Source organism: Polaromonas sp., from assembly GCF_029945895.1.
Lineage (GTDB): Bacteria > Pseudomonadota > Gammaproteobacteria > Burkholderiales > Burkholderiaceae_C > Polaromonas.
On record NZ_JAQSDL010000080.1, the window covers coordinates 112,895 to 169,243 of the forward strand.

The following is a 56,349-nucleotide window of genomic DNA, read 5'->3' on the forward strand; positions in this document are numbered from 1 at the left end:
CGGGCCAGTGCAGCAGCAGTTCGGCGAGGTTGCTGTCCAGCCAGGCCAGGGCATTTTCGCGCCGGTCGGCCAGCACCGTGTAACGTTCCCAGAACTCAGGCACCAGGCTGCTCCAGCCGAACTCCTCGTACATCGCCAGCCAGCGCATTTCCTCGGGCAGGCTGGGATCGGCCGTGGTCTGCAAGGTGTCGGTGTAAATCGCATAAGCACGTTTTTCCAGCGACTCCTTGAGTGGGCGGTTCATGATGAGCACCGCTACATCTTCGTTGATGTCCAGCGCCGCGCGGGCGCGGAGTTCCTCACCGGCGATGTAGTCGCGCGATGCCGCCCCGCTCTCCAGCTTCCAGCCCTTGCCTTTCACCTTGCCGGTCAACACAAACCCGGCGCCCTTGTCCTGGCTGGCGTAACTGAAGCCGTGCGTGCCAGCCCACTCCGACACCGCATCGGGCCTTGCCGCCACCGGCGGCTGAGCCTCGCTTCGCACAAAGACCTTTTTGAGTCGCTCAAACATGATTCCGGCTTTTCTCTTGAGGTGCTTGAGAAGTGGTCCATCTGCGAGCAAGGGACGCAGACAGCCTTTTTGCCATCATAGTTCCAAAGTTTGCGGTCATGTTCCAGGTCAAAGACTAGCCTTCACCCAAAGGCCATCAGGCCCATGACTTGCTGTGTGCGTGCGGCTTTCGCCTCGGGCGCGGCCGGCAAGCGATTCCGGCCAGCATCGCCGCGGGCAAGCGAAGTGGCCGCCGGGTCAGTTGTACTCGATGTTGACCGATCCATTGACCGGCTGCGACACGGCAAAGGTCAACCCTGAGCCACCGCTGACGGCCACGGAACCATCGGCCTTGCGCGTCACATTGACGGTCGCGGTGCTGGCGCTCGCCGGCGCGCCCCCCGCGCCCACGCTGCCCTGGGCAGTCGTGGCGCCCTGCGTCCCGAGCCCTGCTTCCGCCGCCCCGCCCCCCTGGACGCCACTCCCGCTGGCGCCGGCGGGAGGCGCCCCACCGATACGCAGCAAAGGGCCGCTGGTGGACAGGCTGCCTGTGAAACTCTCGACGGTGAAGACGGTCCCCGACAAGGCCGGAGGCGCTTCGACCACCACAGCCGCTGGTGCAGGCGCTGGCAAAGGCGTCGACACGGGTGCGGGTGCGGGCGCCGGCGCCGGCGTGGGACCGGTCATGATGACCGCTACCGACCCCACCACTGTGGCGCTGGCGATGCCCACGGCCGTCACCGCCTGGCTGCTGCCGGTCATCAGACCCAAGCCGCCGATCAGGAGCGCGCAGGCAATGGCTGGTTGAGGAATGTTTGGTCGCCGTTCACTATTTTTCATGATGCTCCTCGCGGGGAAGACCAGACAGCGCGCCGGCGGACCTCTTGCGCAGCAGGAAATCCACGCCGTTGATGAATTTTCCGTCAGGCAGGATGTTGATCTCGCGCACACCTGGATCGACCAGACCGAACCTCCCCAGTTGCTCCATGGAGACCTGCACATGGTAGCGGCCCTGGGGGATGGCCGGAACAATGTAGTACCCGTCCGAACTGGTTTTGATTGTAGTGACGACGCGCCGGTTGGTGTCAAGCAATTCGATCACCACATCGCCGATGCCGCGACGTGTGTTGCCCTCGACCAGGTAAACGGTGCCATCAATTTCGCTGGTCAAAATGATCGGGAAATCGATTTCCGCCACATGCCCGGGACGTGGCACCACACGCACCCCTTTGCGCTGCGGCGCCCAGTACGGGTCCTCCAGTGTCTGCGTGTCGACAGCCAGGTCCACATGTTGCCGCGTCGGCAAGCGGTCCAGCCAGGCAATCCCCGCGGCATCCGTCCGCACCGGTGCCCGGCTTCCGTTGACAGTGATGGCAGCGTTTTCAACCGGTTCTTCGCCGGCGTCCATGGTGCCATTGCCGTTGGCGTCCACAAAAACAAGCGCCGATGCTGCGCCGCTGTCAGCCTTGGGCAACGCGTCAAAACGCCACTGCCCCTGCCGCGGTTCCCGGCCCATGGCAATAAAGAGCTGCACGCCCACGGTCAGCACCCCCGTGCTGGAATAGCTGGTGCTCAGACCCAGCCCGTAACTGCCCAGGCTTTTGTTCAGTCCTGCCGTGTACAGGGTTTCCCGGGTACTGATGGAACGAACCAGACCCAGGTTGAGCAGGTAGCCTTCGCCCAGTCGCCTGTCACCCGAAAGCACCACGGTATCGAGTTTTGCCTGGGGTTTGAGGCTGTAGCCCAGTTGGCCACTCAGACCGGTGACCCCAACCCGGTAACTCAGTTGCAGGGCACCGGTGGCCGTGGTGGTGCTGCCCGATTTCAGCCAGGTCAGCTGATTGGCCACCGAGGTGCCTTTGACATACGCGGCCACACGGCCGGTCAGGGCCATGTTGCTCAGGCCGGATTGAAACTGCTCGCGCTGGATTTCCACGGTCACCGGCAAGCGCGGCAACAAGCCCGCCGCAATGGCGCCGTCCAGCCGCAACTTGTCGCGCGTGCGCAAAGGATCGGCAGTGGGCAAAAACACCTCGCTGTAGAAGTCCTTGAGCCGCAGGTGGCTGTAACTCAATGCGACAGGTCCGACGCGGGTCTTCAGGCCTGACTCATTGAGCCAGCCGCCGTTGGGCGAGCGGAAAAGGTCGCTGCTGAGAATGAAGGATTTCCAGAAGCCACGCAGCCCCAGGTTGCTGTACAGCTGTCCGTCGCTCCCGGCGACGCCAGTGGCCGCCGCGGTGGTGCTGCCGGTGGTCAGCGACGACGGCAAACGGACCAAGCCGCCGGTTCCGGTCAGGTACTTGTTCAGACCCCACTCGAACTGGGCCACTGAGCGGGACTGGCCTGCATTGTCCTGGTGCTGGGCGAGGCTGTAATAAAACGCGCCGGGCGGTGTGCTCGACTGCTCCAGCAAAAAGCTCTGTCGCTCCACGCGTTGCTGGCCGAGTGGTCCGTGAAACACCAGGCGAAATTCATTGGTCCCATAGGCCAGCGGCTGGTCGTCAAAGCTGTAGCGGCCGTCCGTACGCGAGCTCTGAAAACCGACCAGCGCCTCATTGAAATACAGCTCAACATCCCAGCCGGGCGGCAGGTCGCCCTGCAGCGTATGGCGGTCAAAACTGGTCGGCTGGGTGATGGGACGATTGCTGAGCGTCAGCCCATAACCCTTGCCGGTTGCGCTGCGGCCGGCAATGTTGGTCACGCTGGGGGAGGAGACACCGCTGCCGAACATCACCGACCGGGCGCGCAAAGGGCCGAGCAGGCCTGCATCGGGGTCGTGGCGTGCCAGCGTGAAGCGCACGTCCGGCGACGGGTCCTGTCGGGTGCTACTGACAAAAAAGGCCGATTCCATTCCCAGCAGGTCGCCGGTCAGGTAGGCGGTGTAGCTGGCGCTGGTTTGCCGGCTGCCATTGCCGGTTCGCAGTCCCATGCCGAAAGTCTGGTCGATGAAAGGCACACCCAGCAGGCGGTAAGGCATGTCCACCCGTGGGTAGCCCGGGTCTTCGTCACCGGTGCGGGCGCCCAGCCTGCCTGCCCGGCGCTCACGCTCCAGGCGCTCCTGCAAGGGAAGGCGCTCCCTGGGCTTGACCCGAAGCGTCAGGCTGCTCAAGTCCACCTCGAAATCGATCGGCAGCCAGCGCGACAGCAGCGAAGCCGCGACATAGATATCGTCGCCCTGCAGACGGACCAGCGTCCGGTCAAACAGCTGGGTCTGATCGGCCAGGGTGATCCTGCCCTGCCCCGCATCCAGGTTGAAACCCCGTGCCTCGCTCAGAACGTAACCGTCGGCCGTACCCTGTTCGGCCTGCGTGCGGATGGCCAGCGTCAGCAGCCTGGCCAGTTCGCCCAGCGGCAGAAAGGTCTCGCGGCCCGCCTGGTAGGTCGTGATGGCATCGGTCAGGACATCTTCATCGAGCCGCACCTCCAGCAACACCAGGTTCAACTCATCGGCGCGGCGCACGGGCCCGGCAGCCGTGGCCGGAGCCGGTGGCGCCGTTGCTGCTTCCAGCCTTGGCTGCTGTCGGAGCGGGGCCCCTGCCGGGGGCAGCGCCGGTGCTGGTGGTGCAGCAGCAGAGGGAGTGATGTCCAGGACCAGTTTGTAGCCCCTGCCCCCTTCGGGCTTGATCGAAAAAATGTTGGGTTCGGCTTCTGCCTTGAGTCCGAACTCGATAAGCACCGCCCCGGTGCCTGAGGGCGAGGGCCTGACCTGCATGGGTTGCAGGTAGGGGTGATCGGCAGCGATCTGGCCGGCCAGCGCCGTCAGCGCCGCATTGAGTTCCACCTCTTCAAGCTCCAGCACCACGCGCCTGGCCTGGCGCAGGATGTACAGGCTAAAGCGCAGCTCCGTGCGGGACTCCAGCACGATACGGGTCCGGGCTTCGGTCCTTTCCAGAGAAGCCGAGCTGATCGACACACTGGCGAGCGCCAGGCCCGGCACCAGCACCAGTGCCGCCGGGAGCAGCACCCGGATCCTGTAACGGCGCATCGAAACCCCGCTGACGAGGCTGAAAAAAAAAGCGGGGCCCCTCATGCTGAAACCTGCTGCGTCATGGGGGGGCGCAACCGCAGTCTCCGCTCAGGGCAATTCGATGGAGGTTTCAGCCAGCAACTTGCCGCCGGCTTCGGCGCGCTCCCGGTAGCTCAGGCGAAGGGTGCCCCGTGCCAGCACCACGCCCGCGGGCGGCTGCAGCTCCAGCCTGGCGCGGCGCATGGCATTGGGCGTGTACACCGCCACGCCGCCCGCTCTTCCGACCTCCTGCGGCACACCGCCCTGCGGCGTGAATGTCGCCACCAGGTCGCCGTAGACAGATCGGTTGCCGGCGCGCTCCAGCACCACGGCGAGCACGGCAGGCTGGCCGGCTGCGGGCCTGGGCAGTTCCAGCCCGGCCAGCGTGACGGTGGCCGAGGTTTCACCATGCCGCACGATCACGGGAATCGACACGCCGACCAGCGCCCTCAGCTGGACACCGACTTCACCCGGGCCCGGCTTGGTCGCCTGGGCGTCGATGCTGCTGGCGCCGGTGGCCTCAGGCACCAGATCAAACTGCAAGTGCGAGCGGTATTCGCCCACCGGCAGGTCTGCCGGCTTGCGCAACAGGATGCGGATGGTCTGGCCGCGGCCCGGGGCCAGAACCACCTGCCGCGGCGAATAACGCAGCAGGGCATCTGCAAACTGCTCCCCGGGCAAGGGAGGTTCGGCCGCGGTGAATTCACCGGTTTCGTTCATGCGCCGGTTCACCAGGTGGACGCGGTACGTGGTGCTCTCCTGTCCGTTGTTGATCAGCTCAAGCTGGGCCGCACGCTGGTTTTTCTCAAACACGACCCGCGTGGGGAACAGCATCAGGTCTGCCAGCGCAGGAGGCGTCGCCAGCAAAATGAAACACGCCCCCGCAAGCCACCCTACACGTCGCAGATTGCAGTGGGCCTGCAGGATCGCCAACACCCGCGCGTCACCTGCTGTGGCTGGACGGAAATCAAAAAAGAAGCGTGTCATGCGGAGGTACCTCGTATTTCATGAAGCGTGGCTTGTCAGTTGTACTCAGCCGTGACGTTGAAACTGCCGCTGTAACCGCCGGTGGCCTGGTTGCTTCCGACGCTGAGCGTGGCGCCAATGGTCAATGTCTGCGTTCCACCGCCACCTATCAGGCCGGCTCCCACCGGACTGCTCGTGAAGTTGTTGACCGCCATGGAGTTCGGGCCACTCGTCAACACCACCACACCGTTCGATGGCAAGGTAATCGCATAGGTGGCACTGCTGGTGCCGCTCACGGTGTACGACGCAACGGAACCGGAACCCGAAGGCACCAGAAACACCGCTCCCCCTGAATTGCGCGCGCCGGCAGCGCTGACGGTCACCGTTCCACTGCTGGCGCCGGGAGCGAAGCTGCCAAAGGCCAGAGGCTGGTTGGCCACCAGCGCCTGCGCCCAACCCGTGGATGCGGCGGTGGCCGCGCAGGCCAGCGCGAACAGGAGGTTGAGCGTTTTCATCGCAGGCATTTCCCGACAACCCCGTTGGAGACCCGAGGCCAGGTGTGGGGGGACCCGGGTCCCCGGAAACCATGCCGGCTCGCCGGCCAGATCCCTTTCTTTCGGCCAGGACGTTCGCCAGGCGGCCCGTCCTGCCGCAATCAGGGACTGTTTAGTTGTAGTCCACCGAAACGTTGAAGCTTCCGGTGTATGCGCCGGCCACCTGGCTGGCCACGGTCGTGATGGTGGCCCCCACACCCAGCGTCTGCGCACCGGCAGTCAATGCACCGGTGCCGGACGGGTCGCTGGTGAAATTGCTGACCGCCATCGTTTCGGGTCCCGTCGCCCCACCCGTGGTGATGCTCACCGTGCCATTGGATGGCAGGCTAATCGCATAGGTCAGCGTCCCTTCCCCGGTCACGTTGAACGTGGCCCGGCCAACCGTTGAGGTGACAAGCAAGGTGCCGCTGTTGGTGCGCGCGCCGCTCGTCGCGTTGATGCTCACCGTCTGGCTGGCCGCGCTGGTCGAAAACGATCCAAAACGCAAGGTCGAACCAGCCGCGATGGCTATCGGCGCCACCACGGTCGCAGTGGCATCGTTGGAGGCTGTCGCCGCCTGCGAGTTGATGCCGTGCCCCGCCATGCCCAGAACCAGGGCTGAGACCAGTGCGGTGTGCAGGGCGCGGCGCTTGAATGTCGAAAAATTCTCCGATTTCATGATCACTCCTTCGTTAATGAATCAACTTCAACATGCCTCCGTCTGACCAGGCCTGCGCCTTGTCGCGGAGGTGGGAAAGCTGCACGCCAGGCCGGCGGACCCTCTATCTCGTCCTTTTGGCAGACTTTTTTTGTATCTTTTTTGCAATTTTATTTATCAATATGTGACATTTGTCGGGAAAATTTTCATGAATTTGGTGATCTTTTTACAGCTCAATAATTTTTATGCTAAAAGGCCAAATTTCCATCTACCCGGTCTGCCCGTTCTATGACTTTGGGCTTATTTCCATTTCCCGACGGTCGGGCAAACCGACGTGATTTCGCAACGCATGAGCGCGCCAAACACCGCGCACGGCAACAAGGCGGCGCCAGGGATGGTCAGAACACGGAAAAATGGGGAGGGTTGGAGGACGCAATGCATGGAGCATTGGTCTGCCCGGAGGGGATCGAACCCCCGACCCTCAGCTTAGAAGGCTGATGCTCTATCCAACTGAGCTACGGGCAGATATGAAAAAAGCCCACAGAGTGAGCTTTTTCATTGGATTCTTGGTCGGAGTACAAGGATTCGAACCTTGGACCCCCTGGTCCCAAACCAGGTGCGCTACCAGACTGCGCCACACTCCGACTAGTCAAATATTATAGCCCGAACATGGCCCTACTTTGCGTCTCACTCCGTTTATTTGCAGAGACGGCCCGGCAAGGGCCGGTGCCGGTCAGAGCAGCACAAAAGGTTTCACAATGGCACCCCTGACAAACCGTCCACACAGGAGGCTCCCATGGGCATACGCATCGTGAGGCTGGGCACGCCCCGGCAGGCGGGTGAAGGTTTGCGCATAGGCACGGTACGGCGGCCACCACGCGGCGTACCCAAGAGTGAATTCGCCGCGCAGGACTGGTACGACGTCTGGTACCCCAACCTCGCCCCCAGCGCGGAGACCATGAAGCTCGGCCAATCCGTCGAATCCGACAAGGACTGGGCGGCTTTCGGCAGGAAGTACCGTGCCGAAATGAATGAGCCCGATGCCAGCCGCAACCTCGACCTGCTGGCAGCGCTCTCGCACCAGTCGAATTTTGCAGTCGGCTGTTATTGCGAGAACGAGACGCGCTGCCACCGCTCCCTGTTGCGGGATCTGCTGAAGGAACACGGCGCCCTGATCAGCTGACGCATCAAAAAAGCCCCGAAGCGGCGACCGCGTTCGGGGCTTTGTTCATCAGGCCTGCGCCGGAAGTTCAGAGTTTGACGTATTCGTACTCGACCGCATTGGCATTGATGCCGCGATCCGGCGGGGCAATCCAGCCTGCCATCTTGCCGGGTTCGGTCACGCGGTGCATCAGGCTGTGAATGAAGGTCTTGTCAGCGTCGTTGGGCAGCCACTCGTCCTTTCGGGCGTTGAACTCGGCTTCGCCGAGCGGGTTACCTTGCGGATCGGTGTGCATGCCGGCCCAGGCACCCACGCTGCGCCGGAAACGCGTGTTGGGCAAGCTGAGCTCAAAGTCCACACCGGCACGCTTGATCGCCATGTTCCAGCGGGTCACGCCGACATTGCAGTCCTTCACGTATTCCAGGCGCGTGATTTCGTTCATGCCGTTGCGGGTGGAAATCGTTTCGTTCTTCAAACCGCCCTTGCCGTCCGGCACCTGGATGGTCATTTCGCTGTCGCGTTCGACGTGGTCGGCAAACTTGGCTTCGTCGGGCCGACCCTTGATGCCGTTGCTGAAGTAGTTGGCGGCGTTCGACGAAGCTTCCGAGCCGAACAGGTCCAGCGAGGAGGTGAACCAGAAGTTCATGAATTTCTGAATCGTCGGAAGATCGATCACGCCGGCCTTGCGCAGGGTGTCCACGTTGTCGGTGTCCAGCTCCTTCATCACTTCCAGCGTCCGCTTGATCACGCGGCCAATGCCGGTCTCGCCGACAAACATGTGGTGCGCTTCTTCCGTCAGCATGAAACGCGTGGTACGCGCCAGCGGATCGAAGGCGCTTTCGGCAAAGCTCTTGAGCTGGAACTTGCCGTCGCGGTCGGTGAAGTAGGTGAACATGAAGAAACTCAACCAGTTGTCCATGGGTTCGTTAAAGGTGCCCAGGATGCGTGGCTTGTCCGCGTCGCCGCTGTGGCGGGTCAAGAGCTCTTCGGCTTCCTCACGGCCATCGCGGCCGAAGTGGGCATGCAGCAGGTAGACCATGGCCCACAGGTGCCGGCCTTCCTCGACGTTGACCTGGAACAGATTGCGCAGGTCGTACAGGCTGGGCGCGGTGTGGCCCAGCAGGCGCTGCTGCTCAACCGAAGCCGGCTCGGTGTCGCCTTGCGTGACGATCAGGCGGCGGAAGGCGCTGCGGTACTCGCCCGGCACTTCCTGCCAGACGTCTTCGCCCATGTGGTCGCCAAAACCGATCTTGCGGTTTTCTTCCTGGTCGGCCAGAAAGATGCCCCAGCGGTAGTCGGGCATGGGGGTGTAGCCGTAGCTGGCCCAGCCGGAGGCATCGACACCGACAGCGGTGCGCAGGTAAACCTCTTTCGCGTTGAAGTCGCTAGGGCCCATCTCGTCCCACCAGCTCATGAAGGCCGGCTGCCAGTGCTCGAGCGCACGCTGCAGCTGGCGGTTCTCGCCGAGGTTGACGTTGTTGGGGATCAGGGCTTGCAGGTCAATGGTGCTCATGGTGTTAAATCCTTTTCCAGTCAAATTTCGCTTTTTTTCCGGTCCCAAAAAGTTTCAGCGCGCCGTCTTCACCGACCGCATTCGGACGGATGAAAATCCAGTTCTGCCAGGCGCTGAGGCGGCCGAACACACGTGTCTCCATGGTTTCCTTGCCCGGGAAACGCAGCGAGGCTTCCATGCCGGTCATGGCATCGGGCGACATCGAGGCACGTTCTTCCAGCATGATGCGGATCTCGTCATCCCAGTCGATGTCGTCGGGGCTCAGGGTCACCAGGCCCAGTTCGAGCGCCTGGTCGGCGCGCAGCTTGCTGTCGCCGAGTTTTTCCAGTTGCGCGATGGTGGCATCGTCCTCATAAAACCGGGTCTGCAGCCGCGTCAGGTGATTGACGGCCGGAAACCAGCCAAAGTTGGCAGGACTCAGTTGCAGCGTGGGTGCCGCGTCGGGCGAATCAGGCAGGTCCAGCATGTAGATGCGGTCGCAGGCCAGGGCGAGCTCGTAGAAGGTTCCGGCAAAACAGGAACCGGCGTCAACCAGCGCAATCAGCGAGCGGCTGGTCACGTCAAGGCGCGCCAGCGTGCGACGCAGCGCGCCCGTCGTTTCCTTCACCAGCCAGTGGTCCTTCAATTTGGCCAGTACCTCGTCCATGCGTATCACCTGGCCGGCATCACCGGTCGTCTTGATGACCCAGGTGCCGACTTCGAGTTCGTTGGTGCGCAGGTTGAGGATGGCGTCGTCAAGTTCGCGCTGCAGCTTGAGCGGGTACCAGCTGGCGCCGGCAGCCTCCATCGTTTCGGGTGTGGATTCGATCGCGGCAGCCGGCGCCTTGACGGTGATGGTGGCGATGCGCTTTTCGCGGTCCACCTGGGCGTCGACCACGCTGTAGTGGTAGCCGGCATCGTCGATGAGCACCTTCAGTGGCGTCAGTTCAATGCCTTTTGAGGCTGCAGCCCTTGTGGACTGGGTGCGGAGCGCTTCTATTTCAGTAGCAAGCAAGGCGCTGAACTGCTGCGGCTTGGCGTAAGCGTCGATCAGCTTCCAGTCTTTGGCGCGGTCGGCGCGCACGCCTTCGCTGGTGGTGCAGAAGATGTCGGCCAGGTCGCGCCGCACCTTGCGTTTGTCGGTCACGCGGGTCAGGCCGCCGGTGCCGGGCAACACGCCGAGCAGCGGCACCTCGGGCAGGCTCACGGTGCTGGAACGGTCGTCCACCATCACGATGCGGTCGCAGGCCAGGGCCAGCTCGTAGCCGCCGCCGGCGCAGGCGCCGGTCACGGCAGCGATGGCTTTCAGGCCGTCATGGCGCGAGGAGTCTTCCAGGCCGTTGCGGGTTTCGTTGGTGAACTTGCAGAAGTTGACCTTCCAGCCGTGCGTGGACAGCCCCAGCATGTAGATGTTGGCGCCCGAACACCAGATCTTTTCCTTGCCAGACTCGAACACCACCACCTTGACAGTCGGATGCTCGAAACGGATGCGGTTGATCGCGTCGTGCAGCTCGATGTCCACGCCGAGGTCGTAGCTGTTGAGCTTGAGCTTGTAACCGGGCTTGATGCCGCCGTCCTCGTTGATGTCGAGCTTCAGGCGCGCCACGTCGCCCTCCACGCTCAGCGTCCAGTGCTGGTATTTGGTGGGATGGGTGGCGAAACTCACGAGCTCGCGCTCCTGGCCTTCAATCACCTGCTTGAACAACAGCGGTTCTGTCATGGCATTCATCGTGGTCTCCTGTTATGGGGTTAGGACCGTTCGCCCTGAGCTTGTCGAAGGGCTTCGACAGGCTCAGCCCGAACGGTAGTTTGCGGAACAGCGCGCTCCAGGTCTTTCAGGCTTTGTTTGAGGGTTCGGGCGGCGGTGTCCACCACCGCGTCGGCGCGGGCATACAGTGCTTCGCGGCTGGCCAGGATGCGGCGCAGGTCTTCCATGGCCTCGTCCGTGGCGCCGCGGGTGGCATGAAAAGGCCGCATGTCGCCCTGCGCCACCACGCGTGCCATGTGTTCTTCCGGGCTGGCCTTGAGCCAGACACAGTAAAAGCGGCTTTGCAGCAGGTCAAAGGTTTCACGCTCGCTGACGATGCTGCCGCCGGTCGTCATGACGACGCCGTCGGCATGGTCCTCGGCAATGCGGAACAACGCACGACGCTCATAGCGGCGGTAGCCCGCCTGCCCGTGCAGCAGCAGGATTTCATTCATGCTGGTGCCGGCTTCGCGTTCGATCTCACGGTCGAGTTCGACAAAAGGCACGCCGCGCTCGGTGGCCAGTTTCAGGCCCAAGGTGGACTTGCCCGCTCCGCGCAGGCCGATCAGGGCAATGCGCTGCTCGCGGCCCAGCGCATCGCTCAGGCCGAACGTGCTGCCGAGCAGCGCGTAGGCCTGGTCGAGCTGCGTGTCGTCGAGCCGGCCCAGCAGCCCCTGGACACGGGCCAGCGCCGGGCGGGGAGCGTCCTGCAGCAGTTCGAGAATGGAGATGTTCAGCGCGCGCGCCGCGGCTTCCAGTGAATTGATCGAGACATTGCCCTTGCCGCTTTCGACATCGGCCAGGAAACGCTCGCTCAGACCGGAATCGCTCGCCAGCGCCTTGCGCGTCATGCCACGGCGGGCGCGCCAGGCCCGCACGCGGGCGCCCAGCTCGACGAGCGTCGCCTTGTTCGCCTGTTCGGACAGGGTTTCGAGCTTGGACATCTGCATTATTTGAAAAAAGTTTGCGCTGGATCAATATTGCACTATACTTCAGGTCAAACGCTTGTCAAGCAGTTTATTGCATATTTTTTGGAGATCACTGATGAAACTCAAAATTCTCGTGGGCACCATGACCAGTACGGCCGACTATGTGGCCCAGGCCATCCAGATGGATTGTGCCGATCTCGTCAGTGATATCGAGGTGCAGCTGATGGACGGTCTGGATATCAGCGTTTTCGACAGCACCCCGGATGAAGATGCGATATATCTCATCTGCTCTTCCACCTACGGCCAGGGCGATGTCCCCGACAACGCCCGGCAGCTGTATGACTCACTCGATGCCCAACCCAAATTTCTGGGCCATGTGCGTTACGGCGTGATTGCCCTCGGCGACCGCACTTACCTGCAGACCTTCTGTTTCGGCGGCAAGAAATTTGACGAGCGCCTGCAGGGCCTGGGCGCTCAGCGCATCGGTGAAGTCTGGTGCCACGACGCCAGCGCCGGCACCCTGCCGGAAACCGAGGGCGCCGCCTGGTGCCGCGAGTGGCTGGCGCTGGCGCTGAGCAGCGCCTCCAGCGCCGAAACCGCCTGAGTTTCAATGAAATTGGCCTCCAGCCCAATAGCAGCGGGCGCAGGCAGCTATAAAAACGAGAGCATCCGGAGACCCCATGAACCTGAGCCGCGCCGACCACTCGCTGAGCCCCCCGCGTGTCGACATCCCCCGCGACTACAACGCCGCCCATGACCTGCTGGCGCGCAATACCGGCCACCCCGGGAAGCCGGCTTTCATCGACGCCATCAGCGGCGCCACCCTGAGTTATGGCGAACTCGACGAGCAGGCGCACCGTTTTGCCAACGCGCTGCGGGCCCAGGGCTTCGCGCCCGAGAGCCGCGTCCTGCTGGCCATGCTGGACACCCCGGAATGGCCGGTGGCTTTCCTCGGTTGCATCCTGGCCGGTGTGGTCCCGGTAGCCGCCAACACCCTGCTGACCACGCCCGACTTCGACTTCATGCTGCGCGACTCACGCGCCCAGGGCCTGATCGTCTCCAAAGCCCTGCTGCCGGCGTTCGAACCGCTGATCGGCCAGATCCCGACCTTGCGCACGGTGATCACGGCCGGCGACGATTCATCATCAAATACGGCTCTGGCCCAGATGGTGCTTGCGCAAGCAGCTACTAAAACAGTAGCGCCCACCTGTGCCGACGACGCCTGCTTCTGGCTGTATTCGAGTGGTTCCACCGGCACGCCCAAGGGCACGGTGCACCTGCACAGCCACCTGATCCAGACCGCCGAGCTGTATGGCCGCGGCGTGCTGGGCATCCAGGCGACCGACGTGGTCTACTCCGCCGCCAAGCTGTTTTTCGCCTATGGACTGGGCAATGGCCTGACCTTTCCGATGAGCGTGGGCGCCACGGCCATCCTGTTGCCGGCCCGCCCCACCCCGGCCGAGGTCTTCCGCATCCTGAAAGAGCACCAGCCCACCATTTTCTACGGTGTGCCCACGCTGTACGCCGCCCTGCTGGCGGACCCGGCGCGACCGCCAAGGAGCGAGATGAACCTGCGCGTCTGCACCAGCGCCGGCGAGGCCCTGCCGGCCGGCATTGGCAACAAATGGGCGGCCGAATACGGCTGCGACATCCTCGACGGCATCGGTTCCACCGAGATGCTGCACATTTTCCTGAGCAACCGCCCCGGCGACGTGCGTTACGGCAGCACAGGCAAGGCCGTGCCCGGTTATGCGCTGCGCATCGTCGGTGATGACGGCCGTGACTGCAGCGTCGGCGAGATCGGCGAGCTGCAGATCAGCGGTCCGAGTTCGGCACTGATGTACTGGAACAGCCGCGCCAGGACCAAAGCCACGTTTGCCGGCGAGTGGACACGCAGCGGCGACAAATACACGGTGGACGCCGACGGCTACTACACCTACAGCGGCCGCACCGACGACATGCTCAAGGTCGGCGGCATCTACGTCTCGCCTTTCGAGGTGGAAGCGTCCCTGATGACACATCCGGCGGTGCTGGAAGTGGCGGTGGTCGGTCTGGCCGACGCCGACCAGCTGGTCAAACCCAAGGCCTTTGTGGTGCTCAAGAAGGGGCAGACCGCATCGGCCGACGACCTCAAGGCCCACGTCAAGCAGCAACTGGCGCCCTACAAGTACCCGCGCTGGGTGGAGTTTGTGGACGAGCTGCCGAAAACCGCCACCGGCAAGATCCAGCGCTTCAAGCTGCGCCAGGGCACCGCTTGAGTGCACGGGGGTTGGCAGGGTAATAGCTTTAGGTATAAACAATTTAATCTTCAATCTCGGGTTTTTCACTAGGGTGTCAGGCGCCGACCGCCATTACCATTGAAGCCTTCCGGCGCCTGCCCTTCCGTTCCAACCAGGAGTTATCCATGACCTCACGCCTTCCTTCACGTCGTTTGATCCTGAGCCAGAGTGCTGCCGTCATCGGCGCCGCCTCCACCGGCCTGCTGCTCCCCCAGATGGCGCGGGCGCAATCGGGCAAGGTGCGCGTGGGTTTCATGCTGCCCTACACCGGCACCTTCGCGCAGCTCGGCGTGGCGATTGAAAATGGTTTTCGCCTCGCCATCGACCAGCAGGGCGGCAAACTCGGCGGGCGCGAGATCGAGTACTTCAAGGTGGACGACGAGTCAGAGCCTTCCAAGGGCGTTGAAAACGCCAGCAAGCTGGTGCAGCGCGACAAGGTCGACGTGCTGGTCGGCACGGTGCACTCTGGCGTGCAGATGGGCATCCAGAAAGTGGCACGCGACTCCGGCGTGCTGAGCCTGATCCCGAACGCCGGCGTGCATGCCGCCACCCGCAGCCTGTGCGCACCCAACGTTTTTCGCACTTCCTTCAGCAACTCCCAGCCCACCCGCGCGCTGGGCCAGGCCATGGTCGCCCGCGGCCACAAAAAAGCCGTCTGGATCACCTGGAAATACGCGGCCGGGGACGAGGCCTTTGAAGGCTTCAAGGAAAGTTACACCGCGGCAGGCGGCACCATCATCAAGGAACTGGGCCTGCCCTTCCCCAACGTCGAGTTCCAGGCCCTGCTGACCGAAATCGCCGCCCTCAAGCCCGACGCCGTGGCCTGCTTCTTTGCCGGTGGTGGCGCTGCCAAGTTCATCCGCGACTATGCCGCGGCCGGCCTCAAAGGCAAGATTCCGCTGTACGGATCGGGCTTTCTGACCGAAGGTGTGCTGGACGCCGCCGGCCCCGCGGCCGACGGCATCATCACCACCATGCACTACAGCGACTCGCTGGACACGCCGCGCAACAAGGCCTTCCGCCTGGCCTATGCCACCGCCTACCGCAGCCAGCCTGACGTCTACGCCGTGCAGGGTTACGACACCGGCCTGCTGCTGATCCAGGGCGCCAATGCCGTCAAGGGTGACCTTACAGCCAAGCCTGCCCTGTACAAGGCGATGGAGTCCGCCGTGATCGACAGCCCGCGCGGCAAGTGGACCATGAGCAAAGCCCACAACCCGGTGCAGGACATCTACCTGCGCCAGGTCGAAAACAAGGAAAACAAGGTGATCGGCGTGGCCGCCAAGGCGCTGGCCGACTCGGGCGCCGGCTGCAAAATGGGTTGAGCCCCCACGGTTGCTCACTGCGTGCAGCGCCCTGCCCCCGCGGGGGCCGCTGCGCCTGCGGCCCGGGAACGCCGGTTCCGTGGCCCCGGCTGGCATACGGCCTCAGGGAAGCACCGGCAGGTTCTCGGACCTTCCATTTTCTTGGTACAGAGCTTGCGTTGCCACACGCTCTGGATGCATCTTTTCCCCTGAACCCACAACACCCCGATGGATCTCGCCAACTTTCTCATCCAGCTGCTCAACAGCGTCCAGTACGGCCTGCTGCTGTTCATGCTGGCTGCTGGCCTGACGCTGATCTTCGGCATCATGGGCGTGGTCAATCTCGCCCACGGCAGCTTCTACATGCTGGGCGCTTACCTGGCCTGGTCGCTCAGTGCCTATTTCGGCAGCCTGACCCTGGCCATCCTCGGCGGGGCCGTGCTGTCGGCGATTTTTGGCCTTGCGCTGGAGTGGCTGCTGTTTCGCCACTTCTACCAGCGCGACCACCTCGACCAGGTGTTGCTGACCTTCGGCCTGATCTACATCTTTGAAGAGCTGCGTTCCATTGTCTGGGGCGACGACGTCCATGGTGTGCCGATTCCCGAGCTGCTCAGCGCCTCCATCCCGCTGACCGAGAACCTGTCCTACCCGGTCTACCGGCTGTTCATGTCCGGCGTATGTATTGCGCTGGCCGTCGGCCTGTACCTCCTGATTTCAAAAACCCGGCTCGGCATGAAGATCCGCGCCGGCGCCTTCAACCGCGACATGGCCGGTGCCCTGGGCATCAACATCAAGCTGATTCACGCCGTGGTGTTTGCCCTCGGCGTGACGCTGGCCGCGGTGGCCGGCATGATCGCCGCGCCGATTGCCAGCGTCTACCCCAACATGGGCTCGCAGGTGCTCATCATGTGTTTTGTGGTGGTGGTGATCGGCGGCATCGGCTCGGTGCGCGGCGCCCTGATCTCTGCGCTGCTGGTGGGCCTGGTTGACACCTTCGGCAAGGTGCTGCTGCCACAGGTGGCAGGCATGCTGGTCTATATGTTGATGGCCGCTGTACTTTTGTGGAAACCTGAAGGATTGTTCAAGCAATGAGCGCGGCCAAAGCCAATCTCGAAGTCCTGCCGCGTGGCGTGCAGGTGGCGCTGGCCCTGGGCCTGATCGCGCTGGTCGCGTTTCCGTTCACCGGCACCGACTTCTACGTTCAGATGGTCACCCGCATGATGATCATGGCGATTTTTGCCATGAGCCTGGACCTGCTGCAAGGTGTCACTGGCCTGGTGTCGCTGGGCCATGCGGCTTACTTCGGCCTGGCCGGTTATGCGCTTGCTTTCCTGATGCCCCAGGGCGAGGCCGTCAGTCTGTGGTGGACCCTGCCGCTGGCGGTGCTGGCCTCAGCGCTCGGCGCGCTGATCATCGGCTTTTTTGTCGTCCGCACACATGGCATCTACTTCATCATGGTGACCATGGCCTTCGCGCAGATGATTTTCTTCCTGTTCTTCGACAACAAGGTACTGGGCGGCTCCGACGGCCTGTACATCAACTTCAAGCCCGATGTCTCGCTGTTCGGCTGGACGCCTGCGGCGTGGTGGGACCTGGAAAACAAGCGCACGCTCTACTACTTCACCCTGGCCGTGCTGCTGGTGGTCTACGCCTTCCTGCGCCGGCTGCTGTGGAGCCCGTTTGGTCGCGCTCTGGCCGGCATCCGTGTCAACGAACACCGCATGCGGGCCATGGGTTTCGGCACCTTTCGCTACAAACTCACGGCCTTCACCCTGGCCGGCGCGCTGGCCGGCCTGGCGGGCTACCTGTGGGGTACACAAACCGGGTACATCAACCCCGAACTCATGGGTTTTCACATGAGCGCACACGCCATCATGATGGTCATCCTGGGCGGCATGGGCAACTTCGCCGGCGCAATTGTCGGCGCCTTTGCCTTCGAATACCTGCTGCATGTCTTCAAGGACCTGCCCACCGTCGGCACGGTGAACCTCGGCAAACACTGGCAGCTCTGGATGGGCCTGTTCATCGTGCTGCTGGTGACGTTTGCGCCGCGCGGCATCCTGGGCCTGGTCGAGCGCTTCGGCAAGCGTCGGGGGGCTGGCGATGAGTGAGGTTCTGCTTTCTGCCCAACATCTGACCAAACGTTTCGGCGGCCTGGCGGCGGTCAACGACGTGTCGCTGGACCTGCACCGCAAGCAGATCCACGCGGTGATTGGCCCCAACGGCGCCGGCAAATCGACGCTGACCAACCTGCTGTCCGGCGATCTGCCGCCCAGCTCGGGCTCGGTGCGGCTGGGCGACCGTGACATCACCGGCTGGAACCCGGAAAAAATCTCGCGCCAGGGCCTGGGCCGCAGCTACCAGAAAACCAATATCTTCCTGCCCTTCACCGTCTGGGAAAACGTCCGCCTGGCCGCGCAGTCGCGCCAGCCGCATGCGCTGCAGTGGCTCAGCCGCGCTACTCATTTGAGAGCAGTCAACGATCGCGCTGAAAGGGCTATTGAGCTTTCCGGCCTGGAAAATCGAAAACAGGCGATCGCCGGCGCCACCAGCCATGGCGAACAGCGCCAGCTTGAAATAGCCATGACGCTGGCCACCGAGCCGCAGGTACTGCTGCTCGACGAGCCATTGGCCGGCATGGGCGTGGCCGAGGCCGAACGCATGGTGGCGCTGCTGCTCAGACTCAAGACCGACCACGGCATCCTGCTGGTCGAACACGACATGGACGCCGTCTTCACGCTGGCCGACCGGCTGACCGTGATGGTCAACGGCCAGGTGATTGCCAGCGGCACGCCGGCAGAGATCCGGGCCGACGCCGGCGTGCAGGCGGCCTATCTGGGCGAGGAACACTGATGGCCGACCTGCTGATTGATGCCAAAGGCATCCACACCTACTACGGCGCCAGCCATATCCTGCGCGGCATCGACTTTTCCGTGGCGCGCGGCGAGACCATCGGCCTGATGGGCCGCAACGGCATGGGCAAAAGCACCCTGCTCAAAAGCATCATGGGCCTGGTCAGGCCGCGCGCGGGCAGCCTGGACATCATGGGCCAGGCGATGCTGGGCCGGGCGCCCTACGAAATTTCCCAGCTCGGCATTGCCTATGTGCCCGAGGGCCGCGGCATCTTCGGCAACCTCAGCGTGGTCGAGAACCTCAAGATGGCCGCGCGCGCCGGCAGACCGGGCAGCGCCGCAGACGGCGTGGGCAGAAGGCACGACTGGACCTACGAACGGGTGCTGGAGACCTTCCCCCGGCTGAAAGAGCGACTCGGCCACGGCGGCCAGCAACTCAGCGGCGGCGAGCAGCAAATGCTCACGATAGGCCGCGCGCTGATGACCAACCCCGACGTGCTGATCCTCGACGAAGCCACCGAAGGCCTGGCACCGCTGATCGCACGCGAAATCTGGCGCATCTGCGGCGTGATCCGCGAGAGCGGCATCAGCAGCGTCATCGTCGACAAGAACTGGAAACACGTCACCCAGATCACCGACCGCAACATCATCCTGGTCAAGGGCGAAGTGGTGTTCGAAGGCAGCTCGGCCGACCTTCAGGCGCAGCCGGAGCTCCTCACGCAATACCTGGGCGTCTGACACGCCGACACCGGGAGCGCGCCACCCAACGAAGCGGGCGTCACCGGTCCCGGCGCAGCAAGGGCCGGACAGAATCGACAAAGTTCGACCTGCATGGCATCATGGTCTTACGCCGGGCATCCTGACCGGCCCTCTGAAAGGCTGGATGCATGCGTTGGCCCTGGCAAGTTGGTGCGCCGCTCCGGCAATCCCGGATGCATGCAGACTCTGCACAGGACTCGATCGGCCGTCCGATTGCCTGGGTGACCGGCGGCCTGATGGTTGTTTCCGCCTGCGCGGTGGCCATCGCACTCTTTTACCTTCGCGGCGAAGCCGTGCGCGCCGGGGAAAAGCTGAACCAGTCCCTGGTGCAGGTGATCGAGGAACAAACCGGCCGGTCCTTCCAGACGGTGGACCAGCGGCTGCAACTGGCGGCCAACCGGCTGCTGGCATTGCAGGAAGAAAAACGGCTGGATGAACACTCGGCGCGCGCCATGCTGCGCGAGCAGCTAAGCGGCTTGCCCTACGTGCGAGCCATCTGGGTGGTCGATGCCGGTGGCCGCATCGTTTTCGACTCGGACCTTGGCAACATGGGTGTCAAGGTGGCCGATCGCGAATATTTCCAGATCTACCAGCAACGTCCTTCGGCCGGGTTTCACATCAGCACCCCGGTGCGCAGCCGCTCCACGGGCACCTGGCTGATCAGCGCGTCCAGGCCCTTGCGGGCAGCGAACGGCGTCTTCGCGGGCGTCATCGTGGCCGCGGTGGAGCCGCCCTACTTCGACAGACTCTGGCGCGGGGTGGACCTGGGCGCCGGCGGCGCGATTGCGCTGTTCCGCCGCGACGGGGTGCTGATGATGCGCAGTCCGATGGACGACGCAACCATGGGCAAGACCTTTCCCGATCTACCCCTGTTTTCCGAGCATCTCCCCCGGAGCTCGCAGGGCGTCTATCAGACCACCAGCGCGATTGATGCACGCGTCCGTATCATCGCCTACCGCGTCATCGACGCTTATCCCGAGTTGGTGATCTACGCCGGTTCTCCCTATGACGACGTGCTGGCGCCCTGGAGACGGTTTGCCACGCTGGCCTGGCTGATCTGGCTGGCAGCCGCGGCGACGGTGGCGCTGATGTCGATGCTGCTCTACCGGTATTCCCGGCAGCAGGCACGCACCCGGTTGCGCTTTCGTCAGTTGGCCCAGGCCATGCCGCAAGTCGTGTTTATCACCGATGCCAAGGGTTACATGGTTTTCGTCAATGACCAGTGGACCCAGGTCACCGCGCAGCCGGTAGATGCCGCAATGGGTGGCGGCTGGTTCACCCGTGTCCATCCAGACGACCTCGAACGAACCGCGAACGACTTCCGCTTCGCCATCGATTCCGGCCAGCCCGTGCACAACGAGCACCGCCTGCTGTGCGGCGACGGCAGCTACCGCTGGCAACTGGCACGCGTGATCCCCAACCGCGACCCGCACGGCCACATCGTCTCCTGGTACGGCACGTCCACCGACATTGACGACCTGAAACAGGCCGAAGGGGCGCTGCATGCACAGACCGCGCTGCTGCGCATGGCAGGCCAGCTGTCCCGGCTCGGCGGCTGGGCGCTGGAGTTGCCCAAGATGCGGCTTCACTGGTCGGATGAAGCCTTGTTGATCCTGGAGCAACCCCTGGGCAGCACCCCGACCCTGAGGTCTGCGATCGAGCTCTGCACAGAACAGTCACGGCCGCTGGCCACCCGGGTGGCTCAGGAATGCGTGGAAAGCGGCGCGTCTTTCGATGTCGAGGTGGAAATGGTGACCGGCACCGGCCGGCACATCTGGGTTCGCTCGATGGGCCAGGCCGTCCGGGACAGCCACGGCACCATCGTCCGCATGCAGGGGGCACTGCAGGATGTCACCGAACGCGTCAAGGCCGAACATGAACTTCAGGCCCATCTGCAAACCCTGCAGCGTGCCGCAGAGGCGGCTCAGGCCATCACCCAGCACCACACGCTGGATGCGGTCATGCAGGAAGTGGCGGAGCAGGCGCGCAGCATCATCGGCGCCCATCAGGCGCTTATCAGCCTGCGTCGCGGCCCAGAAAAGGGCCAGACCATCACCGCGCTGTCGTTGTCTGACAAATACGCGGATTACCGTCATCTGGCTGCATTGTCCGATGGCAGTGGCATCTCCGCTGCCATTGACAACACCCATGGACCCCTGCGCATGACGCAGGCCGAGTTCCAGGCCCATACACGCTGGCGCACTTTCCGCGCCTATGCTGACCAGCACCCGCCCATGCGCGGCTGGCTTGCCGTGCCGCTCACCGGACGGGACGGCAGCAAGGTCGGCCTGCTACAGCTGTCGGACAAACTCGAGGGCGACTTCACCCGGCAGGACGAATACGTTGCCACGGAACTCGCCGAACTGGCCCTGATCGCGATCGACAACGTCAAGCTGCTGGCCCAGGTCCAGGAGTTCAACAGCGGCCTGGAGGAAAAAATCGCCCAGCGCACAAGCGAATTGTCCCGTCAGAAAGCACTGCTCGGGGCGTTGGCCGAGCAGGCGCCATACCCGATCTGGACGATTGATCCTGACGGCAATGCCACCTTCGTCAGCCAGGCCTGGTACGAACTTTTCGGTGGCGCGCCGCCCGACTGGCACGGTACGGCCTGGATGGGTCTGGTGCATCCGGACGATTTGCCGGGCATGCTTGAGACATGGCAGAACCACCGCCAGACACGCATGCCCCACGCCGGAACACGGCGCCTTCGCACGCCGGACGGCAGCTACCGCCTCATGTCCTACCGCGTCTCACCGGTGTTCAACGAGACCGGCGAAGAGATGTTCTGGGTCGGCATTGATGTGGACATCACTGAAATCAAGGCGACCGAGACCGCCCTGCGGCTGTCGAACGCGGAACTGGAAGCGTTCTCCTACTCGGTATCCCACGATCTGCGCTCGCCGCTGACCACGGTGGACGGTTTCAGTCGCCTGCTGCTCAAGGAACTCCGGGACCAGGCAAGCCCCAGGGTTCAGCACTACCTGGCACGTATCCAGGCCGGCGTCGACAGGATGGGCCACCTGATCGAGGGTCTGCTGTCCCTGGCTCATGTGACCAGGCAGGAGGTGCAGCACGAACCGGTGGACCTCAGCGCCATCAGCTCCGAAATCCTCGCACGCCTGCAGTCCGCCGACCTGTCGCGCCATGTGGTGTACAGCGTCGAGCCAGGCCTGCTGGTGCATGGCGACAGCCGGCTGCTGCAAGCCGTCATGGAAAACCTGCTGGGCAATGCCTGGAAATTCAGCGCTCGCTGCTCCAATGCCGAAATTTCAGTAGGCCGGCTGTCACCGCGCGGCGCCTTCTTTGTGCGCGACAACGGCGCCGGCTTTGACATGGCCTATGCCGACAAACTTTTCGGCACCTTCCAGCGCCTGCACGACGTCGCCGAGTACGCCGGCACCGGCATCGGTCTGGCCACGGTCGCGCGGGTGATTTCACGCCATGGCGGCCGCATCTGGGCCGAGTCGGCGCCGGACCAGGGTGCGACTTTCTTCTTCACCTTGCCAACCTCCGCATGACGCCCTGCCGGGCTGCTACATCAGCGGCCGCAGTTCCCTGGCTGCGTCGAAAAGCAGCGGCAGCAGATCACGCTGCATCTGCTGGGCGCTCAGGCGCTGCGGCGACGCAACAACGTTAAGCGCAGCCACTGTCTTGCCCTGCATGTTGCGCAGCGGTACCGCGAGCGCATGCACACCAAGCTCGTGTTCTTCCACCGCCAGGCAGCAATCGTCGACGCGAACCTGTTCGATCACCGCGCGAAACTGCTTGACGTCGATGATGGTGCGGGTGGTCAGGCGCGGCAAGGTCCGGCCCTTGAGCCACTGCGTCAGGCCGGTTTTGGGTTTGGCGGCCAGCAGCACCCGCCCCGTGGAGGTGGCGTGGGCCGGCAGGCGCGCACCCAGATGCAGGCCGTAGGCCAGCACGCGTACCGCGCCTCCGGTTCCGTTTTTCCATTCGTAGCCGCTGCGCCCGACGATCACCACCTCGTCGCCGTCGAGCACCCCGGCCGAAAAGGACTCCTGGGTCTGCGCCGCCAGCCGGTTCAGCGTGGGCTGAACGGCGCGCGGCAGCCGTGCCGATGCCAGATAACTGCCTGAAAAACGCAGCACCTTGGGTGCCAGCCAGAAATAGCTGCCGTCGGTCTCCAGGTAACCCAGGTGCGCCAGCGTCAGCAGGTGGCGGCGCGCGGCGGCGCGTGTGAGGCCGGCGCGTTCAGCGGCCAGCGTGGCGTTCAGGCGCTGGCGCTGCGTGTCAAAACTCTCAAGCACCGCCATGCCCTTGGCCATGCCTTCGATCATGTCGGCCCTGGCAATCGGCCGGCTGGTCTGGAGGACCGCGCCCATCGGCCCGGCGGGTGGGGAATTTCTGCTCATTGCGCGATCATCGCACAAACCGCCTGCAGATCGTGCACCGTCCGCGCGCCCGTCTGGTCGCGGGCAAGGGCAAGGCCTACGCTTGCCGGTTAGCCCAAACGAAGTGGAGACAGACATGCGTACTCAGGTTGCCATCATCGGTGCAGGCCCCTCCGGCCTGCTGCTCGGCCAGTTGCTGCACAAGGCCGGCATAGCCGCGGTGATCGTCGAGCGCCAGAGCGGCGACTACGTGCTGGGCCGGATCCGCGCCGGCGTGCTCGAGCAGGTCAGCATGGACCTGCTCGACGAAGCCGGCGTTGGCCAGCGCATGCACCAGGAAGGCCTGGTACACGGCGGTTTCGACATGTTGTTCAAGGGCGAGCGCCACCGCATCGACATGAACGGCCTGACCGGCGGCAAGAACGTCATGGTTTACGGACAGACCGAAGTCACCCGCGACCTGATGGATGCGCGTCAGGCGGCCGGCTTGCCCACGATTTACGAAGCCGGCAACGTGGCCGTGCACGACTTCGACACAAGGAAGCCGCGCGTGACTTACGAAAAAGACGGCCAGACGCATGAAATTGAGTGCGACTTCATCGCCGGCTGCGACGGCTTTCACGGCGTGTGCCGCGCCAGCGTGCCCCAGGGCGCGGTGACCGAGTATGAAAAGGTCTACCCCTTCGGCTGGCTGGGTGTGCTTTCCGACACCCCGCCGGTGCACCACGAACTCATCTATGTGAACAGCACACGCGGCTTTGCGCTGTGTTCGCAGCGCAGCGCCACGCGCAGCCGCTACTACCTGCAGGTGCCACTGACCGACAAGGTTGAAGCCTGGTCGGACGACGCCTTCTGGAACGAGCTGCGCCTGCGCCTGGACGCGAACGGCCGCGACAAACTCGTCACCGGCCCCTCGATCGAAAAAAGCATCGCCCCGCTGCGCAGCTTCGTGGCCGAACCCATGCGTTTCGGACGCATGTTCCTGGCCGGGGATGCCGCCCACATCGTGCCACCCACCGGTGCCAAGGGCCTGAACCTGGCAGCCACCGATGTGAAATACCTGTCGGCTGCATTGATCGAGTTTTACGCCGACAAGAGCGAAGCCGGCATCGACACCTACTCCGGGCGCTGCCTGCGGCGCATCTGGCGCGCCGAGCGTTTTTCATGGTGGTTCACCAGCCTGATGCACCACTTCCCGGAAAACGGTCCGATCGGCCAGAAGCTGCAGGACGCTGAGCTGGACTACATCGTCCACTCGGAAGCGGGGGCCCGCTCGGTCGCCGAAAACTACGTCGGCCTGCCGCTCGATTTCGGCAACTGAGGCCGGTCTGTCGGGGTCACGGTATGACGGTCGGACAGTCTGACGGACCCCTGTCAGGGGCCATCCGCCTCATGCACCAGCAGGTCGCCGGGTTGGCAGTCGAGAAACTCGCAGATCTTTTGCAAGGTATCGAAACGCACACCCCTGACCTTGCCCTGCTTGAGCAGTGACAGGTTGGCTTGCGTGATGCCGACGTAGGCAGCCAGGTCCTTGGACCTGGCCTTGCGCTGCGACAGCATCACGTCGAGTTTGACGACGATGCCCACGGGCTAGACGAACTGGGCGTTTTCTTCCGCCAGGGCCACGGCCTTGGCCATGACTGCAGAGATCTGCCACACCATGCCGGCAAACAGCAGCGTCAGCAGCTCGTTGCTGCCCAGACCGAGGGACAGGGCGCGCTGGCCAGCCGGTGCGCCCAGGGTCAACAGCACGCTGATCGCCATGGAGCCAAAAAACCCCGCCACCACCGAGGCGAAAACACCCGCAGCGAAACCGCGCAGGTAACGCACATTGCGCAGGCTGAAATACTCGCTCTGGGAAAAGCCCGAAAAGCAGCGCATGGCGCAGACCAGCCCGTAGGACGCGCAACACACCGGCACCATGCCCAGCACCACCACCAGCATGCGCTGCCACAGCTCCACGTCCAGCATGGCTGCCTGCAGCGCCGTCAGGCTGACGCCCGATCGGAGCAACAAACCCTCTGTCGAGGTGGTCACCAGCTGGTAGAGCACGGCCAGCGGCAAGGCCACGGCCAACAGGGCGCAAACCCAGGCAAAGGCACTGTTCAGGCGTTGCACGTCAGGGCGTGCCAGGGTGCTTGCGGCGAATGCATTTTTCATGGGTGACTCCTGTGTCGTGTGGCAAGTATTATGGCTTTAATTATCTGTAATACAATAATTTTTATCTGTAAAACATTGATTTTTACCAAATAACGTCATCATCTCCCCGGCCAGAAAGTCTGGTAAGGTCAAGTGCACCCGGACGTTTCAGCACCGCGCTTCAGCACCACTTTTCCTCCCGACCCTCCACCACCCCGATGTCTTCTTCTTTCTCTGCCTCTGCCAAAACCCCTCCCCTGCAGGCCCTGCAGGGCATCCGCATCCTGAGCCTGGCACTCAACCTGCCGGGCCCGGCCGCGCTGATGCGTTGCCGGCAGATGGGCGCCACCTGCATCAAGCTCGAGCCGCCCTCGGGCGACCCCATGGGTCTGTACAACAAGCCGGCCTACGCGCAACTGCATGAAGGCGTGAAAGTGCTGACGGCCGACCTGAAAACCGACGCCGGCCAGAAGGCGCTGCACCGCGAACTTGAAAAAACAGACGTGCTGCTCACCTCCTTCCGTCCTTCGGCGATCGACAAGCTCGGCCTGGGCTGGAAAAAAATCCACACGCTCTACCCCGCGTTGTCGCATGTCGCCATCGTCGGCGCGCCCGGCGCCCGCGCCGAGGAACCCGGCCACGACCTGACCTACCTCGCCGACAACGGCCTGGTGCCCGGGCTGGAGCTGCCCGCCACGCTGTACGCCGACATGAGCGGCTCGCTGATGGCGAGCGAAGCTGTGCTGCAGGCGGCGCTGCAGCGGCAGGAGCCGTATGCCGGATCGGGTGACCCGCATCCGCGCGGAGCCTTCATCGAAGTGGCCCTGTCCGACGCAGCGGCCTACCTGGCGCTGCCGCGCCAATGGGGCCTGACGCAACCCAGCGGTTCGGTCGGCGGTGCACATGCCGGCTACCGCGTCTACCCCTGCCGGGACGGCCGCGTGGCCGTGGCCGCGCTGGAGCCGCACTTTGCCGCCGCCCTGTGCGCCGCCGCAGGTGTGGAAGCGGCAACCATCCAGGCCATGTTCGCGCCCGCCACGCATCAGGCGATAGCGGCTTTCATGCTCACACAAACCCGTGCGCAACTGGACCAGCTGGCAGCGGAGAAAGATATTCCGTTGCATACGCTGGTCGCTTGATTCAGCAACTGGGCAGTACATGAGAAAACAGGGAACGGTCGCGCGCTGGGATGCAGCACGCGGCTTCGGTTTCATCCGCAGCCCAGCGTCCGGGAACGATGTGTTTTTCCACAAGCAGGACTTTCAGGGTGCACTTCCTCCGCGCGAAGGCTTGGCTGTGAGCTTCGAGGAAGTACACGTGGGTGGCAAGGGCCCACGCGCCATGGCCGTGCAGACGACAGATCACAGAGGCCATGCACCCGGGCGATCGTTGCCAGCATCTCGCGCACGCCAGCCAGCTCCGCCAGCAAGCCGTCGCACCCCCACGGCCCATGGCAAGCCACTACAAAACCCGCGCCATTCGCGCACACCCTCTCCATCGGCGCCCGCCGGCCCTCTGCTGCTGCTCTTGCTGACCTGGGGCGCACTGCTCACCTGGGGCGTGTGGGCAGGCCGACTTCCGCTGCTGGTGCTGCCCGCCGCGCTGCTGTTGAACCTCGTGACCTTCTTCGTTTACTGGCTCGACAAATACGCAGCGCAACAGGGTCGCTGGCGCACGGCAGAAAACACGCTGCACCTGTTCAGCCTGCTGGGCGGCTGGCCCGGAGCCTGGTTCGCCCAGCAACTGCTGCGCCACAAATCCAGCAAGGCATCGTTCCGCGCGACCTACTGGGCAAGTGTGGCAGTCCACTTCATGGCTCTGGCAGCCTGGGCAGGTCGCGAATCACTCCGCCGGATGCTATTAAATATATAGCTGCTTGCGCTCTATCCATAAGGGCTGGAAGCCAATATGGCTTCATAAAACAGGAGGCATCACCCAGGGCCTGCGTTGCATGACAACAGGGCGCGTAGGATGGGGGCACCGCCCTGCCTAGGCCCCACCATGACCGAGTTCGAACTCAAGCTTGAAATCCCGCCCGCCCGGCTCGCTTCGGTGGAAGCGGCGCTGCGTCGCGGCATGACACGCACCCAGCGCCTGCGGGCACGTTACTTCGACACGGCAGACGGTGCCCTGGCGGCGCAGGGCGTGGTGCTGCGCCTGCGCAAAGAAGGCCGGCACTGGGTGCAGACCGCCAAGGCCCCGGGCCATCGGCCGCTGGAGCGGCTGGAACACAACGTCACGCTGGGCAGCCGGACCGAAGCCCTGCCCGAGCTGTCACGCCACGACGGCACGCCCGTGGGCGAGCGCATCCGCCAGGCCCTGAAGCACCAGCCCGACGCGGCGGCGCCCGATCTGACCCTGGTCTACGCCACCGACATCGTTCGCCTCACGCGAACCGTGCGGGCGAGCGGCGCGCTGGTCGAGCTGGCGCTGGACCAGGGCCACATTGCCGCCGGCGACAAAACGCTGCCAGTGCGCGAGCTGGAGCTCGAGCTCAAGCAGGGCAGGGCCGCTGGCGCTGTCGCATTGGCCGCCGGCTGGTGCGCCAGGCATGGCCTGTGGCTCAGCAGCGTGAGCAAGTCCCAGAAGGGCCAGCGCCTGGCCCTGGGCCAGGACTTCGGCGCGGCCGTGGGCGCCGAAGCGCCGCGTTTTTTGCGCCAAGCCTCGGGCCGCGAGGTGGCCGCCGCCGTGGTGGCCGCCTGCCTGGACCAGGTGCTGGCCAATACCAGCGACGTGGCCGGCGGTTGCAGCGACCAGGAGAACATCCACCAATTGCGCGTCGGTCTGCGCCGGCTGCGCACCGCGCTGCAGGAACTAGGCGCCCTCGCTGGCGGCTGGGGCGATCAGGGCGATGTATGGAAGGCGGCGCTGGCCAGCGTGTTCCGCGCGCTGGGCCAGCACCGCGACCGCGACTACCTGCTCGGCAAGCTGCAGACGCAGATCGAAGCCGCTGGCGGGCCGGCGCTGGACTGGCAGGACACACTGGGCGCCCTGCCTGGCACCGCCGAGTCGGTACGCTCGCCGGCTTTCCAGCAGGCGCTGCTGGGCCTGATCGGTTTTGTTCACGCCGCCGCCGCCGAGGGCGCGTCTGCGCCCGACGACACATCGCCTAAAAAATTCCTGCGCAAGCGCCTCATCAAGCTGCACAAGCAGGTGCTGACGCAGGGCCAACAATTCACGGCCCTGCCCGAAGCCGAACAACACGCGCTGCGCAAGCGCCTCAAACGCCTGCGTTACCTGGCCGAGTTCGCACAACCTCTGTTTGCCAGGCGCAAGGCCGGCGCCTACCTGGCGGCCCTCAAGCCGCTGCAGGACGCGCTGGGCACCTACCACGACGAAGTGGCGGCGCTGCAGGTCTGGCAAGGCCTGTCAGGTCACGATCCGCGCGCCCTGTTCGGCGCAGGCTGGCTCAGCGCGCGCCGCGAGGTGCATGTGCAGTCTTGCCAGCAGGCCTGCGACCTGTTGGCCCGGCAGGCCCGGCCGTTCTGGGACTAGGCGTCTGTCGCCCGCCGCAGCGCCAACAGCAACATCGCAGCACCCAGCAACAAGGCTCCCACGCCCTGCCGCCCCGTCAAGGGTTCGGCAAACAGCCAGGCCGCCGCCAGCGCCGCCACCAGCGGTTCAATCAGCGTCCCCACCACCGCCGCAGTGGGTGACAGCCGCCGCGCGCCCCAGGCAAAAGCAAGGTAGGCAACCGAGGTCGTCGCCACACCGGTATAAGCCACCTGCAGCCAGGCCGTGCCATCACGCGGCCAGGTGATGCCCTGCGCACCGGCCAGCACAAGCATCAGCAGCGCCGCCACCGCCATGCCCCAGGCCGAGGCGCTGACGGCCGGCACATGCACCGGCATGCGTGCATTGCCCAGCACCACCAACGAGTACAAGGCCGCCGAGGCGAACGACCAGGCCAGGCCCGCCGCGTAGTCCTTAGGTAGACGCAAGGTTTCGGCTGGCAGCACAATCAACGCGACGCCAACCAGCGCCAACACCAGCGCCGACAGCAGCAACCCGCTGGCCCGCTCATAACCGCGCAGCACCGAGAGCAGCGCCACCATCACCGGCGCGCAGCAGATCGAAATCACGGTCGGCAAGGCAGCACCGATATAGGCCACGCCCATGAACCAGCAGGTCACGTTCATCGCCATCGCCAGACCGGTAAGAACAACCAGCGCCCTCTCCCGCCACGGCAAGTGCCGCCATTGACCGGCGGCCGGCGTGGCAGCCATCTGCCGCCAGTGCCACCACCACAGCAGCGGCAAACCCAGTGCAAACCGCGCCAAAGACAAACTGAACGGCGACATGCCGCCGCCCTCCATCACAGACTGGGCAACCAAAGCGCCCACACCCCACAAGACGCCCGCAAGCAGGACGCCACCCCAGGCCAAAGCGGCCGATGTTCGGGAATTCATGAAAAAAGATCTCCATCCGTGCGCCTGCTGCAAGGCTGTATGCAGCCAGGAAGGAGAAATGCAGGCAGGCGCGTCAACTCATGGCCACGCGCTGTTGTTCTTTGTCAATCAGAACAAGCGCGGCCGCATGCGCAGCCCGGCGCGAAGCCGGGCGCAGTGCGAGTTAGACGGAAGGGGGAGACAGTTGGAGATGCATGGCGGAAATGATAGTCAAAATTTTTCCTACTCATAGCGTTCGCATTAGCATGCCATTATTGGGGGAAAAGCGGATAGCCAACAGCCAGTCTTGAGAGAAGATTGTTCAACAATACCAAAAGGAGAGGGAATGAACAGAAAATCACGCTGCTGGTCTTTGATAGCACTGAAAATTGATGAACGGCAAATATGCCGGCAACATCGGACAAGATGACGACTTGACGAGGTGCTATCGTTACGATAGCAATGTTCCGAACCACAAACAACTTGCGATTGGAGACTTGGTCTTCATTCGCGACCTGAAGACGCTTGTCGGGATTGCGCGCATTACGGGAGTCGCCTCACACAAGATGGAGAAAACCCGAGCTCGATGTCCCGTTTGCAATATCACTGATTTGAAAAAGCGGGAAACCAAGCTACTTATGTGGCGATGCAGTGCTGGGCATGAATTTGCATCACCCAATCAGAAAATTGATTTAGTAGACGGATTTGAAGCTACATATGCGGACAGCTTCTTATCGACCCCCGACGCGACTCCCGTGGCAGTACTCAAAGCGGCCGCATTACGACCGAATGACCAACTCTCTATAGAGGAAATAGATCTCAAAAACATTGAAGCAACATTGACCAAAAAATTCCCAAAATCACAGGAAATTTTGGCTCGATTTGCAGCCGATATGGTTCTGGCGCCAGAAGACGCCGACCATGATCCCGCTCCGTTTGAACCAACGATGTCGGATGAACGTATCCGAATACTGAAAGCAATAAAGCTAAGGCGGGGGCAGAGTCAATTCAGAAAGAAGTTAGTGAAGAGGTATGGCAGATGCGTAGTCTCAGGGTGCGAGCTTTTGGACCTATTGGAGGCGGCACATATTCATCCTTATCTCGGAGAAAAAGATAACCATATCCAAAATGGACTGTTGCTACGCGCAGACCTTCACACCTTGTTTGATTTGCATCTGATGGCTATCGATCCAATCTCCTTTCTTGCACATTTTCATCCCAAAGTTAGTGCTGCTGGATATGCCAGCTTCGATAAAAAACCACTTCATGTAAAGGCTAATGAGGGCCCGTTGCGTAAGTCTTTAGCAACGCGATGGGAAATATTTCTTGAAACTATAAAAATCCCGTAACCCCGTGCCACGAATAAACTTTCTGTCGCGTAAACACACGAAACAAGCGTCCACAAATTCTTCGTTTTCTTAGAAATTACGTGATTTATCCGCAATTTCTATTTCCTCCATTAGAAACCGGAATAGTCGCCCAGCCGGCTGCGACTCCGCCAGATCCACCGGCGCGCACAACACCAGTGACCGCTTGGCCCAGGCATCCGACAGAGGCCGCACAGTCAGCCGCCTGCTGCCAACATCCTTCCCCAGCACAGCCGCCGGCACCACCGCCGCACCCACGCCCTGCTCCACCAAGGTACACATCGCCTCAAAGCTGCCGAGGTTGGCGCGAACCCGCATGGGCTTGCCCAGCTGGGCCGCCTGCAGGCTCAGGTAGGTGTGCAAGGCGCTGGAAGCGCTGTAGCCCACCAGTTCAAGATCAAGCGCCTGTTCAAAAGCCACCGAGCGGCTGCGCGCCAGCGCGTGCCCGCGCGGCAGCACAAGCACCAGCGGGTCGTTGCAGAAAAAAGCTGTCTGCAGCCCGGTCATGTCTTCTGCATCGGACGCAATGCCCATGTCGGTGGCGCCCTGCCTCACCGCCTGCACGGTGAGGGGGCTGGCGCTTTCTTCCACCACCGTGTCGATAGCCGGGTGCTCGCGCAGGAAGGCTGCCAGCAGCGGCGGCAGATGCTGCACCAGGGCCGAGGTGTTGCACATGAGGTGGATTTTTCCGAGCGCACCGCGGCCGTGCAGGGCAAGCTCGCCGCGCAGTTGCGCCATCTGCGCCAGCACGGCGTGGGCGTGGCGCAGCAGCGCTTCGCCCGCCGCCGTGGGCCGCACGCCGCGTGAATGGCGCAGCAGCAGCGCCACGCCGGCCTGCGCTTCCATGCCGCGCAGGCGCGCACTGGCGGCGGCCAGTGTGAGGTGCGAGCGGCTGGCGGCGGCCGTCATGCTGCCGGCCTCGCAGGCATACACAAAAAGCTGAAGGTCGGTCCAGTCGAAACGCATGGAGGGCTCTTTACCGGTGGCTGCACACAGCGCTGAGCCTACCTCAAGCAAAGACAGATGGTCAGGGCGGCGATATCGGGCCACACTGCAATCCCACATTTGAGGAGCAGGCATGTTTGTCCCCGACGTCCACGAGTTCATGCTGGTGAGTTTTGTCTTTCTCGCAGCGGGCGGCGTCAAGGGCGTGCTGGGCATGGGACTGCCGACGGTGGCCATGGGTCTGCTGGGGCTGATGATGCCGGTGGCCGAGGGCGCGGCCCTGCTCGTGCTGCCTGCGCTGGTGACCAACCTGTGGCAGATGTCGCGCGGCGGGCACCTGCGGGCGCTGCTCAGGCGGCTGTGGCCCATGATGGCCGGCGTCTGCCTGGGCGTCTGGTTGGGGCGCGGCTGGATGGCCACACCGGGCGGCCACGCGATGCTGTGGCTGGGCCTGAGCCTGGTCGCCTATGCGCTGGCCATGCTGGCAGGCTTGCGCCTGCCGCCACCCAGGCCGCAGCGGGAAGCGGGCCTGTCCGGCCTCATCGGCACGCTGACCGGCCTGCTGACGGCGGCGACCGGCGTGTTTGTGCTGCCGGCCGTGCCCTGGCTGCAGGCGCTGGGGCTGAAGAAGGACGAGCTGACGCAGGCGCTGGGCCTGTCGTTCACGGTCTCCACACTCGCGCTGGCCGTGGCGCTGGCCGGAAGCCGCCACCTGAATGCCGACTCGGCTGCGCAGTCATTGCTGATGCTGCTGCCCGCGATGCTGGGCATGTGGCTGGGCCAGAACCTGCGCGACGACCTGAGCCAGGACGGCTTCCGTGCTTGCTTCCTGGGCGGGTTGCTGGTGCTGGGCGGCTGGCTCGTGTGGCAGGGCTGGTAACGCCCGTTCGCTCACTATTTAATAGCTGCTTGCGCCCGCTGCATAAGGGCTGGAAGCCGATTTGACTTATAAAAACCGATGGGAGGCAAACCCAGCAGGGCAGACGGCTCAGCGGCTTTGCGCGGCCAGCTGTGCCTTGAGCGCGGCGTTTTCCGCCGTCAGTTCGCTGATGGTCTGCCTGAGCCGCGCGATCACCCCCTCGAGCGATTCTGGTTCGGTGCGTGCCACGGCGCGGGTTTCGCGCACCTGGCGGGCGGCCTGCTGAAGCTCCTTGCGGCCACCGGCGGCGGCGGCTACCTGCGCCTCGACCGGCAGCGAGGCCACGTTGGCAGCGGCGTTGATGGAAATCGTGCCGGACTTCACTGCCGCCATCAGTTCGGGGGCGGCGGACTTCTGGATCTTCTCGATCTGGCTGATGGTGTTGCTGCTGATACGGGCCGCTTTCGCCACCGCGTCGCGCGTCAGCAGGGGTTCGGGTGCCGGGGCCGGCGTGTCAGCGCCTTGGCCTGGCGCCGAAGACGCGGTTTGCGCGCGTGCCGCCAGAATGTCCTTTTTGCGCAGGGCCAGCACGCCGCGCTGGAAGTCGGACACGCTGCGCCGCCCCAGGTGCTGGTCAATCATCCACAGGTGCACGTCGTCGATGGACTTGAAATGGCTGTTCTGCACGGTGTGGAAAGGAATGCCATGTTGGGTGCAGATGCTGTGGCGGTTGTGCCCGTCCACCAGCACGTCGCCCCACAACACCAGCGCGTCGCGGCAACCTTCGGCCAGCAGGCTGCGCTCTAGGGCCTCGCGTTCATCGGTCGTCAGCGGGTCGATGTAGGCAAGCAGTTCTTGGTTGACCGTGATGTTCATGGTGAGTTCGTCAGGATGTCTGGCAAAAACGTCTCCCGCCCTCCACGCATGGAAGGCCGGGTCGTCAAAAAAAAGGGGAAGTCACGCGGCAGCAGCAAAGTGCGGCCCGGTGCATGACAGTCGGCGGGGGCAGACGGCAGGAAGCGCCCCGGGCAGGATCATAACGAGGATCAGCCGTCGGCCGGAGTTCACGCGCCGGCACGGCGCAGATCGGCAGGCATGGGCGGGTGCATGAACCAGCGGCGCGGCTGCCAGTGCCTCCCTGGCCGAGGGTGCAGACTGGGCGACTGGAAACGCCCTGACTGAAAGCTTCAAGCAAAAAAGGCTTTCAGCCCTTGCCCGTTGGGCGCCAGCAGCTATTAAAACAGTAGCATTCTCGACAGCCCATCCTGCGACCGCCCTTCCACAGGGCAAGCTCAGGGCGAACGCCAAGGGAAGCGCTGAACAAGTCCCCTGCGGCGCTTCCTTAGCGCGCCGCCGGCAGGCGCCCCAGCACCTTCTCAAGCGCCAGGCCGATCGCAATCAGCCGCCGGTCGCTGCCGGCCGGTCCGTCCAGTTCCAGCCCTGTCGGCATGCGGCTGCTGGCGCCCAGACCCATGGGCAGCTGGATGCCGGGAATGCCGGCGTTGCTGCCGGGGTCGGTGTTCTGGATGAACAGGCCGAAGTTCTCCAGGCTGCTGGCTTCGGGCGTGGCGGGCAGCGCGGTGCGCGGCACGGTGGGGAACACCAGCGCATCGAGCCGCTGGCTGGCAAAGGTGTCGGCATACAGCTTGACCAGCGCTGGCCGGTGTACCGTCATGGCGGCCTGGTAAATGGGCGCGGCATCCACCAAACCGTTCGGCCCGGGCAGCTTGCGCGGAATCACCAGCGCGTCGTAAGTGCCTTTCACATCCGGGCTGGCGATGCTTGCTGCCATCTGGCCGATGCTGACGCCGGTGTTGTATCTGGCCAGGTAGGCCACCATGTCGTCATACGCTTCGTACAGCGCCAGGGGAAAACCCACCTTGCCGTTGAGCTCGGCCAGTTGCGGCATGGCGACATCGACCACGGTGACGCCCGCCGCTTTCAGCCGGGCCAGCGATGCTTCCCAGGCGCCGCGCGTGTCGCTGTCGAGGTTGGCCAGGAAGCCAGGCACCACGCCGAGGCGAACACCTTTGAGGTCTGCAGGCAGCAGCGCAGGCGCACCCGTGACCACGCGGTCCAGCAGCTCCACGTCGGCCATGGCCACGGCCATCGGGCCGGCCGTGTCTCGCGTGTGTGAAATCGGTGCGATGCCGGCCTGCGGATAACGCCCCATGCTGGGCCGCAGCGATGCACAGCCATTGAGTGCGCAGGGAATACGCAGCGAGCCGCCGGTGTCGGTGCCCAGTCCGGCGGGCGCCATGCGCGCGCCCAGCGCAGCCGCGCTGCCGGCCGACGAGCCGCCTGCCATCTTTGTCACGTCATAGGCGTTGCGCACGCCGGGCTGGGGGCCGGTGTTGAAGGCCGGGTTGTAGCCCGAGATACCAAAGGCCAGCTCATGCAGGTTGGTCTTGCCGAGCAAGATGGCGCCGGCGTCACGCAGCTTCTGCAGCACGGGTGCGTCGGCAGTGGGCACAAAGTTTTTCAGCGCGGGGGTGCCGGCCGTGGCGGGCAGGCCCCGCGCCTGGATGTTGTCCTTGACCACGATGGGCACGCCCTGCAGCGGCAGGCAGGCGCCGCCCGCCGCACGGCGCTGGTCGGCCGCGCGCGCGGCCCGCAGGGCGCCGGTTTCGTCCAGCGTGACAAAGGCATTCAGCTCGGGCCGGGCTTTGGCGCGCAGCAGGTAGGCCTGCACCAGCGCCTCGCTGCTCAAGGTGCCGCTGCAGATGCGGGCCGCGGCTTCGGTGGCGGTGAGTGTGTCGATGTCGGGCGCGCCACGCAGGCCGCCCGGGCCGCTGCAGGCTGAAAGTGCGGCTGCGGCGGCCAGGGCGCTGCAGGCGTATGGAAGGGAAAAACGGGCCATGGTCACTCCAGTGGGTTCAGTTGTTGCAGCGCGATCATGGCGGCTGCCGCCCCGGCTGTCTGTCATCGAATTCGATGACACGACGGATTGACCGTGGCCGGCGTTGGCGCTAGGCTTGCCGCACCACCCGGTTCCCCCTGTTCTCCTTGAGAGGTCCGCCATGTTCCTGTCCAGCACCGAGCAACGCGCACTGGCCACCTGCTTTTCGCTGCTGGCCGAGGACCTCAACGAGCGGGAAATCCGCGAGCGCATGGGCCAGGCCACGCTGGCGCTGTTCCGTGCGGACCACTTCGCCTCCTACATCTGGAGCGCGCCCCTGGGCCGCTTCGCCCACCCCGTGGCCATCAACATGGACCCGGCCAACCTGCAGCGCTACGAGGCCTGGTACCAGTACCGCGACCCCATCACCTTCGCGCTGCAATCGCGCCGCCACGCCACCCTGGTCAGCGAGGTGATGCCGCGCAACGAGTTCCTGAAAACCGAGTTTTTCAACGACTTCCTGGCGCGCGACGGCCTGCACTGGGGCATCAACCTGCATGCCTTCGACGGCAATGAGGCGCTGGGCGACCTGCGCATCTGGCGCGGGCGCGGGGGCCGCGAGTTCAGCCACCACGACCAGCAATTGCTGGACCTGATCGAGCCGGCGTTCACGGCCGCACTGCGGCGCGCGCGGCGCTCGCTCCCGGCCCAGACCACACCGCCGCTGCCAGCCTTGAGCCGGCGCGAAATCGAGGTGGCGCGCTGCGTCTGCCGCGGCCTGACCGACAAGGAAATTGCGCGCGAACTCGCCATCGCCCTGCCCAGCGTGCGCACCTACCTGCAGCGTCTGTTCGACAAACTCGGCGTGCACCGCCGCGCCGGCCTGGCGCAGCTGGCGGAACGGCTGCACTGACCACGGCGGCCGGTCACACCCTGAAAGTGGCCTGCAGCCTCCGTAAAACATTCGCTTACAGCCATCAAAGCAATAGCAGCTCAGGGGCGCCGGCGCTATGTATCCCCGGCCAGCCTGCGAAATGCATTCGGGAGCGGCTTACACGGCGTTATTCCTGCGTGGTCTCGGCATCGGCCAGCGAAGAACGGATGGTATGCAACAACCTGCCGCTGAACGTCTCGGACTGGCTGAAGAAACCCATCGACGAAAACCAGCTGGTGCTGGCCCTTCGCCACGCCATCAGCCGCATGGCCGAAGGCAAGCCGCGCATCCTGCATGTCGAGGACGACTTCGACATGCAGCGCATCACCGCTGCCATTGCCCAGAACATTGCCGTCTTCGAGTTTGCCGCCATACCCGAGGGAGCGCGTGCGCGGCTACGGGAGCGCCCTTTCGACCTGGTGCTGCCGGACCTGGCCTTGCGTGGCGCTTCTGGCTGGGAGGTGTTAGCAGATGTCGAGGCGCTGGAACCGTCACCGCCGGTGGTGGTGTTTTCGGCCACGGCGCTCAATCGTGCCGAGGCCGGCAGATTCGCTGCCGTGCTGGTCAAAACCCAGACCCCGAACGACGAAGTGCTGCAAACCCTGCAGCGCGTGCTTGCCCAGGCGCATGCCGCCGGCCCGGCACCGGTCTGAGCGACCGGGTCGTTCACCAGGGCTTGTCAGAAACTCCTGAATTGATAGCTGCTGGCGACCGCCACAAAAAGGCTGCAGGCCCTTTTTACGCGAAGGCCTGACTTCGACCCGGCAGACTCAGCTCTGCAGCAGCAGGCTGATCTGCTGGTCTTTGCGCTCCCACATGTCGGCAAGCCATTGCTGGAAACGCATGCGAAACTCCGCCTCGGCGGCGTAGTCTCCCTCGCTGAACTCGGGGGGAATCGGCAGCTGCTGGGCGCGCACGATGATGCGGGGCGCCTGGCCACAGAGAAACTGCCAGAACGACGGCGCACCAGCCGGGTAGACAATGGTCACGTCGATCAGCGAGTGAAATTTTTCGCCCATGGCGTTGACTGCCAGCGCCAGCGCGCCGGCCTTGGGCTTGAGCAGATGCCGATAGGGCGAGGCCTGCGACGCATGTTTGGCGCGCGTGAAACGTGTGCCCTCGGCAAAGTTCATCACGCTGGTGGGCACCAGCGCAAATTTCTCGCAGGCGCGTTTGGTGGCCTCGCGGTCCTGCAGGCGGCGCTCGGGGTGTTTGCGCAGGTCGGCCTTGGTGTGGCGCTTCATGAAGGGAAAGTCCAGCGCCCACCAGGCCAGCCCGATGACCGGCACCCAGATCAGCTGCTGCTTGAGGAAAAACTTCAGCATGGGAATGCGCCGGTTCAGCACATGCTGCAACACAAAGATGTCCACCCACGACTGGTGGTTGGCATTGACCAGGTACCAGCCCTCGTAACGCAGCGCGTCCACACCGGCCACGTCCCATCGGGTAGCCTGCGTCAGCCGCATCCAGCCACTGTTGCAGGCGATCCAGGCAGTGGCAATCGCGTTGAGCATGGGGTCGATGCGCACACGCACCGCCTTGAAAGGCAGCACCAGCTTGACCAGCGACGCGGCGAACAGCAGCGTGCACCAGAACAGCGTGTTGATGACCAGCAGAAGCAGCGCAATCACACCGCGGAAAATGGAAGGCAGAAATCCGAGCATGGGCAGTTCAAAAACATGAATTGTTGCCCGTCCGGGCATGTCCGGCCTTGTGAAAGGTCAAAGGCAGCGCAATGGACAGCGCAACGGACAGCGCGAAGGGTGATGTGAGCCGCTCCTCTTTTGATAGCTGCTTGCGCTCCATGCACAAGGGATGGAGGCCGATTTTCCTTAAGAACACGCCGGGCACGCATGGCAGGCCAGCGCCCGCCGGACCCGGTCAGTCGCTGGCTTCACCCGTCAGTTTCTGCTCATAACCAAAGGCGTTGACATGGGTGACCGCCACCTTGTTGCCGGTGAACTTCAGAACGTAACGCACCGTCTCGGCTTCCTCTGGCTGACGCACCAGCACGCTCAGGGTGCCGGGGTCGGTCCAGCTGGCCTTGCTGACGAAAACGGCGCCGTCGGTGGCATCGGCTGGCGCGAATTGCCCGTTCAGTCCAAGCGGCATCGACACCCTTTTTGTGTCGCTGCTGCCGCGTGCCACGAAGCTGACGATCTCGTAAGACGGCGATGCACCCAGGTGCAGCGTGAATTCCCTGAGGCCCAGGTTGTTCGGTGCCAAGCGGTAGGTCTTGCCTGAAATGGCCTGGGCCAGGGCAGGTGCGGCTGCCGCCAGCGGTTTCTCGCTGGCGACCTCGTTGGCACGCTGCGCCAGCAAGGCAGCACCGTCCGGATTGGGGGCCACCGCCTTGTCTGATTTCACGGCCCCGTCGACCAGGTCAAGCATCTGGTCGACGGGGTAGCTCTTCCGTCCGGTCAGCGCAACAACCACACCGGTCTGCGGCAGCACCAGAATGATCTGCATGTGGTAACCCACAGCCATATAAGCCTTGCGCGCAGGAATGGTCCACCACTGGTCGCCGTAACGCAGGTCGGTGGTGGCCGAAAGCATCATCGGCACCTTGGCCTGGTAGACCTTGTCCACCCAGCTGTGCGGGACGATCTGTGTTCCCTCCCACTCGCCGCCGCGCAGGTACAGGTAACCGAGCTTGGCCATGTCGCGCGTCTGCAGGTACAAGCCAAACCCGCCGGTGGCGATCCCCTGCGGGTCTTTTCGCCACTGCTCACCTGAAATACCCAAGGGCCTGAACAGCTGTTGCGCCGCGAAGTCGGGCACGGCCATGCCGGTCTGGCGCGTCAGAATGGCGGCCAGCAATTGTGAATTGCCGCTGCTGTAGTTGAAGGTCGTTCCCGGCGCCTGCGCCATCGGACGGTCCAGCACAAACTGCACCCAGTTCGGGCTGCGCAGCATCTCGAGCAGGGAATCAGGCCTCTGGTCCGTCAGGGGTTCCTTCCAGTCCAGGCCCGAGCTCATGTCGAGCAGGTGCTGCACCGTCATCGCCTTTTTGCGTTCGTCCACATGGGCAATGTTGCGGTCCGCAAAAAACTCCAGCACTGGCCGGTCGGTGCCGGCCAGCTTGCCCTGCTGGATGGCAATGCCCGTGAGCGCCCCCACCACGCCCTTGGTGGCCGAGTTGAGTCGGTGTCGCATGCCGGGCTTGAAAGGCGCGTAATAGGCTTCAACCACCAGACGGCCGTGGCGCGTGACCACCAGGCTGTCCATCTCGTTGGCGGCACCAAAGTCCACCAGCGCTGCCAGCGCACGCGAGTCCATGCCCTGCTCTTCCGGTGTGGACGTTTCCCACTTCTGGGTAGGCCAGGGTCCCTTTTGGGTCTGTGCGCCCAGTGGCATGCAGAGCAAGGTGGCGGCGATGAGGGCAAGACAGTGTCTGGCGGACGGGCGCATGTTTTCTCCTCCGGAGATGCTGTGTCGTATGGTAGCCGAGCACATTCGCGCGGCGACATCGGCCATCACGACCGGGAAACATGCCCTCCCGAGGGATGGCCAGCCTGCACCTCAGGGAACACGAACGCTCAGGGAATGCGACCTCAGCCACGCCGACCCCAAGCGCCGCTGGCCAACGCCACGCCGCAGGCCACCAGCGCGCTGGCGACCAGGGTGCCGGCACCCAGCGGCTCACCAAGCAGCCAGGCCGCGCCAAGCGCCGTGCTCAAAGGCACCAGCGCGGCCGACAGCGAGGCCCTGGCCGCACCCAGCTTTGCAATGGCAATCATGTACGTGACCAGCCCCAGAAGACCAGCAATCACGCCCTGCCCCACTGCCTGCCAGGCCACGTCGGTCCACGGAGCCGTCAACAGGCGCGGCGCTCCGAAAACCAGCAACACGGGCAAAAGCAGCAGGCTGGACCACGCGTTGATGACCGCCGCACCTTGCCACGGCGTGAGGCCGCTGCCGCGAAACGCCAGCGTGTACATGGCCCACGCCATGGCAGCCAGGATGAACAGCAGGTCACCAAGCCAGGTTTGTGCGGCATGGGCCAGGCTGCCTGCGCCGAACACGGCCAGGCCGGCAACGATCAGCAGCAGGCCCGCCAGGCGCGGGCCGGTGATTCGCTCGCCATGCGCGAACCGCGCACCCAGCGCGGTGAACAGCGGCACGCTGCCGGCCATGAAGATGCCCATGTGTGCGGCCGGGGCCCACTGCGCGCCGGCCAGCACCAGCAGACCGAAGGGCAAACCACCCCCCAGCACAAACAGGCCCAGCCGACGGCGCGGCAGGCCCTGCGGAAACAAACCGGTCTGGATCAGCAGCGGCAGCAGCACGAGCGCGGGTACGCCGTAACGCAGCACGGCTATCTCCAGCGGACCCAGTGTGGTGGTGACGCCGTGGCGTGAGGCAATTTGCCAGCCGCTGCCGATCAGGGCGGCGGCCAGCGCGGCCAGAAGGCCAACAGCAAGGTGACGGTTCATGGTTGCAGTCTGGCAGCGCGGGCCGACGCCGGCTATCAGATTCCTGCGCTTTGCGTGCTGACCGGTTCAGGCCGCGAGTTCGCGCCGTGCCTGCCCGGGCGTGATGCCCAGCTCGCGCACAAAGACCGCGCCCAGGTGGCTCTGGCTGCTGTAGCCGAGTTCATGCGCCAGTGCAGCAAGGTCGCGTTCGCCGTCTTCCAGCCGCTGCAGCGCCGCAGCCAGGCGCAACCGCTGGCGATAAGCGTGCAGGCTCAGACCCGTGTGTTGCCGGAAGCAGCGGGCCAGGTGAAACGGCGAACTGCAGGCCGCGTCGGCCACGTCATCCAGCGTCCAGGGCATGGCACCCGCGGCCGCGGTATGCGCGACCATGAAATGCCGGGCGCGCTGCACGGCTGCGGCAGAACGCCCTTCACCGCGCATCGCGCGGGTTGCCCGAGTCAACAGGCCCTGCAGCAGTGCCTGCGTAAGTTCGCCACCGCTCTCGTCGCGCTCACGGCCCGATGCCAGCGCACGCCAGTGCCGCCGCAGCCGCCACAAGGCGCGCGGCGTCAGCAGCCAGGCATCGGGTGGCGGCAGCGCATGATCGGTGCCCGGCTGCGCGCTGACAACAATGCTGCTGCGTGCTGCGTCGACGCAGGGTTTCATCTGGTAAGGCTGGCGGGTGGGCAGGCACAAAGCGGTCACGCCGTCGAGCAGCACGCTCTGCCCGGCCATGCGGAACTCGGTGGCGCCGCTGGCCGGCAACACCAGTCGCCGGGTCTCCACTTCATAGCTGGGGCTCCATTGCGTGGACGGACTGCGCAGGACGACGCGCTCCACCTTCAGGGTGGCCGTGCGCTGCAGCAGGGTACGGTCTTGGGGCATGTGCCTCACTATAGATCGCGGCGAGCGCCACCGGTTGCAGAAATCAAAATGCTCCTGATTTGATAGCTGCTGACGCCCACAAGAAAAGGGTTGGAAGCCTATTTTTTTTCTCAAATCAAGCCGAAATCGCCCTCAACGCGCCTTGCGTACGAACGGCTTGCCACCGGGCTTGCCCGAGCCGTTGTCGCGCGGCGGCAGGCCGGTGTGCTGGGTCAGGATGCGCCCCTTCACCGGTGCCACGGGTTTCAAGGCCACCGTTGTCGAGTTTTTCTTGCGCGCACTCACGTAGCCGCCGTCGGTCATGGGCTGGAAGGTCGGAATCAGGTGGTGCTTGCCGTTGCCGATCAGGTCGGCGCGGCCCATGGCTTTCAGTGCCTCGCGCAGCAGCGGCCAGTTGTTGGCGTCGTGGTAGCGCAAAAAGGCCTTGTGCAGGCGGCGGCGCTTGTCACCGCGCACGATGTCCACCGTCTCGCTGTCGCGCGTGATCTTGCGCAGCGGATTTTTGTTGGTGTGGTACATCGTCGTGGCGGTGGCCATGGGCGACGGGTAAAAGGTCTGCACCTGGTCGGCGCGAAATCCGTTTTTCTTGAGCCAGATTGCCAGGTTCATCATGTCTTCGTCGCTGGTGCCGGGGTGCGCCGCAATGAAGTAGGGAATCAGGAACTGCTTCTTGCCGGCTTCGAGGCTGTACTTCTCGAACAACTGCTTGAACTTGTCATAACTGCCGATGCCGGGCTTCATCATCTTGGTGAGCGGGCCCTGCTCGGTGTGTTCGGGCGCGATCTTCAGGTAACCGCCGACGTGGTGGGTCACCAGTTCTTTCACATACTCGGGCGACTGCACGGCCAGGTCGTAGCGCAGACCGGAGCTGATCAGGATTTTCTTCACGCCCTTGAGCGCCCGCGCGCGGCGGTACATCTGGATCAGCGGGTTGTGGTTGGTGTTGAGGTTCTGGCAGATGCCCGGGTAAACACAGCTCGGCTTGCGGCAGGCGGCCTCGATCTCGGGCGACTTGCAGCCGATGCGGTACATGTTGGCGGTGGGCCCGCCCAGGTCGGAAATGGAGCCGGTGAAACCCTTGACGGTGTCGCGGATCGCCTCGATCTCGCGGATCACCGAGTCTTCCGAGCGGCTCTGGATGATGCGGCCTTCATGCTCCGTGATGGAGCAGAAGGTGCAGCCGCCAAAACAGCCACGCATGATGTTGATGGAGAAACGGATCATCTCCCAGGCGGGGATCTTGGTGGCACCGTCGTGGCTGCCGTTTTCGTCCTGGTAGACCGGATGCGGGGCGCGTGCGTACGGCAGGTCGAACACATAGTCCATTTCGGCCGTGGTCAAAGGAATCGGCGGCGGCGTGATCCACACGTCGCGCGCGGTCGCGCCCTCGCCGTGCGCCTGCACCAGCGCGCGTGCGTTCCCGGGGTTGGTCTCCAGGTGCAGCACGCGGTTGGCGTGGGCGTAGAGCACGGCGTCGCTTTTGACCTGCTCGTAGGACGGCAGGCGGATCACCGAGCGGTCGCGCGGCGGGACCTTGATCTTGCCCTGCATGTGCGAAAGGCTGGGGTTGGGGACGAAGGTCAGTGGCTTGATGGCCGGGTTGGCCTGCGGTGGCTTGACCACTTTGTCCAGCAGCGGCGAGCCTGCCGATTCGGCCTGGGCCGCGACTTCAGCGGCCTCGTCCTCACGCGCACAACTGGCGCCCTGCTCTTTGGCCTGCTCCGAAATCATCAGGTAAGGGTTGACATGCGCCTCGACCCGGCCTGGCGCGTCCACGCTGGTGGAGTCGATTTCGAACCAGCCTTGCGCACTCTCGTCGCCGGTGCGGCGGATGAAAGCCGTACCGCGGATGTCGGTCATGGTGGCAACCGGCTCCTTGGCGGCGATACGGTGGGCAATTTCGACAATCGCGCGTTCGGCGTTGCCGTAGAGCAGCAGGTCGCACTTGGCGTCCACCGCAATGGAGCGGCGCACCTTGTCGGACCAGTAGTCGTAATGGGCGATGCGGCGCAGCGAACCTTCGATGCCGCCCAGGATGATGGGCACGTCCTTGTAGGCTTCGCGGCAACGCTGGCTGTAGACGATGGCAGCGCGGTCGGGCCGCTTGCCGCCTATGTCGCCGGGGGTGTAGGCGTCGTCGCTGCGGATTTTTCGGTCCGCCGTGTAGCGGTTGATCATCGAGTCCATGTTGCCGGCGGTCACGCCGAAAAACAGGTTCGGTTTGCCCAGCGCCTTGAACGGGTCGGCGCTTTGCCAGTCGGGCTGCGCGATGATGCCGACGCGAAAGCCTTGCGCCTCAAGCATGCGGCCGATGACGGCCATGCCGAAGCTCGGATGGTCCACATAGGCGTCGCCGGTGACGATGATGATGTCGCAGCTGTCCCAGCCCAGAACGTCCATCTCGGCCCGGCTCATGGGCAAAAATTTCGACGTGCCGAAGCGGCTGGCCCAGTACTTCCGGTAACTGGTCAGGGGTTTGGCGGCGCGCGCGAAAAAGGAGACGTCGATGGGGGCGTTCATGGGGACCTAAAGAGGACCTAAAAGGGCAACCTTTGATTTTAAGGTTTTAAGCCCACTTGTGCTCCCCAGATGGGTACTTCGCACCCCGAATCAACCTCAAACCAGCCGATTCGGCGTTTAAACGACTGTTTCAGGCCCGGGCATGGGCAATCAGCCGGTCCAGCATGCGGCCCAGCTGCTGCTGCTGCGTGGCCGACAGGCAGCCGAAGATCTCCTCATTGCGCCGCGCGATCAGCGCCATCACGCGGCTCCACAAGCTCTGGCCGGCCGGGGTCAGCGTCAGCACCACGCCACGGCCGTCGGAGGTGCTGGCCTCCTTGCACACCAGGCCGCGGTCCACCAGCGCCTGGGCCGCCCGGCTGGCCTGGCCCTTGTTGAGGTTGGCCCTGGCCGCCAGTTCCATGACCGAGAGCGGCGCAAAGTTGCCGATGGCCGCCAGGCAGCGCGCCTCGCCAACCGGCAGGCCGAAGGCGTCGGCATAGGCGTTGCTGCTGAACTTGTCGGTCAGCTTGTTGACCAGGTGCAGCCGGTAGGTCAGGAACTCGTCCAGCCGCGGGGTGCCGGCGGGTTTAGGCGGCATCACCGGCCCCGGCGGCACACTGTGTCTGGGCGTTGGCAATCAGGGGCAAGACCTGGTCGGCATCTTCAAAGCGGCTCATCAATGACAGGCTCAGCATCGCCAGCAAAAGCGGCGCCCGGGCCCCGCCCACCTGGGCCAGGGCTTCACAGAGGGCGGAATAACTCCGGTCAAGGTCGGCATCGGTCATACGGCGAATCCTTTCTGTTCGAGGGCGGCCAGCAGCGGCGCCGGGTCCAGGCCGCGCCAGCGGCCCATCACATAACCGTCGGGGCGCACCAGCACCAAAGCCTCGGCACTGGCGTCGGGCAAGCCGTAACGCTGGCGCGCCTGGCCCAAGGTGTCGGCCTCGGGTTCTATCGCCAGCACCGCCACGCCGTGGTCCGGCAAGTCCCGCAGCGCATCGGGCAAAGCGCCGTCGGCGAACACCAGGCACAGCATGTCGCGGCCGAAACATTGCGTCAGATGCAGCGGGCCGTGCGGGCCGGCCAGCAGGGCCTCGGGCGCGGGCGCGCCGGGTGCGGCCATATCGCTGGCCCACGCGCCGGCTTGCGCCACATTCAGCGGTGAGTCCACATAGGTGATGGGCGAGGACTGGCGCGGGTTGATCAGCGGCCGCACCTTGTCGTCGCTGAGCGCCAACCGCAAGGTGGCCTCACGCATGAGCTTGAAGGCAAAGTTGGGCGGCGCCATGAACTCGGTGCTTTTGGCGCCGTAGGCGATGTTCTCGCGCGCGGCGTGTACGCGTTCGGTCGAATACGAGTCGAGCAGCTTGTCGGCTGCCCTGCCCTCGATCACGGCGGCCAGCTTCCAGGCCAGGTTGCCGGCGTCATCGAGCCCGGAGTTGAGACCGCGCACGCCGAAGATCGGCACCAGGTGCGCGGCGTCCCCAGCAAACAGGACGCGGCCGTGGCGGTAGCTGTCCAGGCTCAGGCATTTGGCGTTGTAGATTGAGATCCACAGCGGCTCCCAGGGTTCGTCCTCGCCGATCATGCGCAAATGGCTTTGGACACGCGGCAACACATTCTCGGGTTTGACCGCTTCAACCGGGTCTTCATCGTCACGGATCTGGTAGTCGATACGCCAGACATCGTCGGGCTGGCGGTGCATCAGGATGGTGGAGCCCGGGTTGGACGGCGGGTCGAACCAGGCCAGACGCTCGACCGCTCTTTTTGTCTTTTGCACGATGTCGACGATGACGTATTTTCCGTCGTACTGCGTGCCCTGCAGCTGCAGGCCGAGCTGCTCGCGCACGGTACTGCGCCCACCGTCGCAGGCGACCACCCAGTCGGCGCGCACGGTATGGGTGCCGTCCGGGCTTTCCACGTCCACCTCGGCGCCGTCCGCCAGCGGCCGTACGGCCGTCACGCGGCTGGACCAGCGAACGTCCATCTGCGCCGTACCGGCACGGTGCGCAAACTCCTCCACATAAAACTGCTGGATGTTGACCATGGGCGCAAAACGCTGGGTTGGCTCGCTGGGCATCTGGAAATGCAGCACCTCGGCGTCGCGCCAGTAGCTGCGCCCGCCCACCCAGGAAAGGCCCTTGTCCACCAGCGGCCTGTCGGCGCCGATCCAGCCGAGGATTTCCTGCGAGCGGCGCGACATGCAGATGGCGCGGCTGCCGCTGCAGTAGGCTTCATCAGCCTCCACCACCAGGCATTCGACGCCGTAACGCGAGAGCAGCGCGGCCAAAGAAAGACCGACCGGTCCGCCGCCGGCAATCAGCACCGGAACGCGGTCCGGGAAAGGGGAAGTCATGGAGGTCATGGGCATCGGTCTGGTTGGTTGCGGACACAACTATAAATCAAAAAGACAAAGTGGTTGCAGGCGCAACCAGTTGGGCATTGCCATCCGGACGTTTCCCGCCAGCGCAGCTGGCCCGCTGCACAGGCTAGCGCGGAGGGGGCGGGGTTCGCATCTGGCCGATCAAAGAAAGGGAGCGCCAGGTGTTGCTGACCATGATGCTGCAACAGACGCAGAGGATGGTTGCCGTGTTCCGCGGCATCCCATCCACAAGCCCGAAAACCGGTGGTTTCGCCCTCAGGCCCAGGACGACGGTGTCAAGGCTGAGCGGCCGGGGGGTGAAAGCAGCGAGCCGAAGCGCAAAGGGCCATCTGGGCTGTCGTCGCGACCGATGAAGGCCTGCGCCGGATTCACCTGGCCTGGCTCCCGCACGGGCTGGACTGGCTCACCCGGCGGTAACTCGATCACCTCGGGCGACGGCTCCTGTACAGGCGGCATCACCGGCGGCGGGCTACCGGGTGGCAGGTGGGCCTTCCAGGCGGGAGGAGTGGGATGAAGGCTCATGGGACGCTTTTCCGCAGGGGTGCCGCGCAGATGTCAGCGCCGGCGGCGGTTGACCGCAGATCGCAGCAGCGCGGCGCCCAGGGCGCCCGCCGCCAGCGCGAGCAACGCAGACTGCCCGGGCCTGCGCGCCACCTGACCGGCCAGTGCTGCGCGGTAACGCCCCAGCACACCCGTGGCTCCCGCACCTTCGCCGGCGGGTGCAAGAATCCCGTCCGAAGCGGGGTTACTCAGCACAGCCTGTTCGGCCGACTGCAGCACCTCGTCGTTCAGCGGCCGCGACGGCGCATCGGACCCGTTGTTTTCTTCTTCGTGGCGTGGCGTGATCATCAAGGCAATTTCTCCAGGTCGTATCCGGATCTTCCGGGTCGCTAAAACGAATGTGTGAACAAGGGCGACGTCAAACCCGGCCGTGTCCCCTTGTTGCAGTTCTGAAACTTTAAGAGGCCTGAGCGCTGCGGCCTGAGGGAAAGCCCGGTGTCGCGCTGTAGGAGGATGTCCCGGCCGCAGCCGCGGCAGGGGCACGGCATGGGACAACGTTTGAGCGAACCACCTGGCAGTCAGGCAGTGCGACGCATTGAAGTAAGACCCGTCTTACAACGGCTCGCGACGGCCCTTACAGCCACTGGCGCCGCCCAACTACGCCCCCCGGCTGCTCTGGCTTCTAAGCTGCGATTGCTCATATGCAATGTTTCCCCACGGTTCTTTGTTCCACCGATCACTTCTCATGAGGACACCCGATGGCGCTCACAGCATCCTCCCCCACCAACGCACCCGGTACCCAGGGCACGCGGCGGCGGCATTCTCCTTTCGAACCGGCGGTCTGGCTGGTAGGCGCCCTGGTCTGCCTGGGCGCTCTGTTGGCCATGTTGCCCGATGGCATGGGCGAATCGCTGCAAACGTTTATTGCCTGGCTGATGGTCGCCTTGGTGGCGACACTGGCTGTGATGATGATTGTCAGAGGGCTGGAACGTCTGCTCGACTGCGAGTCCAGTTAGCGCCCCGTCATTTGCCGCAGGGACGTCCTGTCCGGCCGACAACCCCCACTTTTTGAACCATTTCCAAGGAACCCTGATGACGCAACCCAAGCGCAGTACAGCCAGCGCCCCCAAGCTTTCCCCCGGGGCCACCGAAAAGCACAAACAGCTTCAGGCTTTTACTGCAGACGCCGCCAGTACACTGACGACCAACCAGGGTCTGCACATTCCAGACAACCACAATTCGCTCAAGGCTGGCGTCCGTGGTCCGACGCTGATGGAGGACTTCATCCTCCGCGAAAAAATCACCCACTTCGACCATGAGCGCATCCCGGAGCGCGTTGTCCATGCACGCGGCTCCGCAGCGCACGGTTTTTTCAAGCTCTACAAGCCGATGACGCAGTTCACCAGCGCTGGCTTTTTGCAGAATCCCGAGCTGGAAACCCCGGTGTTCGTGCGTTTCTCCACCGTCGCCGGTTCACGCGGGTCGGCCGACACGGTACGCGACGTGCGCGGTTTCGCCGTCAAGTTCTACACCGATGAAGGCAACTACGACCTGGTGGGCAACAACATCCCGGTCTTCTTCATTCAGGACGCCATCAAGTTTCCCGATCTGGTCCATGCCCTCAAGCCTGAACCGCACAACGAGATGCCGCAGGCCGCGAGCGCACACGACACCTTCTGGGACTTTGTCTCGCTGATGCCCGAGTCGACCCACATGCTCATGTGGGCGATGTCAGACCGCACCATTCCACGCAGCTACCGGATGATGGAAGGTTTTGGCGTGCACACCTTCCGTTTCATCAATGCGCACGGCGATTCGCATTTTGTGAAGTTTCACTGGAAACCCAAACTCGGCGTACACGGCCTGGCCTGGGACGAAGCCCAGAAGATCGCCGGAAAAGACGCGGACTACCACCGCCGGGACCTCTGGGAAGCCATCGACAAGGGCGACTTTCCGGAGTGGGAGCTCGGTGTGCAGATCATCGAGGAAGGCAAGGAAGACAAGCTCGGCTTTGATATCCTGGACCCGACCAAGCTGATTCCCGAATCAGTGGTGCCGGTGCAGCTCATCGGCAAGATGGTGCTCAATCGCAACCCGGACAATTTCTTCGCCGAAACCGAACAGGTGGCGTTTCACCCCGGCCATCTGGTGCCGGGCATTGACTTCAGCGACGACCCGCTGCTGCAGGGGCGCCTGTTTTCCTACACGGACACCCAGCTGTCGCGGCTGGGCGGGGCGAACTTTCACGAGATCCCGATCAACCGGGCGGTCTGCCCTTTCCACAACTTCCAGCGTGACGGCATGCACCGCCAGGGCATCAGCAAGGGTCGGGTTGCTTACGAACCCAACACCCTGGCGACGGGCGCGGAATTTCGCGTCGATGGCGGCGCCCAGGGCTTTCACACCCACCCCCAGGTGCTGGAATCCCCGAAAATCCGCCGGCGCAGTCCCTCGTTTGACGACCATTTCTCGCAAGCCACACTGTTCTGGAACAGCCAGAGCCCGGCAGAAAAAGACCACATCGTGGCAGCCTTCCGGTTTGAACTGTCCAAGGTCGAGGTGCCCGACATCCGCCAGCGTATGGTCGACAACCTGGCCCATGTGGATGCCAGGCTGGCCGCCCGGGTGGCGGCGCCGCTGGGCATCAACGCCCCCGATGCCAGGGCCGCAGCCGGACGGCTGGGCTTTCGCGAATACCGTATTGCGCAGAGCGTCGACGACGACGCGGCGCTGAGCATGTCCGGCCGGCCGGCCAGCGACAACATCCGCACACGCAAGGTTGCCATTCTGGTTGCCGACGGCGTGGACCTGCTGAGTTTCAAGCGCCTGCATCAGGAGCTGCTGGACGCCGGCGCCCAGTGCAAGGTGGTGGCGCCCCAGCTCGGCCATGTCACCACCTCCTCGGGCAAGCAGCTGCCTGCGGACCACACGTTTTCCAACACCTCGTCCATCATGTTTGATGCGGTGCTCATACCGGGCGGCACGGCCAGTACTGCCGCCCTCGCACTGCTGGGTGACGCGGTCCATTTCGTGCTTGAGGCTTACAAACATTGCAAGACTGTCTGCGCTCTCAACGAAGGCGCGCAGCTGCTTGGCACGCTGGGCTTTGCGCTGGACACCAGGGACGGCGCGCTGATGGAGCCCACCGCGGGCATTCTGCTGGGCGACTCGCGCAAGGCGGCCGACGGCCAGCTGTCACAGGCCCTGATAAGCGCCATGGCTCAACATCGCCATTGGGACCGCCTCAACGTCGACGCTGTCCCAGCCTGAAGCCCGCGAGGGTTCAGGCGGGACCGACTCAGGGCTTGAGCGTCAGTTCGTGGGTGAAACCGGCCGGGTTCATCTGCAGCGGGCGGTAGCCGACGTCGGCCCATGTGCGGCTCATGTCGCGGTAGCGGCTGGAAAAAAACAGGCCGCTCTGACCGGTCTGGTAAATGAACTGCGACTTTTCGGGGTCTGCCAGGTCGTAAACCGCGCGCAGCGAGGCGGCATGCCGGTTGGCGAACGGAATTTTTTCATCATTGGGCCAGTACTGGCCGACATTGACCGTGAACGAGTCCCCGCCGGTCGGCACACTGACATCAAACAGCCGCGCCAGCGCGGCCACGTTGCTGAAAGGCCGGTGCGCCGACAGCGCCGGGTGTGCCTCGCCCCACTTCCATTGCGCAGGCTGGCTGCCCCACTTGGCCTGCAGGGCCGTCAGGGCGCGGTCCAGCGCCGCCGTGGACTGGGCGGCACAGCCGGCAGGCCCGCACCAGGCCTTGTCGTCGCGCTCCACCATCTCTTCAATCGCGCTACGGAAATGGCGCTTGCCGTACATACTTTTGAGGCGCGCCTCGCCCAGCTTGCTGCCGATCACGCCGCGGGTCAGTTCATCGACCCAGACCGAAAAAATCAGCGGCGCCCCACTGTCAGCCCGCATCACACCATCGAAGCCCGCCAGCGCCGCCTGCGCTTGTGCGGCCAGCGGATGCTGCGACACGGTTTTCTGCAACAAGGGCAGCAAGCGCAAGGTAGCCGACGACAGCTGGTCGGACTGGATAGCCTGCATGGATGCGGCGTCATGCCGGGGCTGCGCAGCCAGCAGTTTTTCGATGCGGTCGAAGCGGTAAGGCACGACCCAGTCCTGCCCGAGGAAAAGGTCGGAACCCGCCGGCACCACGCTCTGGTTGGCATTGGCGAACCAGCCTTTTTTGCCGATCGTCGTCGCATCGGCCTGCGGCGTCTGCGCGTAGGGCAACCAGCCCGCCCAGTCATATCTGGCGTCCCAGCCCGGTGACGGCGCGATGCCGAGAATGTCGTTGTCGGCCTTGCGCAGCGGCACCTTGCCGATCGCCTGGTAGGCGACCTTGCCGGTCACGTCGGCCATCACCACGTTCTGCATCGGCGAGTGGTGGTCGGCGTACGCGGCGATCAACTCGTCCACTGATTGCGCCTGGTTGGCGCGCAAGGCCGCCACTGCGGTCAGGTTGTCGGTTTCCAGCGCGCTCCAGCGCAGTGCGATCACGTACCTGGCGGTGTCCAGCAACTCGGCATGGGTTTTCTGCGCATCGCTGAGCACCGGGCCGTGGCGGCTGATGCGCACCTTCAGGCTGACGTCGGGCTTTCCCTTGACCCGGATGGTTTCGCTGCGGGTGCTGAAGTCTGCCCATTGCACCGCGCCGCTGCCGGGTACCCGGTATTGCTGCGGGTTGGCGGGATTGATCTGCTCGAGGTAGAGGTCCTGCACATCGGGACCGGTGTTGGTAAAGCCCCAGGCCACCTTGGCCGTGCGGCCCAGCACCACAAAGGGCAGGCCTGGCAAAGTGGCGCCAATGACATCCAGCGCAGGGGTGGCCTTGCCGTCGGCCCCCTGGCCTGCGGGTGCCTGCAACCGGGCGAAGTACCAGATGGCAGGCGCCGACAGACCGAGGTGCGGGTCGTTGGCCAGCAGGGGTTTGCCGCTGACGGTGTGGCTGCCGGCCACCACCCAGTTATTCGATCCCTTGCCTTCCACGTTGCCGATGTTGGCGGCCCAGTCGTTGATGTCGAGCGCCAGCAGGTCTGGCTTTGCGGCCAGGGTTTGTATGCCGAAAAGGCCCACAGCCCTTTCCTGCACTGGCGCGACAGCTCCTGTCTTGATAGCATCTGGACGGAAAACCCCGAGCCCTGCATAAAGTTTGGCGAAATCGGTTCTGGAGGCCGGCGCCTCGCCCGGGTAAGGCGTGAACAGCTGCCACAACTCCTGGGTGCTGAGAACTTTGGCTGCAGACAGACGCGCAAATTCATTGCCCCAGTTGCCGCCCAGGTCCAGTGCCATCATCAGCGCCCAGCCCACGCTGTCCTGCGGCGTCCACGGCAGGCCGTTGCCACCGGGCTTGACGCCAAGAATGTGGAATTCCGGTGACAGCGCCTGGGCGCTGCCGGCATAAAACGCGTTGACGCCGTCGCTGTAGGCCTGCAGCGCCTGTTTTGCCTCGGCCGGCAGCACCTGCCACTGGCGCTGCGCCGCCTCCATGATGCCCAGCGTGCGCAGCAGCCTGTCGGTGTCCAGCGTGGCCTCGCCCAGCACCTCGGAGAGCTCGCCGTGCATGACCCGGCGGTTGAACTCGAGTTGCCAGCCGCGCTCCTGCGCATGCACGTAACCGAGCGCCATCCAGGCGTCGCGCGGGGTCTGGGCCTTGATGTGGGTGACGTCGGCGCCGTCGCGCGCCACGGTCACGGGCGCTGCCAGCGCGGGCAGCTTGAGTTCACCATCCAGTGCAGGCAGGGCCCGCGTGGCGTAAATGGCCAGTGCTGCCGCCAGCAGCGCGGCCAGTCCCAGCAATACCCAGAAAAACCGCTTGATCCAGACCATGATCGCCTCCTCCTTGTTGTTGTTGGTGGTGAATTTTCGCCGGACCGCCCCTGAAAAAATAGCCCCCGCAGGGGCAGGTGCCGGCAATCAGGCGGCTGCGACCGGCTTGAGCTGCAGCGACTTGATCTCCAGAAACTCCTCGAACCCGTACACCCCCGCTTCGCGGCCATTGCCTGACTGCTTGTACCCGCCAAAAGGGGCATTCGCGTTGAAGGGGCCACCGTTGATGTCGATCTGCCCGGTGCGGATGCGGCGCGCGACCTTGACCGCATGGTCGTCGCTGCCGCTCCAGACACCACCGCCCAGACCGTAGATGGTGTTGTTGGCAATCGCCACGGCTTCTTCTTCATCCTTGTACGGAATGACCACCAGCACCGGACCGAATATTTCTTCCTGGGCCAGGGTGTCGGTGGCTTTGATGCCGAGGATGGTGGGCTGCACGAAATAGCCTTTGTCAAAGGCGGGCGGCTGGGCACCACCCGCAATCACGTCGGCGCCCTCCTCGATACCGGTACGAATGAACCCCAGCACGCGGTCACGCTGGTTCGCGCTGACCAGCGGTCCGAGCTTGCTGGTCTCCTCCAGGCTGGGGCCGACGCTGAACTTGGCGATGGCGGTTTTCGCCAGTGCCTTGACCTCGTCATAACGGCTGGCCGGCACCAGCATGCGGGTGTGGGCCGAGCAGGTCTGACCGCTGTTGAGCATGCAGGCCGAGATCGTGCCCTTGACCGCCGCCTCCATGTCGGCATCTTCAAGAATGACGCTGGCCGACTTGCCGCCGAGTTCCAGCGCCACGCGTTTGACCGACTGGCTGGCGAGCTCACCGACACGTTTTCCGGCACGTGTGGACCCGGTGAAACTGACCATGTCGACCTCGGGGTGGGTCGCCAGCACTTCGCCCACCACCGGGCCCATGCCGTTGACGAGGTTGAACACGCCGGGCGGCAGACCGGCTTCGTGAATGATTTCAGCCAGGATCATGGCATTGACGGGCGCAATTTCGCTGGGCTTGAGCACCACGGTGCAGCCGGCGGCCAGCGCCGGCGCGATTTTCAGGGTGATCTGGCTGAGCGGGAAATTCCACGGCGTGATGCAGCCCACCACGCCGATCGGCTCGCGCACTACCAGCGAGTTGCCGATTTTCTTTTCCCATTCGAAATTTCGCGCGATTTTGGCAAAGTTGCCCCAGTGCCAGGTGGGCCCACCCACCTGAACTGCCCGCGCCATTTTCAGTGGCATGCCCACCTCGCGTGCAATGGTCTGTGCCATCTCATCGGTCCGGGCTTTCAGACCGGCCGCGATTTTTTCGAGGTAGGCCGCACGGTCTTCGACGGGCAAGGCAGACCAGGCGTCAAAAGCAGCGCGGGCGGCCAGCACGGCCCGTTCGGCTTCCAGCGCTGTGCCGGCCGGCACGGTTGCCATGACCTCCTCGGTGCTGGAGTCGTGCACCGGCAGGGTCTCTGCCGATTGCGCCTTGACCCACTGGCCGTTGATGTAGTGCGAAGGGTATGTAGTCATATCAAGCTCGGGAAAGAGAGGTTGTTGAAAGAAAACGGGGTGGTAAGTGGCAAATAAGTCACAAAGAAAATCATGGTAATTTTCAATGCATGGGCCGTGCGTGACGAATTAAAAAGTACTACTTTGGTATGCACTGCAAGAATCAACATGACATTTGCTTACTAACACGTTGATTTATTTGTTGTTTTACGTTAACCATGTCACGGGATAGATCTTGCATCTGTCACCGTGGAGGCTTAATCTACCAGACCGCACGGCTCCGCACCGGCCAACTATCGAAAGCACAAGCTCTATGCGCTGGATTAAACCTGACTTGAAAAGCAGTTTGCTGGGTCTGCTCCATGGTGGTGAAGTGACGCCTTCCAGCCTGGAAAAGCGGACCGAAAGCATTCGGCAATTGATGCTCAATGAACTCGGTGAGTTTGGCGAGAAACATTACCCGAAAATTGCGCTGCGGGTGCGTTATGCCCAGGACGCGCAAGGTCTCTGGTATGCCCGTGGTGACGTCATGGCCGTGCTGTCGGCCATGCAGGGCGAAACCATCGCCCGCCAGAAGGTCAGCGGCATCACCAAAATGTTTGACGGCCTGTTGCCCGGCAGTCTCGGCTCCCGGCGCAGTTCCCTGACCAGCTAAGCCGCCGATCACCAGTAGAGGCGCCACCCGCCCGTTCCAACCACCCGGCTGTCCGGTGCATTCCCCCTGCTCAATGGCTGTGACCCCAGAGCAGGAAAGCATCCCGGTCCTCCACAGCCAGCGTCACTTTCTCTCCCACCGGCAACACCACCTTGGTCGGCACATGACCAAACGGCAGCCCACTGAGCACGGGCGCCTTGAGCTGGCGCTGCAACCACGCCACCACCGTGGCCAGCTTGAACCCCTTGTCGTGCGGCACGAGCTTGTAGTTGGTGAACTGCCCCAGGACCACCGCCTTCTGCCGCGCCAGCACGCCAGCGTGCAGCAGCTGTGTCAACATGCGCTCCAGCCGGTACGGGTGTTCATGCACTTCCTCCAGAAACAGAATGCCACCCTTCACCTGAGGCAGGTAGGGGGTGCCCACGAGCGAACTCAGCACCGCAAGGTTGCCGCCCCATAACACTGCATTCTTCACGCCAAATTGGCCGTCAGCCCCCGCCTGCCAAGCGCCACCAGCTATTGATTTCGTAGCAATTTTCGGCAGCCGCCAGCCTGTGCCTTCGCCCTGCCCCGTGATCAGGTCGTCAAAGCAGGCTTCCATGATGTCGTCGGGCTGGCCTTCAGTTCCGAAGTCCTCGCCGAGTGCCGGACCCGCCCAGGTCACTGCCCCGGTTT

49 protein-coding genes, 2 tRNA genes and 1 pseudogene (2 of these 52 only partly in view) are annotated in these 56,349 nt (G+C 64.1%); 21 read left to right on the plus strand and 31 right to left on the minus strand.

All coding sequences use genetic code 11. The features are described 5' to 3' along the window. From PSV33_RS10070 to PSV33_RS10105, 8 genes are all read right to left on the minus strand, one after another. Positions 1 to 511, minus strand: partial view of a hypothetical protein gene (locus PSV33_RS10070; RefSeq protein ID WP_300561156.1) — the 5' portion only. Its footprint begins 173 nt before the window's first position; only the first 511 of its 684 coding nucleotides appear in the window; the start codon lies at positions 509 to 511; its stop codon lies off the left edge, out of view. Positions 512 to 748: 237 nt separating this feature from the next. After that, positions 749 to 1,330, minus strand: a complete 582-nt coding sequence (locus tag PSV33_RS10075) for a hypothetical protein (RefSeq protein ID WP_300561157.1) — start codon at positions 1,328 to 1,330, stop codon at positions 749 to 751. Continuing rightward, positions 1,320 to 4,475 (minus strand): carboxypeptidase-like regulatory domain-containing protein, encoded by a 3,156-nt coding sequence (locus PSV33_RS10080; protein ID WP_300561159.1) that lies wholly within the window; start codon positions 4,473 to 4,475, stop codon positions 1,320 to 1,322. The genes PSV33_RS10075 and PSV33_RS10080 overlap by 11 nt, the downstream gene beginning before the upstream one ends. Positions 4,476 to 4,565: 90 nt before the next feature. Beyond that, positions 4,566 to 5,483, minus strand: a complete 918-nt coding sequence (locus PSV33_RS10085) for a molecular chaperone (protein ID WP_300561162.1) — start codon at positions 5,481 to 5,483, stop codon at positions 4,566 to 4,568. Positions 5,484 to 5,518: 35 nt separating this feature from the next. Continuing rightward, entirely contained in the window at positions 5,519 to 5,977 is a 459-nt protein-coding gene (locus PSV33_RS10090) for a DUF4402 domain-containing protein (RefSeq protein ID WP_300561164.1), read from the minus strand. Positions 5,978 to 6,128: 151 nt separating this feature from the next. Then, positions 6,129 to 6,674 carry a DUF4402 domain-containing protein gene (locus PSV33_RS10095; protein ID WP_300561166.1) on the minus strand — a complete coding sequence of 182 codons (546 nt, stop codon included), beginning with the start codon at positions 6,672 to 6,674 and terminating at the stop codon, positions 6,129 to 6,131. Positions 6,675 to 7,101: 427 nt separating this feature from the next. Then, positions 7,102 to 7,178 (minus strand) — tRNA-Arg (locus PSV33_RS10100). A 42-nt stretch (positions 7,179 to 7,220) separates the two neighbouring features. Next, positions 7,221 to 7,297 (minus strand) — tRNA-Pro (locus tag PSV33_RS10105). A gap of 152 nt (positions 7,298 to 7,449) precedes the next feature. On the opposite strand from PSV33_RS10105, the gene PSV33_RS10110 reads away from it, so the two are divergent. Next, positions 7,450 to 7,836 (plus strand): DUF488 domain-containing protein, encoded by a 387-nt coding sequence (locus PSV33_RS10110; protein WP_300561167.1) that lies wholly within the window; start codon positions 7,450 to 7,452, stop codon positions 7,834 to 7,836. Positions 7,837 to 7,903: 67 nt separating this feature from the next. Here PSV33_RS10110 and boxB read toward each other — a convergent pair whose 3' ends face one another. From boxB to PSV33_RS10125, 3 genes are read right to left on the minus strand one after another with little or no spacing between them, the layout of a single operon-like run. Further along, a complete protein-coding gene (boxB, locus tag PSV33_RS10115) occupies positions 7,904 to 9,328 on the minus strand; it encodes a benzoyl-CoA 2,3-epoxidase subunit BoxB (protein ID WP_300561168.1) in 1,425 nt (474 codons plus the stop codon). A 4-nt stretch (positions 9,329 to 9,332) separates the two neighbouring features. Further along, positions 9,333 to 11,036, minus strand: coding sequence for a 2,3-epoxybenzoyl-CoA dihydrolase (gene boxC / locus PSV33_RS10120; protein WP_300561170.1), 1,704 nt, complete (start codon positions 11,034 to 11,036; stop codon positions 9,333 to 9,335). Positions 11,037 to 11,056: 20 nt separating this feature from the next. Further along, positions 11,057 to 11,998 (minus strand): helix-turn-helix transcriptional regulator, encoded by a 942-nt coding sequence (locus tag PSV33_RS10125; RefSeq protein ID WP_300561173.1) that lies wholly within the window; start codon positions 11,996 to 11,998, stop codon positions 11,057 to 11,059. Between the two features lie 100 nt (positions 11,999 to 12,098). On the opposite strand from PSV33_RS10125, the gene PSV33_RS10130 reads away from it, so the two are divergent. From PSV33_RS10130 to PSV33_RS10165, 8 genes are all read left to right on the plus strand, one after another. Continuing rightward, a complete protein-coding gene (locus tag PSV33_RS10130) occupies positions 12,099 to 12,587 on the plus strand; it encodes a flavodoxin domain-containing protein (protein ID WP_300561175.1) in 489 nt (162 codons plus the stop codon). A 76-nt stretch (positions 12,588 to 12,663) separates the two neighbouring features. Further along, positions 12,664 to 14,241, plus strand: a complete 1,578-nt coding sequence (locus tag PSV33_RS10135; RefSeq protein WP_300561177.1) for a benzoate-CoA ligase family protein — start codon at positions 12,664 to 12,666, stop codon at positions 14,239 to 14,241. Positions 14,242 to 14,387: 146 nt separating this feature from the next. After that, a complete protein-coding gene (locus tag PSV33_RS10140) occupies positions 14,388 to 15,587 on the plus strand; it encodes an ABC transporter substrate-binding protein (protein WP_300561180.1) in 1,200 nt (399 codons plus the stop codon). A gap of 207 nt (positions 15,588 to 15,794) precedes the next feature. Continuing rightward, positions 15,795 to 16,658 (plus strand): branched-chain amino acid ABC transporter permease, encoded by an 864-nt coding sequence (locus PSV33_RS10145; protein ID WP_096697733.1) that lies wholly within the window; start codon positions 15,795 to 15,797, stop codon positions 16,656 to 16,658. Then, entirely contained in the window at positions 16,655 to 17,677 is a 1,023-nt protein-coding gene (locus PSV33_RS10150; RefSeq protein WP_300561182.1) for a branched-chain amino acid ABC transporter permease, read from the plus strand. The genes PSV33_RS10145 and PSV33_RS10150 overlap by 4 nt, the downstream gene beginning before the upstream one ends. Continuing rightward, the gene (locus PSV33_RS10155; protein WP_300561184.1) at positions 17,670 to 18,419 is read left to right on the plus strand and encodes an ABC transporter ATP-binding protein; all 750 of its coding nucleotides are present in this window, start codon (positions 17,670 to 17,672) and stop codon (positions 18,417 to 18,419) included. Before PSV33_RS10150 ends, PSV33_RS10155 begins: the two co-directional genes overlap by 8 nt. Further along, a complete protein-coding gene (locus PSV33_RS10160; protein ID WP_300561186.1) occupies positions 18,419 to 19,156 on the plus strand; it encodes an ABC transporter ATP-binding protein in 738 nt (245 codons plus the stop codon). The genes PSV33_RS10155 and PSV33_RS10160 overlap by 1 nt, the downstream gene beginning before the upstream one ends. Before the next feature lie 194 nt (positions 19,157 to 19,350). Beyond that, complete coding sequence (locus PSV33_RS10165; protein ID WP_300561188.1) at positions 19,351 to 22,695, plus strand: PAS domain-containing protein; 3,345 nt, start codon at positions 19,351 to 19,353, stop codon at positions 22,693 to 22,695. A 15-nt stretch (positions 22,696 to 22,710) separates the two neighbouring features. On the opposite strand, the gene PSV33_RS10170 is transcribed toward PSV33_RS10165, so the two are convergent. Continuing rightward, positions 22,711 to 23,550: an IclR family transcriptional regulator C-terminal domain-containing protein gene (locus tag PSV33_RS10170; RefSeq protein WP_300561191.1), complete on the minus strand. Its 840-nt coding sequence runs from the start codon at positions 23,548 to 23,550 to the stop codon at positions 22,711 to 22,713. A gap of 115 nt (positions 23,551 to 23,665) precedes the next feature. Here PSV33_RS10170 and pobA point away from each other — a divergent pair, with 115 nt between their 5' ends. Continuing rightward, entirely contained in the window at positions 23,666 to 24,850 is a 1,185-nt protein-coding gene (gene pobA / locus PSV33_RS10175; protein ID WP_300561194.1) for a 4-hydroxybenzoate 3-monooxygenase, read from the plus strand. Positions 24,851 to 24,903: 53 nt separating this feature from the next. Here the strand turns inward: pobA and PSV33_RS10180 are convergent, their stop codons facing one another. Together PSV33_RS10180 and PSV33_RS10185 are read right to left on the minus strand one after the other, a co-directional pair. Continuing rightward, a complete protein-coding gene (locus PSV33_RS10180) occupies positions 24,904 to 25,116 on the minus strand; it encodes a helix-turn-helix transcriptional regulator (RefSeq protein ID WP_300561196.1) in 213 nt (70 codons plus the stop codon). A gap of 3 nt (positions 25,117 to 25,119) precedes the next feature. After that, positions 25,120 to 25,689: a DUF2975 domain-containing protein gene (locus PSV33_RS10185; protein ID WP_300561198.1), complete on the minus strand. Its 570-nt coding sequence runs from the start codon at positions 25,687 to 25,689 to the stop codon at positions 25,120 to 25,122. Between the two features lie 197 nt (positions 25,690 to 25,886). On the opposite strand from PSV33_RS10185, the gene PSV33_RS10190 reads away from it, so the two are divergent. The 4 genes and pseudogenes from PSV33_RS10190 (at position 25,887) to PSV33_RS10205 (ending at position 29,163) form a co-directional block, all read left to right on the plus strand. Next, the gene (locus tag PSV33_RS10190; protein ID WP_300561201.1) at positions 25,887 to 26,807 is read left to right on the plus strand and encodes a CoA transferase; all 921 of its coding nucleotides are present in this window, start codon (positions 25,887 to 25,889) and stop codon (positions 26,805 to 26,807) included. A gap of 19 nt (positions 26,808 to 26,826) precedes the next feature. Beyond that, a pseudogene (locus PSV33_RS10195) lies at positions 26,827 to 27,012 on the plus strand (cold shock domain-containing protein); the annotation flags it as partial. A 183-nt stretch (positions 27,013 to 27,195) separates the two neighbouring features. Further along, on the plus strand, positions 27,196 to 27,540 hold the full coding sequence (locus PSV33_RS10200) for a DUF1294 domain-containing protein (RefSeq protein ID WP_300561327.1): 345 nt from the start codon (positions 27,196 to 27,198) through the stop codon (positions 27,538 to 27,540). A 129-nt stretch (positions 27,541 to 27,669) separates the two neighbouring features. Beyond that, a complete protein-coding gene (locus PSV33_RS10205) occupies positions 27,670 to 29,163 on the plus strand; it encodes a CYTH and CHAD domain-containing protein (protein WP_300561204.1) in 1,494 nt (497 codons plus the stop codon). On the opposite strand, the gene PSV33_RS10210 is transcribed toward PSV33_RS10205, so the two are convergent. Then, positions 29,160 to 30,077: a DMT family transporter gene (locus PSV33_RS10210; RefSeq protein WP_300561207.1), complete on the minus strand. Its 918-nt coding sequence runs from the start codon at positions 30,075 to 30,077 to the stop codon at positions 29,160 to 29,162. The two genes, PSV33_RS10205 and PSV33_RS10210, sit on opposite strands and share 4 nt — an antisense overlap. 371 nt (positions 30,078 to 30,448) lie before the next feature. Here PSV33_RS10210 and PSV33_RS10215 point away from each other — a divergent pair, with 371 nt between their 5' ends. Continuing rightward, positions 30,449 to 31,405, plus strand: coding sequence for an HNH endonuclease signature motif containing protein (locus PSV33_RS10215; RefSeq protein WP_300561210.1), 957 nt, complete (start codon positions 30,449 to 30,451; stop codon positions 31,403 to 31,405). A 69-nt stretch (positions 31,406 to 31,474) separates the two neighbouring features. On the opposite strand, the gene PSV33_RS10220 is transcribed toward PSV33_RS10215, so the two are convergent. After that, positions 31,475 to 32,389 (minus strand): LysR substrate-binding domain-containing protein, encoded by a 915-nt coding sequence (locus PSV33_RS10220; protein ID WP_300561212.1) that lies wholly within the window; start codon positions 32,387 to 32,389, stop codon positions 31,475 to 31,477. A 112-nt stretch (positions 32,390 to 32,501) separates the two neighbouring features. On the opposite strand from PSV33_RS10220, the gene PSV33_RS10225 reads away from it, so the two are divergent. Beyond that, entirely contained in the window at positions 32,502 to 33,248 is a 747-nt protein-coding gene (locus PSV33_RS10225) for a sulfite exporter TauE/SafE family protein (RefSeq protein ID WP_300561215.1), read from the plus strand. Between the two features lie 108 nt (positions 33,249 to 33,356). Here PSV33_RS10225 and PSV33_RS10230 read toward each other — a convergent pair whose 3' ends face one another. Together PSV33_RS10230 and iaaH are read right to left on the minus strand one after the other, a co-directional pair. Beyond that, positions 33,357 to 34,103, minus strand: coding sequence for a hypothetical protein (locus PSV33_RS10230; RefSeq protein ID WP_300561218.1), 747 nt, complete (start codon positions 34,101 to 34,103; stop codon positions 33,357 to 33,359). 466 nt (positions 34,104 to 34,569) lie between these two features. Beyond that, the gene (gene iaaH, locus PSV33_RS10235) at positions 34,570 to 36,087 is read right to left on the minus strand and encodes an indoleacetamide hydrolase (protein ID WP_300561221.1); all 1,518 of its coding nucleotides are present in this window, start codon (positions 36,085 to 36,087) and stop codon (positions 34,570 to 34,572) included. Positions 36,088 to 36,247: 160 nt separating this feature from the next. On the opposite strand from iaaH, the gene PSV33_RS10240 reads away from it, so the two are divergent. Together PSV33_RS10240 and PSV33_RS10245 are read left to right on the plus strand one after the other, a co-directional pair. Next, on the plus strand, positions 36,248 to 36,979 hold the full coding sequence (locus PSV33_RS10240) for a LuxR C-terminal-related transcriptional regulator (RefSeq protein WP_300561224.1): 732 nt from the start codon (positions 36,248 to 36,250) through the stop codon (positions 36,977 to 36,979). Positions 36,980 to 37,167: 188 nt separating this feature from the next. Continuing rightward, positions 37,168 to 37,653: a response regulator gene (locus tag PSV33_RS10245; RefSeq protein ID WP_300561227.1), complete on the plus strand. Its 486-nt coding sequence runs from the start codon at positions 37,168 to 37,170 to the stop codon at positions 37,651 to 37,653. A gap of 117 nt (positions 37,654 to 37,770) precedes the next feature. On the opposite strand, the gene PSV33_RS10250 is transcribed toward PSV33_RS10245, so the two are convergent. From PSV33_RS10250 to PSV33_RS10295, 10 genes are all read right to left on the minus strand, one after another. Then, entirely contained in the window at positions 37,771 to 38,664 is an 894-nt protein-coding gene (locus tag PSV33_RS10250) for an acyltransferase (protein ID WP_300561230.1), read from the minus strand. A gap of 217 nt (positions 38,665 to 38,881) precedes the next feature. Next, on the minus strand, positions 38,882 to 40,411 hold the full coding sequence (locus PSV33_RS10255) for a serine hydrolase (RefSeq protein ID WP_300561233.1): 1,530 nt from the start codon (positions 40,409 to 40,411) through the stop codon (positions 38,882 to 38,884). A 143-nt stretch (positions 40,412 to 40,554) separates the two neighbouring features. Beyond that, positions 40,555 to 41,436 carry a DMT family transporter gene (locus tag PSV33_RS10260; RefSeq protein WP_300561236.1) on the minus strand — a complete coding sequence of 294 codons (882 nt, stop codon included), beginning with the start codon at positions 41,434 to 41,436 and terminating at the stop codon, positions 40,555 to 40,557. 66 nt (positions 41,437 to 41,502) lie between these two features. Continuing rightward, the gene (locus PSV33_RS10265) at positions 41,503 to 42,300 is read right to left on the minus strand and encodes a helix-turn-helix transcriptional regulator (protein WP_300561239.1); all 798 of its coding nucleotides are present in this window, start codon (positions 42,298 to 42,300) and stop codon (positions 41,503 to 41,505) included. Between the two features lie 132 nt (positions 42,301 to 42,432). Next, positions 42,433 to 44,820 (minus strand): YgiQ family radical SAM protein, encoded by a 2,388-nt coding sequence (locus PSV33_RS10270; protein WP_300561242.1) that lies wholly within the window; start codon positions 44,818 to 44,820, stop codon positions 42,433 to 42,435. A 130-nt stretch (positions 44,821 to 44,950) separates the two neighbouring features. Further along, positions 44,951 to 45,400: a MarR family winged helix-turn-helix transcriptional regulator gene (locus PSV33_RS10275; RefSeq protein WP_300561245.1), complete on the minus strand. Its 450-nt coding sequence runs from the start codon at positions 45,398 to 45,400 to the stop codon at positions 44,951 to 44,953. Next, entirely contained in the window at positions 45,390 to 45,587 is a 198-nt protein-coding gene (locus PSV33_RS10280; protein ID WP_300561248.1) for a hypothetical protein, read from the minus strand. Before PSV33_RS10280 ends, PSV33_RS10275 begins: the two co-directional genes overlap by 11 nt. Beyond that, the gene (locus tag PSV33_RS10285) at positions 45,584 to 47,158 is read right to left on the minus strand and encodes an FAD-dependent oxidoreductase (RefSeq protein ID WP_300561251.1); all 1,575 of its coding nucleotides are present in this window, start codon (positions 47,156 to 47,158) and stop codon (positions 45,584 to 45,586) included. Before PSV33_RS10285 ends, PSV33_RS10280 begins: the two co-directional genes overlap by 4 nt. 282 nt (positions 47,159 to 47,440) lie before the next feature. After that, positions 47,441 to 47,707 (minus strand): hypothetical protein, encoded by a 267-nt coding sequence (locus PSV33_RS10290; protein WP_300561254.1) that lies wholly within the window; start codon positions 47,705 to 47,707, stop codon positions 47,441 to 47,443. A gap of 33 nt (positions 47,708 to 47,740) precedes the next feature. Next, positions 47,741 to 48,034, minus strand: coding sequence for a hypothetical protein (locus PSV33_RS10295; protein ID WP_300561256.1), 294 nt, complete (start codon positions 48,032 to 48,034; stop codon positions 47,741 to 47,743). Between the two features lie 410 nt (positions 48,035 to 48,444). Here PSV33_RS10295 and PSV33_RS10300 point away from each other — a divergent pair, with 410 nt between their 5' ends. After that, positions 48,445 to 48,702, plus strand: a complete 258-nt coding sequence (locus PSV33_RS10300; protein WP_300561259.1) for a hypothetical protein — start codon at positions 48,445 to 48,447, stop codon at positions 48,700 to 48,702. A 76-nt stretch (positions 48,703 to 48,778) separates the two neighbouring features. Further along, positions 48,779 to 50,956 carry a catalase gene (locus tag PSV33_RS10305; RefSeq protein WP_300561262.1) on the plus strand — a complete coding sequence of 726 codons (2,178 nt, stop codon included), beginning with the start codon at positions 48,779 to 48,781 and terminating at the stop codon, positions 50,954 to 50,956. 28 nt (positions 50,957 to 50,984) lie between these two features. Here PSV33_RS10305 and PSV33_RS10310 read toward each other — a convergent pair whose 3' ends face one another. After that, on the minus strand, positions 50,985 to 53,522 hold the full coding sequence (locus PSV33_RS10310; protein ID WP_300561264.1) for a penicillin acylase family protein: 2,538 nt from the start codon (positions 53,520 to 53,522) through the stop codon (positions 50,985 to 50,987). 87 nt (positions 53,523 to 53,609) lie between these two features. Beyond that, positions 53,610 to 55,040 carry an aldehyde dehydrogenase family protein gene (locus tag PSV33_RS10315; RefSeq protein WP_300561267.1) on the minus strand — a complete coding sequence of 477 codons (1,431 nt, stop codon included), beginning with the start codon at positions 55,038 to 55,040 and terminating at the stop codon, positions 53,610 to 53,612. Positions 55,041 to 55,353: 313 nt separating this feature from the next. Between PSV33_RS10315 and PSV33_RS10320 the strand changes: the two genes are divergently transcribed. Continuing rightward, the gene (locus tag PSV33_RS10320; protein WP_300561269.1) at positions 55,354 to 55,674 is read left to right on the plus strand and encodes a hypothetical protein; all 321 of its coding nucleotides are present in this window, start codon (positions 55,354 to 55,356) and stop codon (positions 55,672 to 55,674) included. Between the two features lie 70 nt (positions 55,675 to 55,744). Here PSV33_RS10320 and PSV33_RS10325 read toward each other — a convergent pair whose 3' ends face one another. Next, positions 55,745 to 56,349, minus strand: the 3' portion of a protein-coding gene (locus tag PSV33_RS10325; RefSeq protein ID WP_300561271.1) for an LD-carboxypeptidase. 346 nt of this gene lie beyond the right edge of the window; 605 of the gene's 951 nt are visible here — the last part of the coding sequence; the start codon falls outside the window, past its right edge; it ends in the stop codon at positions 55,745 to 55,747.

What these genes read in the sequence shown, in the direction of transcription:
- PSV33_RS10075 (WP_300561157.1), bottom strand. Translation starts at nt 1,330, where the DNA reads ATGAAAAATAGTGAACGGCGACCAAACATTCCTCAACCAGCCATTGCC.
- PSV33_RS10080 (WP_300561159.1), bottom strand. Translation starts at nt 4,475, where the DNA reads ATGCGCCGTTACAGGATCCGGGTGCTGCTCCCGGCGGCACTGGTGCTG.
- PSV33_RS10085 (WP_300561162.1), bottom strand. Translation starts at nt 5,483, where the DNA reads ATGACACGCTTCTTTTTTGATTTCCGTCCAGCCACAGCAGGTGACGCG.
- PSV33_RS10090 (WP_300561164.1), bottom strand. Translation starts at nt 5,977, where the DNA reads ATGAAAACGCTCAACCTCCTGTTCGCGCTGGCCTGCGCGGCCACCGCC.
- PSV33_RS10095 (WP_300561166.1), bottom strand. Translation starts at nt 6,674, where the DNA reads ATGAAATCGGAGAATTTTTCGACATTCAAGCGCCGCGCCCTGCACACC.
- PSV33_RS10110 (WP_300561167.1), top strand. Translation starts at nt 7,450, where the DNA reads ATGGGCATACGCATCGTGAGGCTGGGCACGCCCCGGCAGGCGGGTGAA.
- boxB (WP_300561168.1), bottom strand. Translation starts at nt 9,328, where the DNA reads ATGAGCACCATTGACCTGCAAGCCCTGATCCCCAACAACGTCAACCTC.
- boxC (WP_300561170.1), bottom strand. Translation starts at nt 11,036, where the DNA reads ATGAATGCCATGACAGAACCGCTGTTGTTCAAGCAGGTGATTGAAGGC.
- PSV33_RS10125 (WP_300561173.1), bottom strand. Translation starts at nt 11,998, where the DNA reads ATGTCCAAGCTCGAAACCCTGTCCGAACAGGCGAACAAGGCGACGCTC.
- PSV33_RS10130 (WP_300561175.1), top strand. Translation starts at nt 12,099, where the DNA reads ATGAAACTCAAAATTCTCGTGGGCACCATGACCAGTACGGCCGACTAT.
- PSV33_RS10135 (WP_300561177.1), top strand. Translation starts at nt 12,664, where the DNA reads ATGAACCTGAGCCGCGCCGACCACTCGCTGAGCCCCCCGCGTGTCGAC.
- PSV33_RS10140 (WP_300561180.1), top strand. Translation starts at nt 14,388, where the DNA reads ATGACCTCACGCCTTCCTTCACGTCGTTTGATCCTGAGCCAGAGTGCT.
- PSV33_RS10145 (WP_096697733.1), top strand. Translation starts at nt 15,795, where the DNA reads ATGGATCTCGCCAACTTTCTCATCCAGCTGCTCAACAGCGTCCAGTAC.
- PSV33_RS10150 (WP_300561182.1), top strand. Translation starts at nt 16,655, where the DNA reads ATGAGCGCGGCCAAAGCCAATCTCGAAGTCCTGCCGCGTGGCGTGCAG.
- PSV33_RS10155 (WP_300561184.1), top strand. Translation starts at nt 17,670, where the DNA reads ATGAGTGAGGTTCTGCTTTCTGCCCAACATCTGACCAAACGTTTCGGC.
- PSV33_RS10160 (WP_300561186.1), top strand. Translation starts at nt 18,419, where the DNA reads ATGGCCGACCTGCTGATTGATGCCAAAGGCATCCACACCTACTACGGC.
- PSV33_RS10165 (WP_300561188.1), top strand. Translation starts at nt 19,351, where the DNA reads ATGCATGCAGACTCTGCACAGGACTCGATCGGCCGTCCGATTGCCTGG.
- PSV33_RS10170 (WP_300561191.1), bottom strand. Translation starts at nt 23,550, where the DNA reads ATGAGCAGAAATTCCCCACCCGCCGGGCCGATGGGCGCGGTCCTCCAG.
- pobA (WP_300561194.1), top strand. Translation starts at nt 23,666, where the DNA reads ATGCGTACTCAGGTTGCCATCATCGGTGCAGGCCCCTCCGGCCTGCTG.
- PSV33_RS10185 (WP_300561198.1), bottom strand. Translation starts at nt 25,689, where the DNA reads ATGAAAAATGCATTCGCCGCAAGCACCCTGGCACGCCCTGACGTGCAA.
- PSV33_RS10190 (WP_300561201.1), top strand. Translation starts at nt 25,887, where the DNA reads ATGTCTTCTTCTTTCTCTGCCTCTGCCAAAACCCCTCCCCTGCAGGCC.
- PSV33_RS10205 (WP_300561204.1), top strand. Translation starts at nt 27,670, where the DNA reads ATGACCGAGTTCGAACTCAAGCTTGAAATCCCGCCCGCCCGGCTCGCT.
- PSV33_RS10210 (WP_300561207.1), bottom strand. Translation starts at nt 30,077, where the DNA reads ATGAATTCCCGAACATCGGCCGCTTTGGCCTGGGGTGGCGTCCTGCTT.
- PSV33_RS10215 (WP_300561210.1), top strand. Translation starts at nt 30,449, where the DNA reads ATGAACGGCAAATATGCCGGCAACATCGGACAAGATGACGACTTGACG.
- PSV33_RS10220 (WP_300561212.1), bottom strand. Translation starts at nt 32,389, where the DNA reads ATGCGTTTCGACTGGACCGACCTTCAGCTTTTTGTGTATGCCTGCGAG.
- PSV33_RS10225 (WP_300561215.1), top strand. Translation starts at nt 32,502, where the DNA reads ATGTTTGTCCCCGACGTCCACGAGTTCATGCTGGTGAGTTTTGTCTTT.
- PSV33_RS10230 (WP_300561218.1), bottom strand. Translation starts at nt 34,103, where the DNA reads ATGAACATCACGGTCAACCAAGAACTGCTTGCCTACATCGACCCGCTG.
- iaaH (WP_300561221.1), bottom strand. Translation starts at nt 36,087, where the DNA reads ATGGCCCGTTTTTCCCTTCCATACGCCTGCAGCGCCCTGGCCGCCGCA.
- PSV33_RS10240 (WP_300561224.1), top strand. Translation starts at nt 36,248, where the DNA reads ATGTTCCTGTCCAGCACCGAGCAACGCGCACTGGCCACCTGCTTTTCG.
- PSV33_RS10245 (WP_300561227.1), top strand. Translation starts at nt 37,168, where the DNA reads ATGGTATGCAACAACCTGCCGCTGAACGTCTCGGACTGGCTGAAGAAA.
- PSV33_RS10250 (WP_300561230.1), bottom strand. Translation starts at nt 38,664, where the DNA reads ATGCTCGGATTTCTGCCTTCCATTTTCCGCGGTGTGATTGCGCTGCTT.
- PSV33_RS10255 (WP_300561233.1), bottom strand. Translation starts at nt 40,411, where the DNA reads ATGCGCCCGTCCGCCAGACACTGTCTTGCCCTCATCGCCGCCACCTTG.
- PSV33_RS10260 (WP_300561236.1), bottom strand. Translation starts at nt 41,436, where the DNA reads ATGAACCGTCACCTTGCTGTTGGCCTTCTGGCCGCGCTGGCCGCCGCC.
- PSV33_RS10265 (WP_300561239.1), bottom strand. Translation starts at nt 42,300, where the DNA reads ATGCCCCAAGACCGTACCCTGCTGCAGCGCACGGCCACCCTGAAGGTG.
- PSV33_RS10270 (WP_300561242.1), bottom strand. Translation starts at nt 44,820, where the DNA reads ATGAACGCCCCCATCGACGTCTCCTTTTTCGCGCGCGCCGCCAAACCC.
- PSV33_RS10275 (WP_300561245.1), bottom strand. Translation starts at nt 45,400, where the DNA reads ATGCCGCCTAAACCCGCCGGCACCCCGCGGCTGGACGAGTTCCTGACC.
- PSV33_RS10280 (WP_300561248.1), bottom strand. Translation starts at nt 45,587, where the DNA reads ATGACCGATGCCGACCTTGACCGGAGTTATTCCGCCCTCTGTGAAGCC.
- PSV33_RS10285 (WP_300561251.1), bottom strand. Translation starts at nt 47,158, where the DNA reads ATGACTTCCCCTTTCCCGGACCGCGTTCCGGTGCTGATTGCCGGCGGC.
- PSV33_RS10290 (WP_300561254.1), bottom strand. Translation starts at nt 47,707, where the DNA reads ATGAGCCTTCATCCCACTCCTCCCGCCTGGAAGGCCCACCTGCCACCC.
- PSV33_RS10295 (WP_300561256.1), bottom strand. Translation starts at nt 48,034, where the DNA reads ATGATCACGCCACGCCACGAAGAAGAAAACAACGGGTCCGATGCGCCG.
- PSV33_RS10300 (WP_300561259.1), top strand. Translation starts at nt 48,445, where the DNA reads ATGGCGCTCACAGCATCCTCCCCCACCAACGCACCCGGTACCCAGGGC.
- PSV33_RS10305 (WP_300561262.1), top strand. Translation starts at nt 48,779, where the DNA reads ATGACGCAACCCAAGCGCAGTACAGCCAGCGCCCCCAAGCTTTCCCCC.
- PSV33_RS10310 (WP_300561264.1), bottom strand. Translation starts at nt 53,522, where the DNA reads ATGGTCTGGATCAAGCGGTTTTTCTGGGTATTGCTGGGACTGGCCGCG.
- PSV33_RS10315 (WP_300561267.1), bottom strand. Translation starts at nt 55,040, where the DNA reads ATGACTACATACCCTTCGCACTACATCAACGGCCAGTGGGTCAAGGCG.